This window comes from Pseudomonas sp. IPO3774 (genome assembly GCF_013386835.1).
In the GTDB taxonomy this organism is placed as follows: Bacteria; Pseudomonadota; Gammaproteobacteria; order Pseudomonadales; family Pseudomonadaceae; genus Aquipseudomonas.
In genome coordinates this window covers 1-56,074 of the sequence record NZ_JACAQY010000007.1, presented here as the reverse complement: position 1 = coordinate 56,074, position 56,074 = coordinate 1, and the positions used below count along the sequence as shown (strand labels likewise).

Annotated in this window: 52 protein-coding genes and 1 tRNA gene (1 of these 53 cut by a window edge); 16 read left to right on the top strand and 37 right to left on the bottom strand. The window is 60.1% G+C overall.

Going from position 1 to position 56,074, the window contains the following annotated elements; translation table 11 throughout:
* From nuoH to HYE77_RS03235, 16 genes are all read right to left on the bottom strand, one after another.
* A protein-coding gene (nuoH, locus tag HYE77_RS03310) for an NADH-quinone oxidoreductase subunit NuoH (RefSeq protein WP_003219563.1) crosses the window boundary here: on the bottom strand, nt 1-204 show its 5' end (the start). It extends 804 nt beyond the left edge of the window; 204 of the gene's 1,008 nt are visible here — the first part of the coding sequence; its start codon is at nt 202-204; its stop codon lies off the left edge, out of view.
* Complete coding sequence (gene nuoG / locus HYE77_RS03305; protein ID WP_177068397.1) at nt 201-2,915, bottom strand: NADH-quinone oxidoreductase subunit NuoG; 2,715 nt, start codon at nt 2,913-2,915, stop codon at nt 201-203. Before nuoG ends, nuoH begins: the two co-directional genes overlap by 4 nt.
* 135 nt (nt 2,916-3,050) lie before the next feature.
* Nucleotides 3,051-4,406, bottom strand: coding sequence for an NADH-quinone oxidoreductase subunit NuoF (nuoF, locus tag HYE77_RS03300; RefSeq protein WP_003219566.1), 1,356 nt, complete (start codon nt 4,404-4,406; stop codon nt 3,051-3,053).
* Nucleotides 4,403-4,900 carry an NADH-quinone oxidoreductase subunit NuoE gene (gene nuoE, locus HYE77_RS03295; RefSeq protein ID WP_003219568.1) on the bottom strand — a complete coding sequence of 166 codons (498 nt, stop codon included), beginning with the start codon at nt 4,898-4,900 and terminating at the stop codon, nt 4,403-4,405. The genes nuoF and nuoE overlap by 4 nt, the downstream gene beginning before the upstream one ends.
* A gap of 2 nt (nt 4,901-4,902) precedes the next feature.
* Nucleotides 4,903-6,687 carry an NADH-quinone oxidoreductase subunit C/D gene (gene nuoC / locus HYE77_RS03290; RefSeq protein ID WP_003219570.1) on the bottom strand — a complete coding sequence of 595 codons (1,785 nt, stop codon included), beginning with the start codon at nt 6,685-6,687 and terminating at the stop codon, nt 4,903-4,905.
* A gap of 72 nt (nt 6,688-6,759) precedes the next feature.
* Nucleotides 6,760-7,434: an NADH-quinone oxidoreductase subunit B family protein gene (locus HYE77_RS03285; RefSeq protein WP_003219572.1), complete on the bottom strand. Its 675-nt coding sequence runs from the start codon at nt 7,432-7,434 to the stop codon at nt 6,760-6,762.
* Nucleotides 7,435-7,444: 10 nt separating this feature from the next.
* Nucleotides 7,445-7,858 (bottom strand): NADH-quinone oxidoreductase subunit A, encoded by a 414-nt coding sequence (locus tag HYE77_RS03280; protein ID WP_003219575.1) that lies wholly within the window; start codon nt 7,856-7,858, stop codon nt 7,445-7,447.
* 658 nt (nt 7,859-8,516) lie between these two features.
* Nucleotides 8,517-9,842 (bottom strand): isocitrate lyase, encoded by a 1,326-nt coding sequence (gene aceA / locus HYE77_RS03275; protein ID WP_003219577.1) that lies wholly within the window; start codon nt 9,840-9,842, stop codon nt 8,517-8,519.
* Nucleotides 9,843-10,336: 494 nt separating this feature from the next.
* Nucleotides 10,337-11,074, bottom strand: a complete 738-nt coding sequence (locus HYE77_RS03270; protein ID WP_177023236.1) for a secretin N-terminal domain-containing protein — start codon at nt 11,072-11,074, stop codon at nt 10,337-10,339.
* Between the two features lie 239 nt (nt 11,075-11,313).
* The gene (locus HYE77_RS03265; protein ID WP_003219580.1) at nt 11,314-11,736 is read right to left on the bottom strand and encodes a GNAT family N-acetyltransferase; all 423 of its coding nucleotides are present in this window, start codon (nt 11,734-11,736) and stop codon (nt 11,314-11,316) included.
* Complete coding sequence (locus HYE77_RS03260; RefSeq protein WP_003219582.1) at nt 11,729-12,895, bottom strand: cupin domain-containing protein; 1,167 nt, start codon at nt 12,893-12,895, stop codon at nt 11,729-11,731. Before HYE77_RS03260 ends, HYE77_RS03265 begins: the two co-directional genes overlap by 8 nt.
* Before the next feature lie 84 nt (nt 12,896-12,979).
* The gene (purB, locus tag HYE77_RS03255) at nt 12,980-14,350 is read right to left on the bottom strand and encodes an adenylosuccinate lyase (protein WP_017479511.1); all 1,371 of its coding nucleotides are present in this window, start codon (nt 14,348-14,350) and stop codon (nt 12,980-12,982) included.
* Between the two features lie 124 nt (nt 14,351-14,474).
* A complete protein-coding gene (gene hflD / locus HYE77_RS03250; protein WP_003219586.1) occupies nt 14,475-15,098 on the bottom strand; it encodes a high frequency lysogenization protein HflD in 624 nt (207 codons plus the stop codon).
* Nucleotides 15,095-16,219, bottom strand: a complete 1,125-nt coding sequence (gene mnmA / locus HYE77_RS03245; protein WP_177068396.1) for a tRNA 2-thiouridine(34) synthase MnmA — start codon at nt 16,217-16,219, stop codon at nt 15,095-15,097. Before mnmA ends, hflD begins: the two co-directional genes overlap by 4 nt.
* Nucleotides 16,220-16,278: 59 nt before the next feature.
* On the bottom strand, nt 16,279-16,725 hold the full coding sequence (locus HYE77_RS03240; protein WP_177068395.1) for an NUDIX hydrolase: 447 nt from the start codon (nt 16,723-16,725) through the stop codon (nt 16,279-16,281).
* Between the two features lie 228 nt (nt 16,726-16,953).
* Nucleotides 16,954-19,179, bottom strand: coding sequence for an NADP-dependent isocitrate dehydrogenase (locus HYE77_RS03235; protein ID WP_087693052.1), 2,226 nt, complete (start codon nt 19,177-19,179; stop codon nt 16,954-16,956).
* Between the two features lie 494 nt (nt 19,180-19,673).
* Between HYE77_RS03235 and icd the strand changes: the two genes are divergently transcribed.
* On the top strand, nt 19,674-20,930 hold the full coding sequence (gene icd / locus HYE77_RS03230; protein WP_003219599.1) for an NADP-dependent isocitrate dehydrogenase: 1,257 nt from the start codon (nt 19,674-19,676) through the stop codon (nt 20,928-20,930).
* A 70-nt stretch (nt 20,931-21,000) separates the two neighbouring features.
* Here the strand turns inward: icd and cspD are convergent, their stop codons facing one another.
* The gene (gene cspD, locus HYE77_RS03225) at nt 21,001-21,261 is read right to left on the bottom strand and encodes a cold shock domain-containing protein CspD (RefSeq protein WP_023658953.1); all 261 of its coding nucleotides are present in this window, start codon (nt 21,259-21,261) and stop codon (nt 21,001-21,003) included.
* A gap of 224 nt (nt 21,262-21,485) precedes the next feature.
* Here cspD and clpS point away from each other — a divergent pair, with 224 nt between their 5' ends.
* Nucleotides 21,486-21,854, top strand: a complete 369-nt coding sequence (gene clpS / locus HYE77_RS03220) for an ATP-dependent Clp protease adapter ClpS (RefSeq protein WP_003219604.1) — start codon at nt 21,486-21,488, stop codon at nt 21,852-21,854.
* A gap of 29 nt (nt 21,855-21,883) precedes the next feature.
* A complete protein-coding gene (clpA, locus tag HYE77_RS03215) occupies nt 21,884-24,154 on the top strand; it encodes an ATP-dependent Clp protease ATP-binding subunit ClpA (RefSeq protein ID WP_003219606.1) in 2,271 nt (756 codons plus the stop codon).
* Between the two features lie 236 nt (nt 24,155-24,390).
* On the opposite strand, the gene infA is transcribed toward clpA, so the two are convergent.
* From infA to aat, 3 genes are all read right to left on the bottom strand, one after another.
* Nucleotides 24,391-24,609 (bottom strand): translation initiation factor IF-1, encoded by a 219-nt coding sequence (gene infA, locus HYE77_RS03210; RefSeq protein ID WP_002553999.1) that lies wholly within the window; start codon nt 24,607-24,609, stop codon nt 24,391-24,393.
* A 100-nt stretch (nt 24,610-24,709) separates the two neighbouring features.
* On the bottom strand, nt 24,710-25,417 hold the full coding sequence (locus tag HYE77_RS03205; protein WP_003219609.1) for an arginyltransferase: 708 nt from the start codon (nt 25,415-25,417) through the stop codon (nt 24,710-24,712).
* 55 nt (nt 25,418-25,472) lie between these two features.
* Nucleotides 25,473-26,153 (bottom strand): leucyl/phenylalanyl-tRNA--protein transferase, encoded by a 681-nt coding sequence (gene aat / locus HYE77_RS03200; protein ID WP_003219611.1) that lies wholly within the window; start codon nt 26,151-26,153, stop codon nt 25,473-25,475.
* A 487-nt stretch (nt 26,154-26,640) separates the two neighbouring features.
* On the opposite strand from aat, the gene ftsK reads away from it, so the two are divergent.
* From ftsK to cysG, 6 genes are read left to right on the top strand one after another with little or no spacing between them, the layout of a single operon-like run.
* Nucleotides 26,641-29,049 (top strand): DNA translocase FtsK, encoded by a 2,409-nt coding sequence (gene ftsK / locus HYE77_RS03195; protein WP_003219614.1) that lies wholly within the window; start codon nt 26,641-26,643, stop codon nt 29,047-29,049.
* A gap of 57 nt (nt 29,050-29,106) precedes the next feature.
* Nucleotides 29,107-29,730: an outer membrane lipoprotein chaperone LolA gene (lolA, locus tag HYE77_RS03190; protein ID WP_003219615.1), complete on the top strand. Its 624-nt coding sequence runs from the start codon at nt 29,107-29,109 to the stop codon at nt 29,728-29,730.
* A 27-nt stretch (nt 29,731-29,757) separates the two neighbouring features.
* Entirely contained in the window at nt 29,758-31,080 is a 1,323-nt protein-coding gene (locus HYE77_RS03185; protein WP_177068394.1) for a replication-associated recombination protein A, read from the top strand.
* On the top strand, nt 31,080-31,454 hold the full coding sequence (gene crcB / locus HYE77_RS03180) for a fluoride efflux transporter CrcB (protein WP_008431560.1): 375 nt from the start codon (nt 31,080-31,082) through the stop codon (nt 31,452-31,454). The genes HYE77_RS03185 and crcB overlap by 1 nt, the downstream gene beginning before the upstream one ends.
* A 16-nt stretch (nt 31,455-31,470) precedes the next feature.
* Nucleotides 31,471-32,751: a serine--tRNA ligase gene (gene serS, locus HYE77_RS03175; RefSeq protein ID WP_177009159.1), complete on the top strand. Its 1,281-nt coding sequence runs from the start codon at nt 31,471-31,473 to the stop codon at nt 32,749-32,751.
* Entirely contained in the window at nt 32,752-34,146 is a 1,395-nt protein-coding gene (cysG, locus tag HYE77_RS03170) for a siroheme synthase CysG (RefSeq protein ID WP_003219620.1), read from the top strand.
* Between the two features lie 130 nt (nt 34,147-34,276).
* Here cysG and HYE77_RS03165 read toward each other — a convergent pair whose 3' ends face one another.
* From HYE77_RS03165 to HYE77_RS03135, 7 genes are all read right to left on the bottom strand, one after another.
* Nucleotides 34,277-35,272, bottom strand: coding sequence for a glutathione S-transferase family protein (locus tag HYE77_RS03165; RefSeq protein ID WP_177068393.1), 996 nt, complete (start codon nt 35,270-35,272; stop codon nt 34,277-34,279).
* An 89-nt stretch (nt 35,273-35,361) separates the two neighbouring features.
* Nucleotides 35,362-36,363 (bottom strand): glycosyl transferase family protein, encoded by a 1,002-nt coding sequence (locus tag HYE77_RS03160; protein ID WP_087693048.1) that lies wholly within the window; start codon nt 36,361-36,363, stop codon nt 35,362-35,364.
* On the bottom strand, nt 36,360-36,695 hold the full coding sequence (locus tag HYE77_RS03155; protein WP_177041787.1) for a TusE/DsrC/DsvC family sulfur relay protein: 336 nt from the start codon (nt 36,693-36,695) through the stop codon (nt 36,360-36,362). The genes HYE77_RS03160 and HYE77_RS03155 overlap by 4 nt, the downstream gene beginning before the upstream one ends.
* Nucleotides 36,692-36,985 carry a sulfurtransferase complex subunit TusB gene (tusB, locus tag HYE77_RS03150; protein WP_003219628.1) on the bottom strand — a complete coding sequence of 98 codons (294 nt, stop codon included), beginning with the start codon at nt 36,983-36,985 and terminating at the stop codon, nt 36,692-36,694. The genes HYE77_RS03155 and tusB overlap by 4 nt, the downstream gene beginning before the upstream one ends.
* Nucleotides 36,985-37,335, bottom strand: coding sequence for a sulfurtransferase complex subunit TusC (gene tusC / locus HYE77_RS03145; RefSeq protein ID WP_177068392.1), 351 nt, complete (start codon nt 37,333-37,335; stop codon nt 36,985-36,987). The genes tusB and tusC overlap by 1 nt, the downstream gene beginning before the upstream one ends.
* Nucleotide 37,336: 1 nt before the next feature.
* Nucleotides 37,337-37,729, bottom strand: coding sequence for a sulfurtransferase complex subunit TusD (gene tusD / locus HYE77_RS03140; protein WP_003219632.1), 393 nt, complete (start codon nt 37,727-37,729; stop codon nt 37,337-37,339).
* 89 nt (nt 37,730-37,818) lie between these two features.
* Entirely contained in the window at nt 37,819-38,490 is a 672-nt protein-coding gene (locus tag HYE77_RS03135) for a Bax inhibitor-1/YccA family protein (protein WP_003219636.1), read from the bottom strand.
* Between the two features lie 152 nt (nt 38,491-38,642).
* On the opposite strand from HYE77_RS03135, the gene HYE77_RS03130 reads away from it, so the two are divergent.
* Nucleotides 38,643-38,733: transfer RNA gene (locus HYE77_RS03130), tRNA-Ser, on the top strand.
* A 247-nt stretch (nt 38,734-38,980) separates the two neighbouring features.
* Here the strand turns inward: HYE77_RS03130 and HYE77_RS03125 are convergent.
* Nucleotides 38,981-39,892, bottom strand: a complete 912-nt coding sequence (locus HYE77_RS03125) for a bifunctional GNAT family N-acetyltransferase/nucleoside diphosphate kinase regulator (protein WP_008431545.1) — start codon at nt 39,890-39,892, stop codon at nt 38,981-38,983.
* A 362-nt stretch (nt 39,893-40,254) separates the two neighbouring features.
* Here HYE77_RS03125 and HYE77_RS03120 point away from each other — a divergent pair, with 362 nt between their 5' ends.
* Nucleotides 40,255-40,713: an Hsp20 family protein gene (locus tag HYE77_RS03120; RefSeq protein WP_003219642.1), complete on the top strand. Its 459-nt coding sequence runs from the start codon at nt 40,255-40,257 to the stop codon at nt 40,711-40,713.
* 127 nt (nt 40,714-40,840) lie between these two features.
* Here the strand turns inward: HYE77_RS03120 and HYE77_RS03115 are convergent, their stop codons facing one another.
* From HYE77_RS03115 to HYE77_RS03100, 4 genes are all read right to left on the bottom strand, one after another.
* Complete coding sequence (locus tag HYE77_RS03115; RefSeq protein WP_003219643.1) at nt 40,841-42,169, bottom strand: OprD family porin; 1,329 nt, start codon at nt 42,167-42,169, stop codon at nt 40,841-40,843.
* A 230-nt stretch (nt 42,170-42,399) separates the two neighbouring features.
* The gene (locus tag HYE77_RS03110) at nt 42,400-42,657 is read right to left on the bottom strand and encodes a hypothetical protein (RefSeq protein WP_177068391.1); all 258 of its coding nucleotides are present in this window, start codon (nt 42,655-42,657) and stop codon (nt 42,400-42,402) included.
* Between the two features lie 40 nt (nt 42,658-42,697).
* On the bottom strand, nt 42,698-43,690 hold the full coding sequence (locus HYE77_RS03105) for a zinc-dependent alcohol dehydrogenase family protein (protein WP_177068390.1): 993 nt from the start codon (nt 43,688-43,690) through the stop codon (nt 42,698-42,700).
* A 62-nt stretch (nt 43,691-43,752) separates the two neighbouring features.
* Nucleotides 43,753-44,055 (bottom strand): helix-turn-helix transcriptional regulator, encoded by a 303-nt coding sequence (locus tag HYE77_RS03100; RefSeq protein WP_003219649.1) that lies wholly within the window; start codon nt 44,053-44,055, stop codon nt 43,753-43,755.
* Nucleotides 44,056-44,653: 598 nt separating this feature from the next.
* Here HYE77_RS03100 and HYE77_RS03095 point away from each other — a divergent pair.
* Entirely contained in the window at nt 44,654-44,851 is a 198-nt protein-coding gene (locus tag HYE77_RS03095; RefSeq protein ID WP_023658951.1) for a hypothetical protein, read from the top strand.
* Between the two features lie 56 nt (nt 44,852-44,907).
* Here the strand turns inward: HYE77_RS03095 and HYE77_RS03090 are convergent, their stop codons facing one another.
* Nucleotides 44,908-45,468, bottom strand: coding sequence for a fasciclin domain-containing protein (locus HYE77_RS03090; protein WP_177036087.1), 561 nt, complete (start codon nt 45,466-45,468; stop codon nt 44,908-44,910).
* A 191-nt stretch (nt 45,469-45,659) separates the two neighbouring features.
* Between HYE77_RS03090 and HYE77_RS03085 the strand changes: the two genes are divergently transcribed.
* Nucleotides 45,660-46,409, top strand: a complete 750-nt coding sequence (locus HYE77_RS03085) for a hypothetical protein (protein ID WP_032898777.1) — start codon at nt 45,660-45,662, stop codon at nt 46,407-46,409.
* 15 nt (nt 46,410-46,424) lie between these two features.
* On the opposite strand, the gene HYE77_RS03080 is transcribed toward HYE77_RS03085, so the two are convergent.
* Nucleotides 46,425-47,687, bottom strand: a complete 1,263-nt coding sequence (locus HYE77_RS03080) for an MFS transporter (protein WP_177068413.1) — start codon at nt 47,685-47,687, stop codon at nt 46,425-46,427.
* Nucleotides 47,688-47,930: 243 nt separating this feature from the next.
* On the opposite strand from HYE77_RS03080, the gene HYE77_RS03075 reads away from it, so the two are divergent.
* Nucleotides 47,931-49,058: an MFS transporter gene (locus HYE77_RS03075; RefSeq protein WP_177009186.1), complete on the top strand. Its 1,128-nt coding sequence runs from the start codon at nt 47,931-47,933 to the stop codon at nt 49,056-49,058.
* A gap of 55 nt (nt 49,059-49,113) precedes the next feature.
* Nucleotides 49,114-50,211 (top strand): LacI family DNA-binding transcriptional regulator, encoded by a 1,098-nt coding sequence (locus HYE77_RS03070; RefSeq protein ID WP_008431528.1) that lies wholly within the window; start codon nt 49,114-49,116, stop codon nt 50,209-50,211.
* A 108-nt stretch (nt 50,212-50,319) separates the two neighbouring features.
* On the opposite strand, the gene HYE77_RS03065 is transcribed toward HYE77_RS03070, so the two are convergent.
* Genes HYE77_RS03065 through HYE77_RS03055 form a run of 3 tightly spaced genes read right to left on the bottom strand, consistent with a single transcriptional unit; the run spans nt 50,320 to nt 54,451 of the window.
* Complete coding sequence (locus HYE77_RS03065) at nt 50,320-51,930, bottom strand: GMC oxidoreductase (protein WP_177036088.1); 1,611 nt, start codon at nt 51,928-51,930, stop codon at nt 50,320-50,322.
* A gap of 17 nt (nt 51,931-51,947) precedes the next feature.
* Nucleotides 51,948-53,735, bottom strand: a complete 1,788-nt coding sequence (locus tag HYE77_RS03060) for a thiamine pyrophosphate-binding protein (protein WP_102604522.1) — start codon at nt 53,733-53,735, stop codon at nt 51,948-51,950.
* Nucleotides 53,732-54,451 (bottom strand): ThuA domain-containing protein, encoded by a 720-nt coding sequence (locus HYE77_RS03055; protein ID WP_177068389.1) that lies wholly within the window; start codon nt 54,449-54,451, stop codon nt 53,732-53,734. The genes HYE77_RS03060 and HYE77_RS03055 overlap by 4 nt, the downstream gene beginning before the upstream one ends.
* Nucleotides 54,452-54,739: 288 nt before the next feature.
* On the opposite strand from HYE77_RS03055, the gene hisD reads away from it, so the two are divergent.
* Nucleotides 54,740-56,023, top strand: coding sequence for a histidinol dehydrogenase (hisD, locus tag HYE77_RS03050; protein ID WP_008431521.1), 1,284 nt, complete (start codon nt 54,740-54,742; stop codon nt 56,021-56,023).
* Nucleotides 56,024-56,074 lie beyond the last annotated feature (51 nt).

The following is a 56,074-nucleotide window of genomic DNA, read 5'->3' as shown; positions in this document are numbered from 1 at the left end:
GAACATTTTCAGCATGTCGGCGGCGATCTGGAACATACCAAACGGGCCAACGCGGTTCGGACCGTAACGGTCCTGCCACCAGCCCAGCAGGCGACGTTCGACGAAGCTGAGCAGGGCGCCCGCCACGACCACGGCCAACAGGATCACGATGGCCTTGACCACCGCGATGATCACGTCGATCACTTCAGGGGTGAACCAGGTCATTGAGCTGCCTCCTGCAGACCGTCAACGGTAAGGCCGAAGATCGCCGGAGGAATCCCCGCGAGGCCTTTTGGCAATGCAACCAGGCCAGCACCCAACTCTTCGTCGATGCGCAGCGGCAGACGCAGGGTCTTGCCGGCGACGTTCAAGCTGAGCAGGGCACCGTCGTTGACGCCCAGGCGGTCGGCTTCGGACTTGGCTACGGACACGTAGGCGGCTGGAATGCGCTCTTGTACCGGCGCGGCTTTGGAAGAAGTCTCTTCGCTGCCGAACAGGTGGAAGAACGGCACAACCTGCCAGGTACCCTGGGCCGGGTTGAACGGACGCGGAACGCTGGCGAACCAGTTCAGCGAGTCACCGGTGCTTTCGATCAGGCGGGTGCCCGGGTCGCCGGCACGGATGTGGCCACCGACTTCGTCCTGGAACTTGTTCCAGGCCTGCGGCGAGTTCCAGCCCGGCGACCAGGCGAAAGGCACCTGCTGACGTGGCTCGACCGAACCCGAGTAACCTTCCATGGAGAAGGCAAACGCGGTGTCGTTGTCTTGCGGTGTACGTGGCTCATGCACGCTGATGTCAGCCCGCATGGCGGTACGGCCGGAGTAACGCAACGGTTCACGGGCGAGTTTCATGCCCTTGATGCGGAACGCGGCGGACGGTGCAGCGTCGACGATGCGCGCCAGTTGCGGTGCGGCTGCGGCTGTGGCGGCAGTCACGTGGTCGAGCTGGGTCCAGTCGATCGGCTGGTTCAGCAGGGTAGCGCGCAGGGCATGCAGCCAGCGCCAGCCTTCGTGAACCAGGATGCTGGCGTCCATGTACTTCGGATCGAACACCTGGAAGAAGCGCTGGGCGCGGCCTTCCTGGCTGACCAGGGTACCGTCGCCTTCAGCAAAGCTGGCGGCGGGCAGTACCAGGTGGGCACGGTCGCTGGTGGCGGTTTTCTGGTGGTCGGCAACGATCACCACTTTGGCCGCGTTCAGCGCTGCGTCGACCTTGGCCGAATCAGTGCGGGTGTACAGGTCGTTTTCCAGTACCACGATCGCATCGGCGCTGCCGTCGGTCACGGCTTGCAGGGCGGCGTCCAGGGACTCGCCACCGAGCATGGCCAGGCCGAGGCTGTTGGCCTCTGGCACGATCAGGCTGATGGAACCGTTCTTCTCGCGCAGCTTCAAGGCTTTGGCGATGTTGGCCGCGGCTTCGATCAGCGCCTTGGAACCCAGCGAGGTGCCGGCGATGATCAATGGACGCTTGGCGGCCAGCAGGGCGTCGGCGATACGCTTGGCCAGTTCAGCGGCTTCAGCGTCCAGGCCTTCTACGGCAGGCGCACTGGCGTCGAGGGCGTGGGCCACGGCGAAACCGATGCGGGCCAGGTCGTCAGGCGCGGCGTGTACGCATTCTTCTGCGATGTCGTCGAGCTTGGTGGCGGTCAGGCTGGCGATAAACAGCGGGTTCAGCGCGTGCTGGCCGATATTTTTCACCGCAGCGTCGAGCCATGGCTGGACGCGCATGGCGTCGGCCATGTCTTCGGCCTTGCCTTTTACCGACTGGCGCAGGGACAGGGCGACACGGGCAGCGGTCTGGGTCAGGTCTTCACCGAGGACGAAGATCGCGTCATGGTCTTCGATGTCGCGCATGTTCGGAACCGGCAGCGGGCTGTCGTTCAAGACTTGCAGCACGAGGCGGATGCGCTCCAGTTCACCGGCTTCGATACCCGAGTAGAAGTGCTCGGCACCCACCAGTTCGCGCAACGCGTAGTTGCTTTCGAGGCTGGCGCGGGGCGAACCGATACCGACGATGTTGCGACCGCGCAGCAGGTCAGCGGCTTTATCCAGTGCTTCGTCGAGGCTCAGCTTGGCGCCGTCGGCCAGCAGTGGCTGACGCGGGCGGTCTTCGCGGTTGACGTAGCCGTAGCCGAAACGGCCACGGTCGCACAGGAAGTACTGGTTGACCGAACCGTTGAAGCGGTTTTCGATCCGACGCAGTTCGCCGTAGCGTTCGCCCGGGGAGATGTTGCAACCGCTGGAGCAGCCATGGCAGATGCTCGGCGAGAACTGCATGTCCCACTTGCGGTTATAGCGCTCGGAGTGAGTCTTGTCGGTGAACACACCGGTCGGGCAGACCTCGGTGAGGTTGCCGGAGAACTCGCTTTCCAGGGTGCCGTCTTCAACGCGACCGAAGTACACGTTGTCGTGGGCGCCAAACACACCGAGGTCGGTACCGCCGGCGTAGTCCTTATAGAAGCGCACGCAGCGGTAGCAAGCGATGCAGCGGTTCATCTCGTGGGAGATGAACGGGCCCAGTTGCTGGTTCTGGTGAGTACGCTTGGTGAAGCGATACCGGCGCTCGTTGTGGCCGGTCATCACGGTCATGTCTTGCAGGTGGCAGTGGCCGCCTTCCTCACACACAGGGCAGTCGTGTGGGTGGTTGGTCATCAGCCATTCGACGACGCTGGCGCGAAACACTTTCGCTTCTTCGTCTTCGATGGAGATCCAGCTGCCGTCGGTGGCAGGGGTCATGCAGGACATCACGATACGACCACGGGTGTCGTTCTCGTCGGTGTACTGCTTGACCGCGCACTGGCGGCAAGCGCCAACGCTGCCAAGGGCGGGGTGCCAGCAGAAATATGGAATGTCGAGGCCTAGCGACAGACACGCCTGTAACAGGTTGTCTGCCCCATCGACTTCGAGCTCTTTGCCGTCTACGTGGATAGTGGCCATGGTTCAAAGTTCTTCGTTGGCCCGGTGTCAGCGGGCGTGGCTAATGGAATCTTGTTATTCATGTGCATCAACACAGCCTTGAAGGCGTCAGCACATGAGAAAGCGAAGGGCACGGACCCTTCGCCTTTTTAAGCGTTACGCGCCGACTACGATCGGCCTTGCCAGAGGCGGGACGGCGGCGCTGGTAGGCGCGATGCCGGCTTCGAACTCCGAGCGGAAGTATTTGATCGCGCTGCCCAATGGCTCCACGGCGCCCGGTGCGTGAGCACAGAAGGTCTTGCCTGGGCCGAGGAAACCGACCAGACCCAGCAGGGTCTCGATGTCACCCTCACGGCCTTCGCCGTTTTCCAGGGCCATCAGCAGCTTGACGCTCCACGGCAAACCGTCGCGGCACGGGGTGCAGAAGCCACAGGATTCACGGGAGAAGAACTGCTCCATGTTGCGCAGCAACGACACCATGTTCACGGTGTTGTCCACGGCCATGGCCAGGCCGGTACCCATACGGGTGCCCACCTTGCCGATGCCGCCAGCGTACATTTGTGCGTCGAGGTGCTCAGGCAGCAGGAAACCGGTACCGGCGCCACCTGGCTGCCAGGCCTTGAGGGTGTAGCCATCGCGCATGCCGCCGGCGTAGTCCTCGAACAGCTCGCGTGCGGTCACGCCGAAAGGCAGTTCCCACAGGCCCGGGTTCTTGACCTTGCCGGAGAAGCCCATGAGCTTGGTGCCCATGTCTTCGCTGCCTTCGCGGGCCAACGATTTGTACCACTCCACGCCGTCGCCGATGATTGCCGGCACGTTGCACAGGGTTTCAACGTTGTTCACGCAGGTCGGCTTGCCCCACACGCCCACGGCGGCAGGGAAGGGCGGCTTGGAACGCGGGTTGGCGCGGCGGCCTTCGAGGGAGTTGATCAGTGCGGTTTCTTCACCGCAGATATAACGCCCGGCGCCGGTGTGCACGAACAGTTCGAAGTCGAAACCCGAACCAAGGATGTTTTTGCCCAGCAGGCCAGCGGCCTTGGCTTCTTCCACGGCACGGTTCAGGTGCTTGGCGGCGGTGGTGTATTCGCCACGCAGGAAGATGTAGCCACGGTAGGTTTTCAGCGCGCGGGCACTGATCAGCATGCCTTCGATCAGCAGATGGGGCAGTTGCTCCATCAGCATGCGGTCTTTCCAGGTGTTCGGCTCCATTTCATCCGCGTTGCACAGCAGGTAGCGGATGTTGATGGATTCGTCTTTGGGCATCAGGCCCCACTTGACACCGGTGGGGAAGCCTGCACCGCCGCGGCCTTTGAGGCCTGCGTCCTTCACGGTCTGGACGATGTCGTCCTGGGCCATGTCGGCAAAGGCTTTGCGCGCGGCCGCGTAACCGTTCTTGGCCTGGTACTCGTCAAGCCATACAGGCTCGCCGTCGTCACGCAGGCGCCAGGTCAGCGGGTGAGTCTCGGCCGACCGCTTGATGCGGTTGGCAGGACCGAAGGAAGTCAGGGTCATGGGTAGCCCTCGAGCAATTGGGTGACGCCAGCAGGCTGCACGTCGCCGAATGTGTCGTCGTCGATCATCAACGCCGGCGCCTTGTCACAGTTGCCCAGGCAGCACACCGGCAGCAGCGTGAAGCGCCCGTCCGGAGTGGTTTGGCCCAGGCCGATGCCCAGCTTGCTCTGGATCTCGCTGACCACGGACTCGTGGCCACCGATGTAGCAGACCATGCTGTCGCACACGCGAATGATGTGGCGGCCGACCGGCTGGCGGAAGATCTGGCTGTAGAACGTCGCCACGCCTTCAACGTCGCTGGCGGGGATGCCGAGGATCTCGCCGATGGCGTAGAGGGCGCCGTCCGGCACCCAGCCACGTTCCTTCTGGACGATCTTCAAGGCTTCGATCGACGCCGCGCGCGGGTCTTCGTAGTGATGCAGCTCGTGCTCGATGGCCGAGCGCTCGGTTTCACTCAAGGTGAAACGGTCTGTCTGGATAAGCGTGCTATTCATGCTTAGCGGTCCACGTCGGCCATAACGAAATCGATACTACCCAGGTACGCAATCAAGTCCGCGACCATTTCACCTTTGATCACCGAAGGGATCTGCTGCAGGTGCGGGAAGCTTGGCGTACGAATCCGGGTGCGGTAGCTCATGGTGCCGCCATCGCTCGTCAGGTAATAACTGTTGATACCCTTGGTCGCTTCGATCATCTGGAAGGATTCGTTGGCCGGCATTACCGGGCCCCACGAAACTTGCAGGAAGTGCGTGATCAGGGTTTCGATGTGTTGCAGCGTGCGCTCTTTCGGCGGCGGCGTGGTCAGCGGGTGATCCGCCTTGTACGGGCCTTCCGGCATGTTGCGCATGCACTGTTCGATGATCTTCAGGCTCTGGCGCATTTCTTCGACGCGCACGATGCAGCGGTCGTAGGCATCGCCGTTGGCCGCCAGCGGCACTTCGAATTCGAAGTTCTGGTAGCCGGAGTACGGGCGTGCTTTACGCAGGTCGAAATCGCAACCGGTGGAACGCAGGCCAGCACCGGTGACGCCCCATTCCAGGGCCTCTTTGGTGTTGTACTGGGCGACGCCGATGGTCCGGCCCTTGAGGATGCTGTTGTCCAGGGCGGCTTTCTGGTATTCGTCCAGACGCTTGGGCATCCAGTCGATGAATTCCTTGACCAGGCGTTCCCAGCCACGCGGCAGGTCGTGGGCGACGCCGCCGATGCGGTACCAGGCCGGGTGCAGGCGGAAACCGGTGATGGCTTCGATGACCTTGTACGCACGCTGACGGTCGGTGAAGGTGAAGAACACCGGGGTCATGGCGCCGACGTCCTGGATATAGGTACCCAGGAACAGCAGGTGGCTGGTGATCCGGAAGAACTCGGCCATCATGATGCGGATGGTGTCGACCTTGTCCGGCACCTTGATGCCGGCCAGCTTCTCGACCGAGAGCACGTACGGCAGGTTGTTCATCACGCCGCCGAGGTAGTCGATACGGTCGGTGTACGGGATGAAGCTGTGCCACGACTGACGCTCGGCCATTTTCTCGGCACCACGGTGGTGGTAGCCGATGTCCGGTACGCAGTCGACGATTTCTTCGCCGTCCAGTTGCAGGATGATGCGGAAGGCACCGTGAGCCGAAGGGTGGTTCGGGCCCAGGTTGAGGAACATGTAGTCCTCGTTGGTGCCGGAGCGCTTCATGCCCCAGTCTTCCGGACGGAAGCGCGCAGCCTCTTCTTCAAGCTGTTGCTTGGCGAGGGTCAGGCTGAATGGATCGAATTCGGTGGCGCGGGCAGGGAAGTCCTTGCGCAGCGGGTGACCTTCCCAGGTCGGCGGCATCATGATGCGCGACAGGTGCGGGTGGCCCGGGAAATCGATGCCGAACATGTCCCACACTTCACGCTCGTACCAGTTGGCGTTGGGCCAGATACCGGTCACGGTCGGAACGCTCAGGTCGCTCTCGGAGAGGGCCACCTTGATCATCACGTCGCTGTTACGTTCCAGCGACATCAAGTGGTAGAACACGGTGAAGTCGGCGCCGCTCGGCAGCCCCTGGCGCTTGGTGCGCAGGCGCTCGTCCACGCCATGCAGGTCATAGAGCATGACGTACGGCTTGGGCAGGTTGCGCAGGAAGCTCAGGACTTCGACGAGCCTGGCACGCGCCACCCACAGCACCGGCATGCCGGTGCGTGTGGCCTGGGCGGTGAAGGCGTCAGGGCCAAAACGGTTGTTGAGTTCGACGACCACATCCTGGTCGTCTGCCTTATAAGGCGGGATGTACAGAGCACTGCCTGTAGTCATGGTTTTTTATCGCTTTCGGTCAACGTAAAGAATGAAGCCAGGTTTTCGTTCTATAAAAGAAGCGGTTCTGGATCAGACTTCGTCGGGGCTGCGCAGGTTGGTTACCTGAATACGCTGTTCGCGGCGCTGTTCCTTTTGTGACGGCATCTCGGCGCGGTATACGCCTTGATCTCCGACAACCCAGGAAAGTGGGCGACGCTCCTTGCCAATCGATTCCTGCAACAGCATCAAGCCTTGCAGAAATGCTTCAGGGCGGGGCGGGCAGCCAGGCACGTAGACGTCCACGGGCAGGAACTTGTCCACCCCCTGAACCACGGAGTAGATGTCGTACATGCCACCGGAGTTGGCGCACGAACCCATGGAGATAACCCACTTTGGCTCGAGCATTTGCTCGTAGAGACGCTGAATGATCGGCGCCATCTTGATAAAGCAGGTACCGGCGATAACCATGAAATCCGCCTGACGCGGCGATGCCCGGATAACTTCGGCGCCAAAGCGCGCGATGTCGTGGGGCGCCGTGAAGGCGGTGGTCATTTCCACGTAGCAGCAGGACAGACCGAAGTTGTACGGCCACAGGGAGTTCTTACGTCCCCAGTTGACCGCGCCACTCAGCACGTCTTCCAGCTTGCCCATGTAGATGTTTTTGTGGACTTGGTCTTCTAACGGGTCGGAAACGGTTTCCCGTTCGCCGATTGGGTACTGCTCGTTAGGAGCATCCGGGTCGATCCTGGTGAGATTGTATTGCATCGCCAAAGCCTCATTGTTTCAGCTTCGCTTGCCGCTTGCGACGAGCTTCCGGAGCCCAGTCAAGGGCGCCCACTCGAAATAGGTAGACAAGGCCTGCCAACAGAATTGCTATGAAAACGAGGGCTTCGACGAATCCGGTCCAGCCGCTTTCGCGGACGGACACAGACCAGGCAAAGAGAAAAAGGGCTTCGATGTCGAAGATCACGAAGAGCATCGCGACCAGATAGAATTTGGCTGAGAGCCGCAAGCGGGCGCCACCTGTAGGTAGCATGCCGGACTCGAACGGTTCGTTTTTGCTGCGGCCCCAGGCTTTTGACCCGAGGAGGCTGGAGACGCCGAGCATGAAGGCGCAAAGGCCGACTACACCGAGGAGGAAAATGGCAAAGCCCCAGTTGTGGGCCATGAGTCCTGTCGCTTCGGTCATGCTGGAAATCCTTAACAGAGAGCAAAGGTCTCTGAGCTCGAAAAAGTAACGATGCAGTGACGATATGTCGCAGCGCAATCAATCGCGGTGATTTTATGGCTAAACACCGGGCAAGTAAAATTCCTATAGCGAAATTATTCGATGGAATAAGGACATAGTGCACCTTCTTGGGGCTGTAGCCCTTGTGCTGCGGGCATTAGCGGGCTTTTCACGAATTGTGTTTTGTTTAACCGGTAAAGAAGTTTTCATGCTCTAAATGATAATGAATATTGTTTGCGTGGGGTTTAAGCGAATGTTTCTCGTGTGGCGGGGGAAGTTGCCGTTACTTGCTAGATTGTCGCTTAGTTGCTGACGGAGATCTTTTAACCGATCTGGTTGATGCAGATACCGCTCTAGATCAATGTTTTGCACAAATTTTCAGAATGCACACATTCCCCTTGTGGGAGCGGGCTTGCTCGCGAATGCAGTGGGTCAGCCAATGAATTTGTTGACTGATACACCGCATTCGCGAGCAAGCCCGCTCCCACATTTTGATCTGTGTTGTGTCAGGCAGGATTTCATCAGTGCAAAAAAAACGCCCCGAACCAGTCGGGGCGTCAGATCGTGCGGCACTGCGGTTAGGTCTTCCGTGGGGCCGCAGTGGCCGTGTACTCAGTACTTAGTGGAACTGCTCTTCTTCGGTCGAACCGGTCAGCGCAGTCACGGACGAGGTGCCGCCCTGGATCACGGTGGTCATGTCGTCGAAGTAACCGGTGCCCACTTCCTGCTGGTGCGCCACAAAGGTGTAACCCTTGGCAGCATCAGCGAACTCTTGTTCCTGCAGCTTCACGTAGGCAGTCATGTCGTTGCGGGCGTAGTCGTGCGCCAGGTTGAACATGCTGTGCCACATGTTGTGAATGCCGGCCAGGGTGATGAATTGGTGCTTGTAGCCCATGGCAGACAGTTCACGCTGGAACTTGGCGATGGTCGCGTCGTCCAGGTTCTTCTTCCAGTTGAAGGAAGGCGAGCAGTTGTAGGACAGCAGTTGATCCGGGTATTCCTTCTTGATGGCTTCGGCAAAGCGGCGAGCTTCGTCCAGGTCCGGCTTGGCAGTTTCGCACCAGATCAGGTCGGCGTACGGCGCGTAGGCCAGGCCACGAGCGATCGCCTGGTCGAGACCGGCGCGCACTTTATAGAAACCTTCCTGGGTACGTTCGCCAGTCACGAACGGCTGGTCGTACGGGTCGCAATCCGAGGTCAGCAAATCAGCCGCGTTGGCATCGGTACGGGCCAGGATGATGGTCGGAGTGCCAGCAACGTCAGCAGCCAGACGAGCAGCCGTCAGCTTTTGAACAGCTTCCTGGGTTGGAACCAGTACCTTGCCGCCCATGTGGCCGCATTTCTTCACCGAAGCCAGCTGGTCTTCGAAGTGAACGCCGGCAGCGCCTGCCTCGATCATGCTCTTCATCAGCTCGTAGGCGTTCAGTACGCCACCGAAACCGGCTTCAGCGTCTGCAACGATCGGTGCGAAGTAGTCGATGTAGCCTTCATCGCCCGGGCCTTTACCGGCTTTCCACTGGATCTGGTCGGCACGGCGGAACGAGTTGTTGATGCGCTTGACCACGGTTGGCACGGAGTCCACCGGGTACAGCGATTGGTCGGGGTACATGGATTCAGCGGAGTTGTTGTCCGCTGCCACTTGCCAGCCAGACAGGTAGATCGCCTGGATACCGGCTTTGACCTGTTGAACCGCTTGGCCGCCAGTCAGGGCGCCCATGCAGTTGACGAAATCTTTTTCGGGACGGAAGGACGGCTTGGCACCCTGGGTGACCAGCTTCCACAGCTTCTCGGCGCCGAGTTTTGCAAAGGTGTGCTCAGGTTGAACCGAGCCACGCAGGCGGACGACGTCAGCAGCGGAATAAGCGCGGGTCACGCCTTTCCAGCGTGGGTTTTCAGCCCAGTCTTTTTCAAGGGCTGCAATTTGCTGTTCGCGTGTCAGTGCCATGGGGAAAAACCTCGTCGCATAGGTCTAGGTGGAAAATTCCATTTGCCAGCCACGTAATCAGTGCGTGGTTATGGCTGCTCGCTGACCAGAAGCTTAGGCGGTCAAGTCAGGCTTGGCGGGGAAGGCGACGGGATGAACGAGTGGCTCAAGGGGGAGTTGAGCAGGTAAGGGCGAACTGCGAACAGTCTTCGGGCGTCGTGGGCCTTTGTACGATCCATCAGTGTGTTGCCGGGTTACCTGGTTAGCTTCCGTCCCTCGGGACAACTTCGTTCCAGTCGCAACCTCGTCAAACACACCTTGTGGGCGGTACAGACACGAATCGGCTCAGGTGGGTGGCTTTGAGCGACGATCCGAAGGCCCTTGCCAGGGCCCCTGATTAGCGGGAGCGAGGCCATCATGCCCATGCTTTTTTGGATCGTCAAATGTTTTGTAGTGCTTTTTTTCAAGCACTACATCTTTAGTCTAATACGACTCGCCAGTCAGTTTTTGGTGCTTCAGTTCAGCGTGTCGACTTTGACCCGCAATGTCAGGTCATCGCGCCCTTGAGTAGAGTAGCTGCGGGTTGTAGTGCTTTTGTCGGCTTGGGTCTGGCGGTTGATCCCGGCCAGGGTGATCCACTCGCCCAGGCGTCCGCTGACAGTTGTGTCGGTACTTTGCACGTTCACTACATCGGGACGTTCCTGGCTCATGCGGTCACGATTGGTACTGATGCTCAGGTGAACGGTCTCGCCGGTGACGCTGGCCGTCACGTAGAAGCCCTGGGTTACGTTGCGATACTGGGTCTGGTTCTGCGGGCGGCCGTAGGCATCGGGCTGGGTGGTGGTGAGGGGCACGCTCTGGCCGATCTGGATCAGCGCGGGCACGCCTTCGCTGGCCTGGATCTGCTGGATCCCGCCGTCACGGCTCTCGGTGCTGTAGGTGATGACCTGGGTTTGGTTATTGCCGTTGCTCTGCTGGTTGTTTTCGTTGGTGTCGACGGTGATCAGCAGGCGCTTGGAAGGCGTGTCCAGTTGCGCGAGCAGGGCGCGCAGGCCCTGGATCTTGTCGGGCTCGGCATTCACGATCAGTTGGTTGCCGTAGGCGCTGACGGTGCCGTCCTTGCCGATAAAGTTCTGCGCCACCGGCAGCAGGTCGGCGCTGGTGCGGTTGCTCAGGGGCACGACTTCGGTGGCGGCCATCACCGAGAAACTGGTGGCCAGGAGCAACAGGGTGAGCAGGGTGCGTAGGGACATGTCCGTTATCTCTGCGAGTCATTTAGGCTAGATATTGCCAGTTTGTCGGCCTGGCGGGGTGCAAGTTGAATCCTGGACGGCAAAAGGCCCTGGCATCGGGGGATGGCAGGGCCTTTTGAGGTGTTGCTGATGGCGCCTTCGCGAGCAAGCCCGCTCCCACATTTGACCTCATTCCAAAGGATGTACTGGATCGAATGTGGGAGCTGGCTTGCCTGCGAAGGGCGCGGCGCGGTCTCGGATCAGCCCTCGCGCACCATATCAACGTGAGGAATCCCGACTTCCAGGAACTCATCGCTGACAATCTTGAAGCCCAGGCGCTCATAAAACGGCGCCGCATGGACCTGTGCGCTGAGGATCTGCCGGGTCTGGCCGCGTTTCTCGGCCACGCCGATCACCGCTTCCATCAGCTTGTCGCCGACCTTCAGGCCGCGCCAGTCCTTGAGAACCGACACGCGGCCGATCTCGCCGGTAGGCAGCAGGCGTGCAGTACCGATGGGAAAGTCGCCTTCGAACGCCAGGAAATGCACGGCACTCGCGTCGTCTGCATCCCATTCCAGCTCCGGTGGAACCGATTGTTCAGCGATAAATACCGCTTCACGAATGCGCCGTATCTCGGCGATATCCTTTTGCCAGTCCGCGACACTTACGTGAATCTTATTCATCGGCAAACCCCAGGCTTCCTTGCTTGACCAGTTCCCACAGCAGGGCGCAGCCATCTTCATCCGCCAGCCATGGGCCGAGGTTGTCGATGTGCAGGGCGTCGGCGGCGCACACCAGCTTCAGCAGTTCCCGCAGCTTGCCCGGCAACAGGCGGCTCTGGCCGCTGGCGAACAGCAGCAGGTCGTCGTCGACTTCGGACCAGGCCAGGCGGGCGCTCGGGTTGCGGATCAGCACGGCGCCGTTTTCCAGGCTGCCCAGCAGGTCTTCTTCTTCCACTTCCGGGCCGGCGACCAGTTCCGGGTAGCGCGGCTCGGTCATGAACTGGCCGAACCAGGTCAGCAGCATGCGCTCGTCGCTCATGTGCTCGGCCAACAGGCTTTTCAGGCGGTCGAGGGCGTCGCCCTGGATCTGGTGCGGGTCGCTGACCGGCTGGGCATCGGCGTCGGTGTAGCGCTCTTCGTCAGTCAGGTACTGGCTGAGGAAGTCGGTGAAGTGGGTCAGCACTTCAGCGGCGCTCGGGGCGCGGAAGCCTACGGAGTAGGTCATGCAATCATCCACGGCCACACCGCAGTGGGCCAGGCGGGGCGGCAGGTAGAGCATGTCGCCCGGTTCCAGCACCCATTCGGCGGTCTCTTCGAATTCAGCGAGGATGCGCAGGTCCGCGTGTTGCAGCAGCGGGCTTTCGGAGTTGCACATCTGGCCGATCTTCCAGTTGCGCTTGCCGGAACCTTGCAGCAGGAACACGTCGTAGTTGTCGAAGTGCGGGCCCACGCTGCCACCCGGGGCGGCGTAGCTGATCATCACATCGTCAATGCGCCAGCTTGGCAGGAAGCGGAAGTTTTCCAGCAGTTCGGCCACTTCCGGCACGAACTGGTCGACCGCCTGCACCAGCAGGGTCCACTCGCGCTCGGGCAGGGTGCTGAAGGCATCTTCGGCGAACGGGCCGCGGCGCAACTCCCACGGGCGTTCGCCGTGTTCGATGATCAGGCGCGACTCGACTTCTTCTTCCAGCGCCAGGCCGGCCAGTTCGTCGGCGTCGATCGGGCTTTCGAAGTCAGGGATGGCCTGGCGGATCAGCAGGGGTTTTTTCTGCCAGTAGTCGCGCAGGAATTCCCGTGCCGTGATGCCGCCCAGAAGTTGAAGAGGAATGTCAGGATTCATGTGTAACCTATTGAAAAAAAGCACTTTTCAGACGGGAATAAAAACGCCCGGCGCTGCCGGGCGTCTCAAGGGGTCAAGCTTCTATCAGATGCGTTTGGCTTGAGCCACAGCGTTGCCGATGTAGTTGGCCGGGGTGAGCAGTTTCAGCTCGGCCTTGGCGGCGGCTGGCATGTCCAGGCCGTCAATGAAAGTTTGCAGCGCTTCGGAGGTGATGCCCTTGCCGCGGGTCAGCTCTTTGAGCTTCTCGTACGGGTTTTCGATGTTGTAGCGGCGCATCACGGTCTGGATCGGCTCGGCCAAAACTTCCCAGCAAGCGTCCAGGTCAGCGGCGATCTTCTGCGCGTTGAGCTCCAGTTTGCTGATGCCTTTGAGGCTGGCTTCGTACGCGATCACGCTGTGGGCGAAGCCCACGCCGAGGTTGCGCAGTACGGTGGAGTCGGTCAGGTCGCGCTGCCAGCGGGAGATTGGCAACTTGCTGGCCAGGTGCTGGAACAGGGCGTTGGCGATCCCGAGGTTGCCTTCGGAGTTTTCGAAGTCGATCGGGTTGACCTTGTGCGGCATGGTCGACGAACCGATTTCGCCGGCAATGGTGCGCTGCTTGAAGTAGCCCAGGGAGATGTAGCCCCAGATATCGCGATCGAAGTCGATCAGGATGGTGTTGAAGCGCGCAATCGCGTCGAACAGCTCGGCGATGTAGTCGTGGGGTTCGATTTGCGTGGTGTACGGGTTGAAACCCAGGCCCAGTTCGTCTTCGATGAAGGCGCGGGCGTTTTCTTCCCAGTCGATCTCAGGATAGGCCGACAGGTGGGCGTTGTAGTTGCCTACGGCGCCGTTGATCTTGCCCAGCAGCGGTACGGCCGCGACTTGAGCGATCTGGCGCTCCAGGCGGTACACCACGTTGGCCAGTTCTTTACCCAGGGTGGTCGGCGAAGCCGGCTGGCCGTGGGTGCGCGACAGCATCGGAACGTCGGCGAAACGGATCGCCAGTTCGCGGATGGCGTCGGCAGTCTGGCGCATCAGTGGCAGCATCACGTCATCACGGCCTTCGCGCAGCATCAGGGCGTGGGACAGGTTGTTGATGTCCTCGCTGGTGCAGGCAAAGTGGATGAACTCGCTGACCTTGGCCAGTTCCGGCAGCTTGGCCGCTTGCTCTTTGAGCAGGTATTCGATGGCTTTAACGTCGTGGTTGGTGGTGCGCTCGATCTCTTTGACACGCTCGGCGTGCTCCAGAGCGAAGTTTTCCGCCAGGGCGTTCAGCACAGCGTTGGCTTCGGCAGAGAACGCCGGCACTTCGCTGATGCCAGGGTGAGCGGCCAGGCGCTGGAGCCAGCGCACTTCAACCAGAACACGAGCACGGATCAAGCCGTATTCGCTGAAAATAGGGCGCAGGGCCTGGGTTTTGCCGGCGTAGCGGCCGTCAACAGGGGAAACCGCAGTGAGCGAAGAAAGCTGCATGGGGTGTTCTCGGACAGTCGGGCAACGAAATGGGGCGCGTATCATACATGAAAAAATCCGCCGGTCCGTTGCCAACTGACCGGCGTATTACGCGTGGGGCTATAAAAAAATCGGTTGCTGCGACTTATTCGTTGCGCATCAACGGGTAAAGCTCTTTCAGCAATTTGCGTCGGCTGACCACCAACTGCCAGCGATGACCGCCCAATTGGCGCCATAACCGCGCCGAACGAATACCGGCCAACAGCAGGGCGCGGATTTTCGAGGCGTTGTTCGGTTGTTGCAGGTTGCGCATATCGCCGTGCACCTGGATCCGCTGGCGCAAGGTGCTCAGGGTGTCCTGGTACAGGGCGCCACAGGCTGCGATCACGTTTTCGTGGGCCGGGCCAAAATGCTCGACCTGGGACTGGATCTGCGGCAGGCGCTTGCCGATGGTGTCCAGCAGGTCGTCGCGCTTGGCCAATTGACGCTCCAGGCCGAGCATCGACAGGGCGTAGCGCAGCGGCTCGCGCTGCAAGGTGCTTGGATCGCGCTCGAGGGCGCCGACCAGTGCGCGATAACCTTCGCGCAGGGCCAGGTCATCGCCGCCGTACACTTCCAGGGTGTCCTTCGGGTCGCGGATCAGCAGGCTGCCGAGCATACAGGTCAGGCCTGCCTCGGTGACCTGGCCGGTCTTGGCGATCTTGTCCACCAGCACCGCGGCGAGAAACACGCCGCCCAGTGCCGTCAGTTGCTCCTGGGTCGGGCTCATGCCGGGCTGCTCCAGGGTTCGGCAACTTCGATCACACCGCCCCCCAGGCAAATCTCTCCGTCATAGAACACTACCGATTGGCCGGGCGTTACGGCGCGCTGCGGGTCGTCGAAGGTGGCGCGATAGCCGGTGGCGGTTTTTTCCAGGGTGCAGGGCTGGTCGCTTTGGCGATAGCGCACTTTGGCCGTGAGGCGGCGCGGGCTGCTGAGGTCAACCGGGTTGACCCAGTAGATGTCCGAGGCCAGCAGGGCGCGGGAGAACAGCCATGGGTGGTCATTGCCCTGGCCCACGATCAGCTCGTTGTGCTCCAGGTCCTTGACCAGCACGTACCACGGCTCTTCGCCGGCGTCTTTCAAGCCGCCGATGCCCAGGCCCTGGCGCTGGCCGATGGTGTGGTACATCAAGCCGTGGTGACGGCCGATGATCTCGCCTTCGGTGGTCTTGATCTCGCCCGGTTGCGCCGGCAGGTACTGCTTGAGGAAGTCGCTGAAACGGCGCTCGCCGATAAAGCAGATCCCGGTGGAATCCTTCTTCTTGGCGGTGGCCAGGCCGTGTTTCTCGGCAATGGCGCGCACTTCGGGCTTTTCCAGCTCGCCCACCGGGAACAGGGTCTTGGCGATCTGTTCGCCGCCGACGGCGTGCAGGAAGTAGCTCTGGTCCTTGTTGGCGTCCAGGCCCTTGAGCAGCTCGGTGCGGCCATCGATGTCGCGACGGCGCACGTAGTGGCCAGTAGCAATCAGATCGGCACCGAGGATCATCGCGTAGTCGAGGAACGCCTTGAACTTGATCTCGCGGTTACACAGGATGTCCGGGTTCGGCGTGCGGCCGGCCTTGTATTCGGCCAGGAAGTGCTCGAACACGTTGTCCCAGTACTCGGCGGCGAAGTTGGCGGTGTGCAGCTTGATGCCGATTTTGTCGCAGACGGCCTGGGCATCCGCCAGGTCGTCCATGGCGGTGCAATATTCCGTTCCATCGTCTTCTTCCCAGTTCTTCATGAACAGGCCTTCCACCTCATAACCCTGCTCCATGAGCAGAACGGCGGAAACGGAAGAATCCACGCCGCCGGACATACCGACGATGACGCGCTTCTTTTGTGTGTCAGAAGGGGCTGGATCACGCATAGGATTTCAACGGGAGTCTTTAAAAAGGACGCGATTCTAGCAGGCTCGCGTCTGCAAGGCTAAAGAGAAGGGCGGATCAATTCGAGGCTGTGGCGCTGGCCGGCCAGATAATCGTCGATGCAGCGGATGATCAGCTCGCTGCGCCAGTCTTCGCGCAGGGCCATCAATTCGTCACGGGTCAGCCAGCGGGCGCGCAGAATACCGTCGTCCAGTGGGTAGTCCGGGTGGTGTTGCAGGGCCTTGGCGATGAAGCATGCGCGCTGATAGGTCACGCCATTGCTGGGAGCGGTGTACAGGTAAATCCCGACAATCCCGGTGGCTTCGACGTCCCAGCCGGTCTCTTCGAGGGTTTCGCGCACGGCGGCCTCGGTCAGGGTTTCGTTCGGGTCGAGGTGACCGGCGGGCTGGTTGAGCACGGCGCGGCCGCCCTTGAGTTCTTCGACCATCAGGAAGCGGCCGTTGTCTTCGACGATGGTGGCGACGGTGATGTGAGGTAGCCAGGTCATAAAGTGCCTCGATTCAAGGTGTAACGCTGTCTTCAGGCGCGATTGCATTCAGTGTGGGAGCGGGCTTGCTCGCGAATACGGCGTGTCAGTTAAAGAGGTATTGACTGATCCACCGCATTCGCGAGCAAGCCCGCTCCCACATTTTGATTGGGTTTCTTCAATAAAAGCGCCATGTCCAGAAACAGAAACCCCGGCACAGGGCCGGGGCTTCTTTGCATCCTTACAACCTTACACCAGCGCAGCGATTGCCGCGTTGAGGGTGGCGCTTGGGCGCATGGCCTTGCTGGTCAGCTCGGCGTTCGGTGCGTAGTAGCCACCGATGTCCACTGGCTTGCCCTGGACAGCGTTGAGCTCGGCAACGATGGTCGCCTCGTTCGCGGTCAGGGTCTTGGCCAGTTCGCCAAACTGCGCTTGCAATGCAGTGTCTTCGGTCTGGGCCGCCAGGGCTTGAGCCCAGTACAGCGCCAGGTAGAAGTGGCTGCCGCGGTTGTCGATGTTGCCGACTTTGCGCGATGGCGACTTGTTGTTGTCGAGGAACTGGCCGGTGGCCTGGTCCAGGGTCTTGGACAGTACCAGGGCTTTCGGGTTGTTGTACGTCACACCCAAATGCTCGAGGGATGCGGCCAGGGCGAGGAACTCGCCCAGGGAATCCCAGCGCAGGAAGTTCTCTTCAACCAGTTGCTGCACGTGCTTCGGAGCCGAGCCGCCAGCGCCGGTTTCGAACAGGCCGCCACCGTTCATCAGCGGCACGATCGACAGCATCTTGGCGCTGGTGCCCAGTTCCATGATCGGGAACAGGTCGGTCAGGTAGTCGCGCAGAACGTTGCCGGTCACCGAGATGGTGTCCAGGCCCTTGCGGGTGCGCTCCAGGGTGAACTTCATCGCGTCGACTGGCGACATGATGCGGATGTCCAGGCCTTCGGTGTTGTGGTCTTTCAGGTAAGCCTGAACTTTCTCGACCACGACGCCGTCGTGCGCGCGCTGTGGGTCCAGCCAGAAGATGGCCGGGGTGTTGCTGGCGCGGGCGCGGTTGACGGCCAGTTTGACCCAGTCCTGGATCGGCGCGTCTTTGGTCTGGCACATGCGGAAGATGTCGCCGGCTTCAACAGCCTGTTCCATCAGCAGGTTGCCCTTGCTGTCGGTGACGCGGACTACGCCGTCAGCCTTGATCTGGAAGGTCTTGTCGTGGGAGCCGTACTCTTCGGCTTTTTTCGCCATCAGGCCAACGTTTGGCACGCTGCCCATGGTGGTTGGGTCGAAGGCGCCATTGGCCTTGCAGTCTTCGATCACTGCCTGGTAGATAGTGGCGTAGCAGCGATCCGGGATCACCGCCTTGGTGTCGTGCAGCTGGCCGTCGGTGCCCCACATCTTGCCGGAGTCACGGATCATGGCAGGCATCGATGCGTCGACGATGACGTCGCTCGGCACGTGCAGGTTGGTGATGCCTTTGTCGGAGTTGACCATCGCCAGGGAAGGGCGAGCAGCGTATACCGCCTGGATGTCGGCTTCGATCTGCGCTTGCTGATCGGCCGGCAGGGCCTTGATGCGAGCGTACAGGTCGCCGATGCCGTTGTTCAGGTTGAAGCCGATCTGCTCCAGCACCACAGCGTGCTTGGCCAGTGCGTCTTTATAGAACTCGGCAACGATCTGGCCGAACATGATCGGGTCGGAAACCTTCATCATGGTGGCTTTCAGGTGAACCGACAGCAGCACGCCTTGTTTCTTGGCGTCTTCGATTTCAGCGGCGATGAAGCTGCGCAGGGCTTTCTTGCTCAGCACGGCGGTGTCGATGATCTCGCCAGCTTGTACGCTGGTTTTTTCCTTCAGGACGGTAGCAGTACCGTCCTTGGCGATCAGTTCGATCTTGACGGCATCAGCGCCTTCGATCTGAACGGCTTTCTCGCTGCCGTAGAAGTCGCCGTTGCTCATGTGGGCAACGTGGGACTTGGAGTCGGCAGCCCAGGCACCCATTTTGTGCGGGTGCTTGCGAGCGTAGTTCTTGACCGACAGCGGGGCGCGGCGGTCGGAGTTGCCTTCGCGCAGTACCGGGTTCACGGCGCTGCCCTTGACCTTGTCGTAACGTGCACGGGTTTCTTTTTCCGCGTCGGTGGTTACGGTTTCCGGGTAGTCCGGCAGGGCGTAGCCCTGGGCCTGCAGTTCCTTGATCGCAGCTTGCAGCTGAGGGGTCGAGGCACTGATGTTCGGCAGCTTGATGATGTTGGCTTCAGGGGTAACGGCCAGGTCGCCCAGTTCGGCGAGGTGGTCCGGCACGGCCTTGGCGCCCAGTTGCTCGGGGAAGCTTGCGAGGATGCGCGCGGCCAGGGAAATGTCGCGGGTTTCCACGGCAATATCAGCGGAAGCGGTGAAGGCCTCTACGATAGGCAGCAGTGAATAGGTGGCGAGGGCTGGGGCTTCGTCGGTGAAGGTGTAGATGATCTTCGAGCGGGTGGGCATATTCGGATTAACTCTCTTCTTTGCTGAAAGCATGCGCAGAAACTCGAGATGCGCCGGGTAAAGCGCGTTCGTTCAAAGTCATCCATGAGCGAAATGTCGAAGTTTCTTCGCGGTGATGTTGGGTTGCATCAGTCGAGCGTCAAGCGGGTGAGCTACTGTAGTAGCTCGGCTTTTCTGGCGGAGGGCGTCTGTCTAGAGCGGTCGGCCGTCGTGACTCTTTGGTCAGCGGCGGCATTATACATAGGTCGCTATGCTTACGCCGAGCCTTCATACAAAAGGTGTGTCGTCCATTGGTCTAAAGGTCGCAGGCAGCGGGTTGCGCCTAAAGTCGCATGATGTGCTCAAGATTGGCGCTTTTCCCTTTGCTTTCAAGCTTGTAGGCCGCTAAATGTGCTGTTTTCGACGCAAATGTGCAGGGCCTGAGGTTTCAGTCCTCATTTATCTGGAGTAGGCTCGAACGCAGCCAGATGTTCAATCCATAGATGGAGTTCAGCATGGGATACAAGAAGATTCAGGTTCCGGCAGTCGGCGACAAAATCACCGTCAATGCAGACCATTCTCTCAATGTTCCTGACAACCCGATCATCCCCTTCATCGAGGGTGACGGTATTGGCGTCGACATCAGCCCGGTGATGATCAAGGTGGTCGATGCAGCTGTTAACAAGGCTTATGGCGGCAAGCGCAAAATCTCCTGGATGGAGGTGTATGCCGGCGAAAAGGCCACCCAGGTTTACGACCAGGACACCTGGCTGCCCCAGGAAACCCTGGATGCGGTCAAGGACTACGTGGTTTCCATCAAGGGCCCGCTGACCACCCCAGTCGGTGGCGGTATCCGTTCGCTGAACGTGGCCCTGCGCCAACAGCTCGACCTTTATGTGTGCCTGCGCCCGGTGCGCTGGTTCGAAGGCGTGCCAAGCCCGGTCAAGAAGCCAGGCGATGTGGACATGACCATCTTCCGCGAGAACTCCGAGGATATTTACGCCGGCATCGAGTGGAAAGCCGGCTCCCCGGAAGCGATCAAGGTCATCAAGTTCCTGAAGGAAGAGATGGGTGTCACCAAGATCCGTTTCGACCAGAACTGCGGGATCGGCATCAAGCCGGTGTCCCTGGAAGGCACCAAGCGTCTGGCGCGCAAGGCCTTGCAGTATGTCGTGGATAACGACCGCGATTCGCTGACCATTGTGCACAAAGGCAACATCATGAAGTTCACCGAAGGTGCCTTCAAGGAATGGGCCTACGAAGTGGCGGCCGAAGAGTTCGGCGCGACCCTGTTGGATGGCGGCCCGTGGATGCAATTCAAGAACCCGCGCACCGGCAAGAATGTGGTGGTCAAGGACGCCATTGCCGACGCCATGCTCCAGCAGATCCTGCTGCGCCCGGCCGAATACGACGTGATCGCCACCCTTAACCTTAATGGTGACTATCTGTCCGACGCACTGGCGGCGGAAGTGGGCGGTATCGGTATTGCGCCGGGCGCCAACCTGTCCGACACCGTGGCGATGTTCGAAGCCACCCACGGTACTGCGCCGAAGTATGCCGGCAAGGACCAGGTCAACCCGGGTTCGCTGATCCTGTCGGCGGAAATGATGTTGCGCCACATGGGCTGGACCGAAGCGGCCGACCTGATCATCAAGGGCACCAACGGCGCAATTTCGGCCAAGACCGTGACCTATGACTTCCACCGCTTGATGGACGGCGCCAAGTTGCTGTCGTCGTCGGCGTTCGGGGATGCGCTGATTTCGCATATGTAAGCTGATACAGGGGCGTAAAAAAACCGGCCTGATGGGCCGGTTTTTTTTAGAGCGTTTGCTCAGTGGCTGATCAGGCCAGTTGTCTTTTTGATTTTTGAGCGACGCCCTCTTTGGGGGTAGTGGCGCTGACTGGAGCGCTGATATTCACTGCGTGCAAGCCCTTGGGTCCCTGAATGATGTCGAAGGAAACCGGTTGCCCTGCCTTTAGTGTCTTGTAGCCATCCATTTGGATAGCCGAGTAATGCGCAAATAGGTCGTCAGTCTTGTCGTCTTCGTTGATGAAGCCGTAACCCTTGGCATTGTTGAACCACTTGACCTTACCGCTCGCCATGCCCATATCCCTCTGCACCAGACTCCATCACTGGAGTATCATCCAGTTTATCCGTCCTAACCCGAATAAATAAGGTTGACTGCGCGGACCTTTTTTACCCACTGTGGGTTCTATTGGTTGTAACACTGATTTGCCGATAGTCAAGGCGACCAGTCGGTCAGAGTTGAAATTCTGACAGGTCGCCCCCACCACTGTATTTGAACCACTGACGAACCTTTCTTTCCATGCATGCAATCAGCCAGATTCGACTAACATTCAATCAGGATCGCCCGGATCATCAAGAAGACGACGACGGTTCTGCAGGCATTGCTGTCCAGGAGGCCAAGCCTGCTTTACAGGCGCCGCCGATGTACAAGGTGGTTTTGTTCAATGATGACTACACACCGATGGATTTCGTCGTCGAAGTACTCGAGGTGTTTTTTAACCTGAACCGCGAGTTGGCGACCAAGGTAATGCTGGCCGTTCACACAGAAGGACGGGCAGTATGTGGAGTGTTTACCCGCGACATCGCCGAGACAAAGGCCATGCAGGTCAACCAGTACGCCAGGGAAAGCCAGCATCCGCTACTCTGTGAAATCGAGAAGGACGGTTAACTCCGACCACTTGGGTATGAGGTGAAGCTATGTTAAACCGCGAGCTCGAAGTCACCCTCAATCTTGCCTTCAAGGAGGCCCGTTCGAAGCGTCATGAATTCATGACCGTCGAACACCTGCTGCTGGCACTTTTGGATAACGAAGCTGCCGCCACCGTACTGCGTGCGTGTGGTGCCAATCTCGACAAACTCAAGCATGACCTGCAGGAGTTTATCGACTCCACCACGCCGTTGATCCCCGTTCATGACGAGGACCGCGAGACCCAGCCAACCCTGGGCTTCCAGCGGGTACTGCAGCGTGCCGTTTTCCACGTACAGAGCTCCGGCAAGCGCGAAGTCACAGGGGCCAATGTGCTCGTGGCGATCTTCAGCGAGCAGGAAAGCCAGGCTGTGTTCCTGCTCAAGCAGCAAAGCGTTGCCCGTATTGATGTCGTCAACTACATCGCCCATGGCATTTCCAAGGTGCCGGGGCATGGCGATCACTCGGAAGGTGAGCAGGATATGCAGGATGACGAGGGCGGTGAGTCTTCTTCTTCGAGCAACCCGCTGGACGCTTATGCCAGCAACCTCAACGAACTGGCGCGCCAGGGGCGGATCGATCCGCTGGTAGGGCGTGAGCTGGAAGTTGAGCGCGTGGCGCAGATCCTGGCGCGTCGCCGCAAGAACAACCCGTTGTTGGTCGGTGAGGCAGGCGTGGGTAAAACCGCGATTGCCGAAGGCCTGGCCAAACGCATTGTTGATAACCAGGTGCCCGACCTGCTGGCCAACAGCGTCGTCTACTCCCTTGACCTGGGCGCGTTACTCGCCGGGACCAAGTACCGTGGCGACTTCGAGAAGCGCTTCAAGGCGCTGCTCGGTGAGCTGAAAAAACGCCCGCAGGCGATCCTGTTCATTGACGAAATCCACACCATCATCGGTGCCGGTGCGGCTTCCGGTGGGGTGATGGATGCTTCGAACCTGCTCAAGCCGCTGCTGTCTTCGGGCGATATCCGTTGCATCGGCTCGACCACGTTCCAGGAATTCCGCGGGATCTTCGAAAAAGACCGTGCCCTGGCGCGCCGCTTCCAGAAAGTGGATGTGTCCGAGCCTTCGGTAGAAGACACCATTGGCATCCTGCGCGGGCTCAAGGGGCGCTTTGAAGCGCACCATGGCATCGAGTACACCGATGAGGCGCTGCGTGCAGCCGCCGAACTGGCATCGCGCTACATCAATGACCGGCACATGCCGGACAAGGCCATCGACGTGATCGACGAGGCGGGTGCCTACCAGCGCCTGCAGCCGGTAGAGAAGCGTGTGAAACGCATCGACGTGCCTCAGGTCGAGGATATCGTGGCGAAGATCGCGCGGATTCCGCCAAAACACGTCAACACCTCCGATCGGGAGCTGCTGCGTAACCTGGAGCGCGACCTCAAGCTGACCGTGTTTGGTCAGGATGCGGCGATCGACTCGCTGTCCACCGCGATCAAGCTGTCCCGCGCTGGCCTCAAGTCGCCGGACAAGCCGGTCGGTTCGTTCCTGTTCGCCGGGCCTACCGGCGTCGGCAAGACCGAAGCGGCGCGGCAATTGGCCAAGGCCATGGGGATCGAGCTGGTGCGTTTCGACATGTCCGAGTACATGGAGCGTCACACCGTGTCGCGCCTGATCGGTGCGCCTCCGGGCTATGTCGGCTTCGACCAGGGCGGCCTGTTGACCGAGGCGATCACCAAGCAGCCACATTGCGTGCTGCTGCTCGATGAAATCGAGAAGGCGCACCCGGAAGTCTTCAACCTGCTGTTGCAGGTCATGGACCACGGCACCCTGACCGACAACAACGGGCGCAAGGCGGACTTCCGCAACGTGATCGTGATCATGACCACCAACGCCGGTGCCGAAACGGCCGCGCGGGCTTCCATTGGCTTTACTCATCAGGATCACTCTTCCGACGCCATGGAAGTGATCAAGAAGAGTTTCACGCCGGAATTCCGCAACCGCCTGGACACCATCATTCAGTTTGGTCGCCTCAGCCATGAGGTCATCAAAAGCGTGGTGGACAAGTTCCTCACCGAGCTCCAGGCGCAGTTGGAAGACAAGCGCGTGCAGCTGGAAGTCTCGGACGCGGCGCGCAACTGGCTGGCGGAAGGTGGCTACGACGCGGCAATGGGCGCTCGGCCAATGGCTCGCCTGATCCAGGACAAGATCAAGCGCCCACTGGCGGAAGAGATCCTGTTCGGCGAACTGGCAGACCATGGTGGCGTGGTGCATATCGATCTGAAGGACGGCGAGTTGACCTTCGACTTCGAAACCACGGCTGAAATGGCCTGATAGCTGACGCAACAAAACAAAAAGGCGCCGAGAGGCGCCTTTTTGCTGCCTTGAAACCGATGCAGATCAAATGTGGGAGCGGGCTTGCTCGCGAATGCGGTGTGCCAGTCGACATAATCAGTGACTGACACGCCGCATTCGCGAGCAAGCCCGCTCCCACAAGGGATTGCTGGTTTCAGGTAAATCGCGCGCACACAAAAACGCCCGGCATAACCGGGCGTTTTGTATTGACTTGATTAACGGGCGCGGTAAGTGATGCGCCCTTTGCTCAGGTCATAGGGCGTCAGTTCGACGCGCACTTTGTCACCGGTAAGAATACGAATGTAGTTCTTGCGCATCTTGCCGGAGATATGCGCGGTTACGACGTGCCCATTTTCCAACTCCACACGAAACATGGTGTTGGGCAGGGTGTCGACGACAGTGCCTTCCATTTCGAAGCTGTCTTCTTTCGACATGCAGTAAAGCCCTCGGTATCCAGTGAATGGCCCGGTGCAACTGCGCCAGGCAAAAGCGGCGTGCATTGTGCCCGAAAAAGGGTGTTTAAGCCAAGAGGTTCTAGTTCAACGTGACCCATCTTTGGTTAATTAGCAGCTCAATGGGCCGATATTGGGTCTTGTAGTTCATCTTTTTGCAGTTTTTGATCCAGTATCCGAGGTACACCGCCTCCAATTCCAGGCGCAAGGCTTCACCGATCTGCCACAGGATCGCAAAGCGTCCCAGGCTGCGCCGTTCCTCGGCGGGCTCATAAAAGGTGTAGACCGCCGACAGGCCATTGGGCAGCAGGTCAGTCACGGCGACCGCCACCAGTCGTCCCTCGAGCCGAAACTCATAGAAGCGCGAGAAGGGCAGGTCGCGCACCAGGAAGGTGGAAAACTGGTCGCGGCTGGGCGGGAACATGTCGCCGTCGGCGTGGCGCTGTTCGATGTAGCGTTGGTAAAGGTCGAAATATTCTTCGCTGAAGCCGGGTTTGGTGGCGGTAACGGTCAGGTCGGCGTTGCGCTTCAGGATGCGTTTCTGGTTGCGGTCCGGCAGGAACTGCGCCACCGGGATGCGCGCCGGTACGCAGGCGTTGCAGTTCTGGCAGTGCGGCCGGTAAAGGTGGTCGCCGCTGCGCCGGAAGCCCATTTCCGACAAATCGGCATACACATGCACGTCCATCGGCTGGCTGGGGTCGAGGAACAGCGTGGTGGCCTGCTCATCGGGCAGATAGCTGCATGAGTGGGGTTGAGTGGCATAAAACTTCAAACGCGCCAGCTCGGTCATGATCAACCCTCGGATAAGCTTTGAAATAAGTGTAAGCCAGGTGCGGGGAAGTCGCCTAGGAAACCCACGGAGCAGAGCTGGTTTGGTCCAAATGGTCGCGCAGGTAGTTGGCGAAGTCGCTGCGGGGAATGGCGCGGGCGCCGAGGCTGTGCAGGTGATCGGTGGGCATCTGGCAGTCGATCAGCACAAAGCCCCAGGCCTGTAGTTGCCGAACCAGGGTGGCAAAGCCGTATTTCGAGGCGTTGTCGGCGCGACTGAACATGGACTCGCCGAAAAACAACTGGCCCATCGCCAGGCCGTACAGGCCGCCCACCAGTTCGCCCGCGTCCCACACCTCCACCGAATGCGCATAACCGCGCTGGTGCAGTTGCAGGTAGGCGTTCTGCATGGCTTCGGTGATCCAGGTGCCATCGGCATAACTGCGCGGCGCCGCGCACGCCTGGATGACCGCAGCGAAGTCCTGGTCGAAGGTCACTGTGTAACGCTGCTGGCGCAACAATTTGCCGAGGCTGCGGGAAACGTGCAGCTCATCGGGGAAGAGTACGGTGCGTGGGTCGGGCGACCACCAGAGGATGGGCTGGCCTTCCGAGAACCAGGGAAAGCAGCCGTGGCGGTAGGCCTGGATCAGGCGGTCGGCCGACAGGTCGCCACCGGCAGCGAGCAGGCCATTGGGTTCGCGCATGGCCTTGGCCAGCGGTGGGAAGGTCAGGGTGTTGCGTTGTAACCAGGTCAGCATGGCATCCAGGCTTACGGAAGGGGAGGGCGGTAACGGCGATGTTGTCCGTTGCAAGAGCTGTGATTATTGTCGACGAAACGCTCTGGGGCTACCCCGAACATGGGATCGGTGCAGATAAGCATGAACGGGTGTTTCTGCAACTCTATGCCGGGGGCGTGGTCGTAATCGCGTACGTCGGTCGGCAAGCTAGCCTGGATTGGCAAAAACAGCTCATAAGCCTTTGTCAGTAAAGACAATGCATGCTCAAATTGAACGTTATGAAATTGAACATTGGCTATGCTGTGTAACGTAGGGCCAAGTGCGTGGCATCGCGCACACAAACCCGTACAATGCGGCCATTGGGGCGTTATCGCCGTTTCATGAATCAGTAGCAGGGTGTTAAAAGTAGCTCCACTGGCACTCGTTCATTTTTTACCTGCCCGGATTGGGCAGTGTTTTGCAGTCATTCAACAGATGGACGCGCTAAAGGCGCAGGAAAAGACCCGTTTTGAAGAAATCCGCCGCAACACCTAAAGCCGCAGTCGTGCCCGCCTGGCGCCAGCACCTGCACTACCGACTCAAGGAAGGTGCACTAATCGCCATCGGAGCGCTGTGCCTGTTCCTGATGATGGCCTTGCTTACCTATGGCAAGGACGATCCAGGCTGGAGCCACAACAGCAAGATCGAAGACGTGCAGAACTTCGGTGGTCCGGCCGGCTCCTACAGCGCCGACATCCTGTTCATGGTGCTGGGTTACTTCGCTTACATCTTCCCGTTGCTGCTGGCCATCAAGACCTGGCAGATCTTCCGCCAGCGTCACGAGCCGTGGCAATGGAGCGGCTGGCTGTTCTCCTGGCGCCTGATCGGCCTGGTGTTCCTGGTGTTGTCCGGCGCGGCCCTGGCCCATATCCATTTCCATGCACCTACCGGTCTGCCGGCCGGTGCCGGCGGCGCTCTGGGCGAAAGCCTCGGCGATCTGGCCCGCAGGACCCTGAATATCCAGGGCAGCACCCTGATGTTTATTGCGCTGTTCCTGTTCGGCCTCACCGTGTTTACCGACCTGTCCTGGTTCAAGGTCATGGACGTGACCGGCAAGATCACCCTCGACCTGCTCGAACTGTTCCAGGGCGCCGCGAATCGCTGGTGGTCGGCCCGGGTGGACCGCAAACGCATGGTTGCGCAACTGCGCGAGGTGGATACCCGCGTCAACGAGGTGGTAGCCCCGAGCACGCCGGACCGGCGTGAGCAGGCCAAGGTCAAGGAACGCCTGATCGAACGCGAGCAGGCCCTGACCAAGCACATGTCGGACCGCGAGAAGCAAGTGCCGCCGGTGATTGCCCCTGCGCCGCCGAAGGCCCCCGAGCCGAGCCACCGCGTGCAGAAAGAGAAACAGGCGCCGTTGTTTGTCGACAGCGCCGTGGAAGGCACCTTGCCGCCGATCTCGATTCTTGATCCTGCGGAAAAGAAACAGCTCAATTATTCCCCCGAATCCCTGGCGGCCGTCGGCCACCTGCTGGAAATCAAGCTCAAGGAATTCGGCGTCGAAGTCTCGGTGGATTCGATCCACCCGGGCCCGGTGATTACCCGCTACGAAATCCAGCCGGCTGCCGGCGTCAAGGTCAGCCGCATTTCCAACCTGGCCAAGGATCTGGCGCGTTCGCTGGCCGTGACCAGCGTGCGGGTGGTGGAAGTAATTCCGGGCAAGACCACCGTCGGTATCGAGATTCCCAACGAAGACCGGCAGATCGTGCGCTTCTCCGAAGTGCTGTCGACCCCGGAATACGACAACTTCAAGTCGCCGGTCACCCTGGCCCTGGGCCACGACATCGGCGGCAAGCCGGTGATCACCGACCTGGCGAAAATGCCTCACTTGCTGGTTGCCGGTACCACCGGTTCCGGTAAGTCGGTGGGTGTGAACGCGATGATCCTGTCGATCCTGTTCAAGTCGGGCCCGGATGACGCCAAGCTGATCATGATCGACCCGAAAATGCTTGAGCTGTCCATCTACGAAGGCATTCCACACCTGTTGTGCCCGGTGGTGACCGACATGAAGGATGCGGCCAACGCCCTGCGCTGGAGCGTTGCCGAGATGGAGCGGCGCTACAAGCTGATGGCGAAGATGGGTGTGCGTAACCTGTCGGGCTTCAACGCCAAGGTCAAGGAAGCCCAGGACGCCGGCACGCCGCTGACCGACCCGTTGTACAAGCGTGAAAGCATCCACGACGAAGCGCCGCTGTTGACCAAATTGCCGACCATCGTGGTGGTGGTCGACGAATTTGCCGACATGATGATGATCGTCGGCAAGAAGGTCGAAGAGCTGATCGCCCGTATCGCCCAGAAGGCGCGGGCCGCCGGGATCCACTTGATCCTCGCGACCCAGCGTCCGTCGGTGGACGTGATCACCGGCCTGATCAAGGCCAACATCCCGACCCGCATGGCGTTCCAGGTGTCGAGCAAGATCGATTCCCGGACCATCATCGACCAGGGCGGCGCCGAGCAACTGCTGGGCCACGGTGACATGCTCTACATGCCGCCGGGCACCAGTTTGCCGATCCGTGTCCACGGCGCGTTCGTCTCCGACGATGAGGTGCACCGTGTGGTGGAAGCCTGGAAACTGCGTGGCGCCCCGGAATACAACGACGACATCCTCGCCGGCGTCGAAGAGGCCGGCAGCGGCTTCGACGGTGGCAGCGGCGGTGGCGACGATGATGCCGAGACCGATGCGCTCTACGACGAAGCGGTGCAGTTCGTGCTTGAAAGCCGCCGCGCCTCGATCTCCGCCGTACAGCGCAAGCTGAAGATTGGCTACAACCGCGCTGCCCGCATGATCGAAGCCATGGAAATGGCCGGCGTGGTCACCTCGATGAACACCAACGGCTCGCGCGAAGTGATTGCGCCAGCGCAGATGCGTGACTGATTACGTGCCGCGTGGCAACACGCGGCACGCCTTGCAACCGAATCTAAGAGGACTCCCATGCGTCTTATCCGCATGCTGTTGTTGCCTGCATTGGCCCTGACTGCTGTTTCGGCTCATGCTGACCCGGCTTCCGTCGCCAGCCTGAAAAACCTGTTGGACAAATCCCAGACCCTGACCGCGCGCTTCTCCCAGCTCACGCTGGATGCCGGTGGCACCCAGTTGCAGGAAACCGCCGGCGAGATGGCTGTGCAGCGCCCAGGGCTGTTCTACTGGCACACAGAAGGCAAGGCCGAGCAGACCATCGTCTCTGACGGCCAAAAAGTCACCCTGTGGGACCCGGACCTGGAGCAGGCGACCATCAAGAAGCTCGACCCGCGCCTGAACCAGACGCCAGCGCTGTTGCTGTCGGGCGATGTGTCGAAGATCAACGACAGCTTCGACATTACCTCCAAGCAGACCAGCAACGTGATTGAATTCACCCTTAAGCCGAAATCCAAGGACACGCTCTTTGACACGCTGTCCCTGTCGTTTGGCAACGGCGTGATCAACAACATGCGTCTGATTGACAGCGTCGGCCAGCGCACCGATATCCTGTTCTCCGGGGTCAAGGCCAACCAGCCGGTACCGGCATCCAAGTTCAAGTTCGACATCCCGAAGGGTGCCGACGTGATCCAGGAATAAACTGCCCAGAGGTTTCAAACGCTGCCCATGGACCTGTTTCGAAGTGACCCGATTGCTCAGCCTCTGGCGGCGCGCCTGCGCTCGACCAACCTGGACGAGTACGTCGGGCAGGAACACCTGCTCGCCCGCGGCAAGCCTTTGCGCGAGGCCCTTGAGCAGGGTGCGCTGCACTCGATGATTTTCTGGGGGCCGCCGGGCGTGGGTAAAACCACCCTGGCGCGGCTCCTGGCAAAAGTCTCGGATGCACACTTCGAGACGGTCTCGGCGGTGCTGGCCGGGGTCAAGGAGATCCGCCAGGCGGTGGAAGTCGCCAAGCAGCAGGCCGGGCAGTACGGCAAGCGCACCATCCTGTTCGTCGACGAAGTGCATCGCTTCAACAAGTCGCAGCAGGATGCGTTCTTGCCGTATGTCGAAGACGGCACGCTGATCTTTATTGGTGCCACCACCGAAAACCCGTCTTTTGAACTGAACAATGCCTTGCTGTCCCGGGCGCGTGTCTATGTGCTCAAGAGCCTCGACGAAGCCGCGATGCAGAAGCTCTTGCAGCGTGCGCTGAACGAAGATAAGGGCCTGGGCAAGCGCCAGTTGAGTGTCAGTGAGGAAGGCTTCAAGATCCTGCTGACTGCTGCGGATGGCGACGGTCGACGTTTTCTCAATCTGCTGGAAAACGCTTCCGACCTGGCCGAGGATGGCAGCGAAATCGGCGTCGACTTGCTGCAGAGCCTGTTGGGCGACACCCGCCGGCGTTTCGACAAGGGCGGCGAAGCGTTCTACGACCAGATTTCCGCGTTGCACAAGTCTGTGCGCGGCTCAAACCCAGACGGCGCGCTGTACTGGTTTGCGCGGATGATCGACGGCGGTTGCGACCCGCTGTACCTGGCCCGGCGCGTGGTGCGCATGGCCAGTGAAGATATCGGCAATGCCGACCCGCGTGCGCTGAGCCTGTGCCTGGCCGCCTGGGAAGTGCAGGAACGCCTGGGCAGCCCGGAAGGCGAGTTGGCGGTGGCCCAGGCCATCACCTATCTGGCCTGCGCACCGAAGAGCAACGCGGTGTACATGGGCTTCAAGTCCGCCCTGCGTGCTGCCGCCGAGCATGGTTCCCTGGAAGTGCCGCTGCACTTGCGCAATGCGCCGACCAAGCTGATGAAGCAACTCGGCTACGGCGATGAATACCGCTACGCCCACGATGAGCCGGACGCCTATGCGGCTGGCGAAGATTACTTCCCGGATGACCTTGCGCCGCAGCCGTTCTACCAGCCGGTGCCCCGCGGCCTGGAGCTGAAGATCGGCGAAAAGCTCAATCACCTCGCCCAACTTGACCGGCTCAGTCCGAAACAGCGGAGAAAGTAGTGCTCAGAACGATTCTTGCCGTGTCCGTAGCCGGCATCGCTGGTACATTATTGCGTTTCGCCACCAGCACCTGGGTCAGCGCCAATTGGCCGAAGCATTTTTATGCGGCGACCCTGGCGGTCAACCTGGTGGGCTGTTTGATCATCGGCTTGTTGTACGGGTGGTTTCTGCTTCGCCCGGAAGTGCCGATTGAGATTCGTGCCGGCTTGATTGTCGGTTTTGTAGGCGGTCTGACGACCTTTTCATCCTTTTCACTGGACACGCTACGCCTGCTGGAAAGCGGGCAGGCACCGGTCGCCTTCGGGTACCTGGCCATCAGCGTGTTCGGCGGGCTGCTCGCCACTTGGGCTGGCCTGTCCTTGACCAAACTTTGATAAACGAGAGACCGACATGCTCGATTCCAAACTGTTACGTAGCAACCTTCAGGACGTAGCGGACCGCCTGGCATCCCGTGGCTTTGCCTTGGATGTTGCGCGCATCGAAGCGCTGGAAGAACAGCGCAAGACCGTCCAGACCCGCACCGAAGCACTGCAGGCTGAGCGTAATGCGCGTTCCAAATCCATCGGTCAGGCCAAGCAGCGCGGCGAAGACATCGCGCCGTTGATGGCGGACGTCGAGCGTATGGCTGGCGAGTTGGCTTCCGGCAAAGTCGAACTGGACGCGATCCAGACTGAGCTGGACTCGATCCTGCTGGGTATCCCGAACCTGCCACACGAGTCCGTGCCGATTGGCGAAGACGAAGACGGCAACGTCGAAGTCCGTCGCTGGGGCACGCCAAAAACCTTCGATTTCGAGATCAAGGACCACGTCGCCCTGGGCGAATTGACCGGTGGCCTGGACTTCGAGACAGCGGCCAAAATGTCCGGTGCGCGCTTTGCCTTGCTGCGTGGCCCGATTGCACGCATGCACCGCGCCCTGGCGCAGTTCATGATCAACCTGCACACCGGCGAGCACGGCTACGAAGAGGCTTACACCCCGTACCTGGTCCAGGCTCCGGCGCTTATGGGCACCAGCCAGCTGCCGAAATTCGAGGAAGACCTGTTCAAGATCAGCCGCGATGGCGAAGCCGACTTGTACCTGATCCCGACCGCCGAAGTGTCGCTGACCAATATCGTGGCCGGGGAAATCCTCGACGCCAAGCAGCTGCCGATCAAGTTTGTCGCCCACTCGCCGTGCTTTCGCAGCGAAGCCGGTGCATCGGGCCGCGACACCCGCGGCATGATTCGCCAGCACCAGTTCGACAAGGTCGAGATGGTGCAGGTTGTCGAGCCGTCGACTTCCATGGAAGCGCTGGAAGGCCTGACCGCCAACGCCGAACGCGTCCTGCAACTGCTGGAGCTGCCGTACCGCGTTCTGGCCCTGTGCACCGGCGACATGGGTTTCAGTGCCGTGAAGACTTACGACCTGGAAGTGTGGGTGCCGAGCCAGGACAAATACCGCGAGATTTCGTCGTGCTCCAACTGCGGTGATTTCCAGGCCCGTCGCATGCAGGCGCGTTTCCGTAACCCGGAAACCGGCAAGCCCGAGCTGGTCCACACCCTCAACGGTTCGGGCCTGGCAGTAGGCCGTACCCTGGTGGCCGTGCTGGAAAACTACCAGCAGGCTGACGGTTCGATCCGCGTGCCTGAAGTGCTCAAGCCGTACATGGCGGGCGTTGAGGTCATCGGCTAAATGGAATTTCTGCCGCTGTTTCATAACCTGCGCGGCAGTCGTGTGTTGGTCGTCGGTGGCGGGGAGATTGCCTTGCGCAAATCCCGGCTGCTGGCCGACGCCGGCGCGTTGTTGCGGGTGGTTGCTCCCCAGATTGAAGACCAGTTGCGTGAACTGGTGCAGGGCAGTGGCGGTGAACTGATTTTGCGTGGTTATCAGGAGGCCGACCTCGACGGTTGCACCCTGATCATCGCGGCGACCGACGACGAGCCGCTGAACGCGCAAGTGTCCAGCGATGCCCGGCGTCGTTGCGTACCGGTCAATGTGGTGGATGCGCCGGCCTTGTGCAGCGTGATCTTCCCGGCGATTGTCGACCGTTCGCCGTTGGTGATCGCAGTGTCCAGCGGCGGCGATGCGCCGGTGCTGGCACGCTTGATCCGCGCCAAGCTGGAAACCTGGATTCCGTCGACTTATGGCCAGTTGGCCGGGTTGGCGGCGCGGTTTCGCAGCCAGGTCAAAGGCTTGTTCCCGGATGTGCAGCAACGTCGCGCGTTCTGGGAAGATGTCTTCCAGGGCCCGATTGCTGATCGGCAACTGGCCGGGCAGGGCGATGAAGCCGAGCGTCTGCTGGTGGAGAAAATCAACGGCGCGCCGCCCCACGCACCGGGCGAAGTCTACCTGGTGGGCGCAGGCCCGGGTGATCCGGACCTGCTGACGTTCCGCGCCTTGCGCTTGATGCAACAGGCCGACGTGGTGCTGTACGACCGCCTGGTGGCGCCGGCGATTCTTGAATTGTGCCGTCGCGATGCCGAGCGGGTGTATGTCGGCAAGCGTCGCGCCGACCATGCGGTGCCGCAGGACCAGATCAACCAGCAACTGGTGGACCTGGCCAGGCAAGGCAAGCGCGTGCTGCGGCTCAAGGGTGGCGATCCGTTCATCTTTGGGCGTGGCGGTGAAGAGATCGAAGAGCTGGCGGCCCATGGCATCCCGTTCCAGGTGGTGCCGGGTATTACCGCGGCCAGTGGTTGCGCGGCGTATGCCGGTATTCCGCTGACCCACCGTGACTATGCGCAATCGGTTCGCTTCATTACCGGGCACTTGAAGGACGGGACTTCGGACCTGCCGTGGAGTGACTTGGTGGGCCCTTCGCAGACCCTGGTGTTCTACATGGGCTTGATCGGGTTGCCGATCATCTGCGAACAGCTGATCAAGCATGGTCGTTCGGCGGATACGCCGGCGGCGTTGATCCAGCAGGGCACCACGTCCAACCAGCGGGTGTTTACCGGCACCCTGGCTGACCTGCCACGCATGGTGGCGGAACATGAGGTTCATGCGCCGACACTGGTGATTGTGGGAGAAGTGGTGCAGTTGCGTGAGAAGCTGAAGTGGTTTGAAGGCGCTCAGTCGCAAGTCTGATAACCGCGACAGATGTTCAACTGTAGGAGCGAGCTTGCTCGCGAAAAACTCAAGGTCACCGCGTTCATTCAGCATGAGCGCGTTATCGTTGACGACCTTCGCGAGCAAGCTTGCTCCTACAGGGCTTGGATCAACTCCAAATCCCTTTCCCGCTCAACCGCTCCCGGTCATGCTCCGCCTCAAACGTCTGCAACGGCCCCTTCGGCACAATCCCCGTCGGATTAATCGTGCGGTGACTGGCGTAGTAATGCCCCTTGATGTGAGCAAAATCCACCGTCTCGGCAATCCCCGGCCACTGATACAACTCCCTTAGCCAGTTCGACAGGTTCGGATAATCCGCAATCCGTCGCAGGTTGCATTTGAAGTGGCTGTAGTACACCGCATCAAACCGAATCGCCGTGGTGAAAAGCCTTACATCGGCTTCAGTCAGGTATTCTCCCGCCAGGTAACGATGCTCACCCAAGTGCTGCTCAAGGTGATCCAGTTCGGCAAACACATCATCAAATGCGGCCTCATAAGCCTTTTGTGACGTGGCAAAGCCTGCGCGGTACACACCGTTGTTCACGGCGGGATAGATTCGATCGTTTAGTGCATCAATGGTCGAGCGCTGGGCTTCGGGATAGAAATCCAGTTGATTGCCGGTCAGTTCATTAAACGCACTGTTGAACATGCGAATAATCTCCGCCGACTCATTGCTGACAATCCGCTTGAGCTTCTTGTCCCACAACACCGGCACTGTGACCCGCCCGGTGTAGCTGGCGGTGTCGGCGATGTAGCGTTGGTGCATGAAGGTGAAGTCGTCAAGCTTGTCGCCGCTGGAGCCATGGGCCTTGTCGAAGGTCCAGCCGTTTTCCAGCATCAGCCAGCTGACCACCGACACGTCGATCAGGCTTTCCAAACCTTTGAGCTTGCGCAGGATCAATGTGCGGTGCGCCCAGGGGCAGGCGAGGGATACGTATAAATGGTAACGACCGGCTTCAGCCGCGAAACCGCCTTCGCCGGTCGGGCCGGGTTCACCATCGGCGGTCACCCAGTTGCGGCGTTGCGCCTGCTCCCGTTGGAAGGCGCCGTCTGCGCTACTTTCGTACCACTGGTCATGCCAGCGTCCTTCGATCAGCAAACCCATGACTGACTCCTTGGCTAATAAGCGTTGGAGTGCAGTCTAAAGGTCTGAGTTCGAACAAAAAGCGCAAAGGCTGGGGGGTTAATGATCGACTAAATCGATTTGTCCCGGGCATCCCAGTACTGCTGGGCCAGTTCGAACGCCTGTTCCCGCGGGTGGCCGAGGCCGCGCAAGGCCAGGGCCATGGTGGCGATCAGTGCCAGTTGCGGGTAGCTGTCCTGCACCTCACCGCGCCATAGCGCCTTCAAATGCTCGGGCTCCAGGGCCGCAGGCTTGACGTGACGCTGGGCGGAGAGGGCGGGCCACTCTTCATCCCAGCTCTCGCCGCCGGTAGTGCCGTACAGGTGGCTGATGGTGTCCGGGTTGATCTCGATCTCGCCGCCGTCGCCCTTGACCACGATGCTGTTGTCGCCAAGCAGGCCGCTGGCATCGCGGTGTACGCCCTGGTAGCCCGGGTGGAAGATGCTTTGCAGGCCGCAGCGGGCGCTCAACGGGTTGAGGATGCGCGCCAGTGAATGGATCGGCGAGCGCAGGCCCAGGGTGTTGCGCAGGTCGATCATGCGCTGCAGTTGCGGCGCCCAGTCCCCCAGGGGAATAAACGCCAGGTTGCCCTGTTCAAGGGCCGCCTCCACCTGTTGCCAATTGCGGCACAACGGAATCTGCAAGCCATCCAGCAACTGCTCGGTGTAGAGCCGGCCTGCCGTATGCGCGCCGCCGCCGTGCATCAGGATACGCACGCCGTTCTGTGCCAGGCACTTGGCTGCCAGCAGGTACCACGGCAGGTGGCGTTTTTTACCGGCGTAGGTCGGCCAGTCGACATCCACATTGAGCGACGGTGCATTCAGGCGCTCGCGCACGGCTTCGGTGAAGCCTGCGAGTTCTTCCGGGCTTTCTTCCTTGTGCCGCAGCAGCATGAGGAAGGCGCCGAGCTGGGTGTCTTCGACCTTCTCGTCCAGCAGCATGCCCATGGCTTCCCGGGCTTCCTCACGGGTGAGGTTGCGGGCGCCGCGCTTGCCTTTGCCGAGGATGCGCACGAACGGCGCGAACGGATGCTCGGCAGGGGTTTCAGTGATCAACGGGGCAAAATCAGTCATAAGCAATTCGTCGGCCTGGGCAGGCCCGCCAGCTTGGCGGCGAGTTTGGCGGGAGTGCCTTTGAACAGTCGGTTGAGGTGCAGGCTGTTGCCCTTTTCCGGGCCCAGCTTCAAGGCGGTGTACTTGATCAGCGGGCGGGTGGCGGGCGACAGCTGGAATTCGGTATAAAAGCCGCGCAGCAGTTCGAGGATTTCCCAGTGTTCCGGGGTCAGCTCCAGCTCCTCGGTAGTGGCGAGGGCGTTGGCCACGTCGCTGGACCACTCGGTCAGGTCGACGAGGTAGCCGTCCTTGTCCAGTTCGAGGGTGCGTTCACCTACGGTCAAAGTGTTCATAGCCAGGTGTTGACCTTGTCATAGTCGATCGACAGCTGGACGAACGCCGGGTAATCGACACTGCCGGCCCATTCAGGCACGGCGAGGTTACGCGCCTGGCTGTCTTCGGCCAGTACAAACACTTTCACGCCCCTGGCCTGCAGGGCCTGGCAAGGCGCGCTGGCGGGTTGCAGGGCGTAGGCGCCGTCGCCGCACAGCAGGATCGCATCCTGGGTGCCACAGAGGCGCAGGCAGCTGTCCAGCCGGCTGTCGGTAAAAGGCGAGTGGGATACCACATGCAAGGTCGACATCAGAGGGTAATCACCTGGTCGTAACGGTCAATCATCTGTGAAATTTGTTCACTGCTCAGCGGCTGTGCGTTGCCGGAGGTGGCCAGCCCGCGCACGCCGAGGCTATGGCTGCAGGCAAACACCTCTTCGACGCCAAATAATTCCAGGGCCTGGAGGTTGGCGCTCAGGTCTTTCTGTTGCACGGCCCTGGCGTCCTGGCTCGCGGCCAGTTGAAACACGCCGTCATCCAGAAACAACAGGCCAATCGGCAAATCAAACGCGCCGCCAGCCAATACGATATCCAGCGCTTCACGGGCGCCGGGGCCGGACCACGGCGCCTGTCGGCTGATCACCAGCAAGGATTTCGACATGTCACGGCCCTCCGAAGCAGATCAAGCGGTCAGCGGACTGGGCGGCGTCATGCAACTGCCCAAGCCCGGACAATGCCCAAGGCGCGTCCAGGTTCACCGCGCTGCGCTGATAACGGGTGGCCTCTTCGGCATTCAGCACGCCACGGCGCAGGGCCGCGGCGATGCACACCACGCCATCGAGCTGATGCTCGCTGACAAACTCGCGCCACTGACGGGCGATATCCTGCTCATCCTGCGGCGCAACAATGTTAGTGGACGCGCTGTAGACGCCATCCTGATAAAAAAACAGCCGCACAATCTCATGTCCACCCGCCAGCGCCGCCTGGGCGAACAGCAAGGCACGGCGCGAGGAGGGCGCATGGGCGGCGGAAAAAAGCGCAATCGCGAACTTCATGGAACACTCTGAAGGCAAAACCTGTGGCAATGATAAAGCCGCAGGCAACAAAAAGCCCGCCGAAGCGGGCTTTTTGCGTGCGGCTGCGATCAGTCGTCGCGGCCCATGATGCCGAAGATCTGCAACAGGCTGATAAACAGGTTGTAGATCGATACATACAGGCTGATGGTGGCCATGATGTAGTTACGCTCGCCACCCTGGATGATTGCGCTGGTCTGGAACAGGATGCAGGCCGAGGAGAACAGCACGAAACCTGCGCTGATCGCCAGTTGCAGGCCGCTGATCTGGAAGAACATGCCTGCCAGTACGGCAGCCAGCAACACGAAGAAACCGGCGGTGATGAAACCACCCAGGAAGCTCATGTCCTTGCGGGAGATCAGCACATAGGCCGACAGGCCGCCAAATACCAGGGCAGTCATGGCAAATGCCGAGCTGACCACTTCCGCGCCGCCGGCCATGCCGAGGTAGCGGTTAAGGATCGGGCCGAGGATAAAGCCCATGAAACCGGTCAGGGCAAACGCCGACACCAGGCCCCAGGCCGAGTCGCGCAGCTTGTTGGTCAGGAAGAACAGACCGTAGAAGCCGATCAGCACGACGAAGATATTCGGGTAGCCGACGCGCATTTGCTGGGCTACGAAGGCCATCACGCCGCTGAACGCGAGGGTGAGAGCGAGCAAGCCGTACGTATTGCGCAGGACGCGGCTAACTTCTAGCTGCTCAGCCTGCGCGTTTCCATTCACTGCGTAATTTTGTTCGCGCATGGCGACACTCCTTCAGTTTTGAAACATTCAGTCGCAAGGATCATAACAGACGCTCTGTAACAAGCTATGGCGAGAGTTTGACAGTGTGTTTCATTCGGGTATTATGGCGCCCGCTGAGACAGGATGGGCTATGCTAATCCTGTGTTGCACAAGGGAAATTGGCAGAGTGGTTGAATGCACCGGTCTTGAAAACCGGCGGACGTTAATAGCGTCTCCAGGGTTCGAATCCCTGGTTTCCCGCCAAGATTTACTCAAGAGCCCCGCTATTGCGGGGCTTTTGCGTTTCTGGGGTTCAGGAATACACCTCCAATCGTTTCCGCATCATTTCAGGCAGTTTTCGCAACTCTGCAAAAAGTGGGCGTCAACGGGTAGGGTTCACTATTTCACCCACGCGCCGATAACCGTCTCGGTTATCAGTTCACGCTGGAGAAGTCAGGCACCCAAGCCGGGCGCGCTGACTGGCGTGATTCGTTACTGAGAAAAGGCGCAATTACAGGTGGAAGTCGCCCGCAGCCTCCGGCTGGTAAAGCACTTTCTTGATCTCAATCCGGCGGGTCCGGTCAGCAATTCGCCAGTCGATGGCGTCTCCCTCCTGATAGCCAAGGATGGCGGTGCCTATGTCGGAATACACGGAATGCTTTGCTGCGTTGCTGTCCGCGTCTTCAGGGTAGACCAAGGCCACTTCGAACTCTTCATCGTCCAGTTGCAGCAAGGCCCTGGAGTTCATCGTGATGACATTGCACGCCACCTGCTGCGGCTTGACGACAATGGCCCGCTCAAGCTCATGTTCGAGTTCAACAACCGCCGGGCCTTGCTCGAACGCGATCAGATCCTCGAGCCTGGCCTTGTCGATTTCAGTGATGTAGATCCTGGTGGAGTCGCCACCGGCGCCTTCGCGCAAGAACTGGAAATAGCTCGCAGCCGTCATGGAAAATGACGTCAATGTCGGCGTTTCGCTCTCCAGCATAAAGCCGCTGCGCAGAAAGGCTTTCAGCGAGCGCGAGTTGTCCGGGTGAATCTTGGCGATGAGCTTCTCGGCCCGCATGTCGAGGAAGGCCAGTTTCATGCCTTCGCGGATCGTGCTGGCGCCCAGGTTTCGGCCCCATTTGTCGCTGTCTCCGATGACCAGGACAATCTCGCAATTTGAGCCGGTCTTGATGAGACGGACAAAGCCCACCGGGGCGTCATGCCGGTCATAGGCCATAAAGAATCTGCCGCCCTGGTTGAATAGATGAGTCAGGATCGGCAACTGAGTCCGATCAATGACTTGCTCAATGGAGCGGGAGACATGACGCGAATCGCTCAGGTAGCAGGTGATGCGTTCATCCTCTAACCAATCCACCAACGTCAGCGCGTGCGCCCGCGTAATTTCAGGGCACAGCGAAATGAAAGGCTTGTTCATCTTGACCACACTTATTTGTAAAGGATTGAAGCCCTTCATGGATATGTCATGGCGGTTCTTCGGCAACCGGATATTTTAAGACATGCCGCGAGTAATGGCGAACATGCCAGAGAGTTCCAAGAAGCCACCGCTTGCTGAACCCGACCCAGGCAAGCACTCAAGAGAAAGGTGGGCTGACTACGCATCGCAGCCTGAGGGCGGCCTGTCTATCCAACCGAGCAAGCCGTTCCCGGCTGGTACTCAAATGTAAAAATTTTTATCTGGCCTCTTGAAAATTTTCCCGGCGAACATAAATTTTTATCACGCGACGCCGAATGCGGGTCGCGCACTTAATCACTTGGATTTAATCAGGAGATTTTGAGATGGCTACTACCCTTTCCTTGGCCCCTTTGTTCCGTCAATCCGTGGGCTTCGATCGCTTCAATGACCTGTTCGAGTCGGCGCTTCGCAGCGAGGCTCCGAACACTTATCCGCCTCACAATGTGGAAAAGCACGGTGATGACGAATATCGCATTGTCATTGCTGTCGCTGGGCTTACTGAAGCGGATCTGGATATACAGGTCGAGAAGGGCGTTTTGACAGTCGTTGGCGACAAGCGCGAAACCGAGAAAGCAGTCACTTATCTGCACCAGGGCATCGCGCAACGAGCATTTCGGCTGTCGTTCCGGCTGGCAGATCATATCGAGGTGCGCGGTGCTTCGATGAACAACGGGCTGTTAAGCATCGACTTGCTGCGCGTGGTTCCTGAAGAGGCCAAGCCCAAGCGCATCACGATTGGTAGCGGGAAAGAGCCCGAACTGCGTCAGGTTAGTTTGCAGTAAGTCAGCGGTAACAAAAAAGGCGCTCTTGGTAGCGCCTTTTTTTGTGTGTGGAATCAAAACGCCTACCGATCAATACCTGGCTACGCAGAGTACCCGGTAGATCCATCAACCGGGCACTCCCGCCTGTTTAGAAGATATTCAACGGGTACTCGGTAATCAGGCGTGTCTGCACCAGATGCCCCCCGGTGGAAGCATCGCCATCGTGCCAGGCTTCCCTCAGGCGAAAGGACAGCTTCTTGGCCGGGCCACTCTGCACGACGTATTTCACTTCGGCGTCGGTTTCGTGTTCCTGGTCGTTGGCGCCATAGAACCCGGTGTAGGCCGAATTGCCGGGGGTATGCGTACCGTCGATGCCGGCACCGCGAATATGGCGGGCCATGAAGCTCAGGCCGGGGGCGCCAAAGGCTCCCATGTCCAGGTCATAGCGCATCTGCCAGGACCGCTCGCCCGGGCCGTTGAAGTCGGAGTATTGCACCGAGTCAGCCAGGTTGATCGAGTTGCCGTAGCGCCCGGCACCGACGCCGGCATTGGTCTCCCCAAAGCCGACGTAGTCGAACGGCTCGTCACCATGCACTTTCTGCCCGGCCAGGGTGAAGGTCTGTGCACCCAGGGTGTAGGCAGCCGCCAGCGAGGCTGCGGTGGTGTCGATGGTCCCGGCCTTGGCGCTGCCGTCGTCCAGTGTGCGATAGAGGTTGAAGTCCAGCGCGACGGATTGGTCATCGGTCAGTGGATGAACAAGGTTCAGGTTGACGTAGTACTGATTCCACACGTCTTCCAGATGCGCTCCGTACAGCGACGCGGTAAATTCCTTGCTGAACTGGTATTTGCCGCCCGCGAAGCTGGCCGACGACGCTTCCACGCCCGCATAGCTGGCGAGAATGTCGCCGCTGCGCGAGGTGGTGGTGGTACCGGTGCCGGAGGTGTAATGGCCGGCCTCCAGGTTCAGGCCGGTGATTTCATGGCTGTCGATCTGGAAGCCTGTTGCGGTCTGTGGCATCAGGTAGTTATCGGCGGTGGCGAACACCGGCGACGTAGGCTGCAGGTCGCCGACCTTGAGCGTGGTATTGGAAATACGGAACTTGACGTCACCACCGGCCTTCGCGAAGCCATGATCCGGATTGCCATTGGCGTCGGACGGTATGTTCGGGCCACCGGCGCGGTCGGTGTCCCCGTCGATGCGCAACGCCAGGTCGGCAAACGCATCAATGCCGATGCCAATGGTGCCTTGAGTGAAGCCCGAGCTGTAGGTCGCCATCAGCGCCTGGCTCCAGTCACGAGTGTGGGCGCCGTTGCCGTTCTGGTTCCAGAACAGGTTGCGGTTGAGGATATTCAAGCTGCTGTCGGCGACAAAGCCCTTGGAGTCGGACTGATCGCTGGCATAGCTCATGGCCGGCAAGGCAAATGCCAGCGCCACGGCCAAGGTGTTGAGCTGAAGTAACGGTTGACGTTTTTTCATTATATTTTGCTCCTGTGCACGAGTTCGTGTGGGAGCATTAAGGCGACAGCCCAGGCCATCAACAAATGAAACTGGATGAAGGTTTTGATATCCCTTTTACCAAATTCCAGGCAAAGAAAAGCCCGCGATGGGGAGTGCGGGCTTAAAGGTGTTCACTTAGGAGCTGGAGTGACGATAAGCGCTCGAGTGTGAAAGGGATGTGAAAGGTTGTTGGGTGCGTAGCGTATTTATCACGAGTGATCCTCTCCTCGCACAATCCTTCCGGCCTTCACCTCATCCGCGTACCCGCTGAGCTTTTCCTGCTGAGCCGCGAGCAGTGCACCCATCTTCATCAGGGCGACTGCTTCGTCGGGTGATTTGGCGACCCCGGCGATAGTGGCCAGCTCATTGACCGACCAGGCGATAACGGCCGTCGCATCTTCGAGGTCGTAGAACAGTTCCTGCTGTGCGGTCCTTGGGCCGTCGAGCATTTCCATCAGTTCTGCCATTTACCCGTGCTCTCCAAAAAAGTGGTTCAGTGCGATCAGCTCAAGCACCGTTGCGCCAATCCTCCTGTAAGCCGGCGGACACGGCAATCGCGATTTTCCCTTGAATGCCGTTGTTGGGGCTTTCCAGGCGGGGATGGGCGAGCGGGATGTCGGCAAGGGAATAGACCGCGCCAACGTGTGGCCGCAGTTGACCGTTGGCGATCAGTGCGCTCATTTCATCCAGCTTGCCGCGGTTCTGTCGTGTGAAGACGAAGTGATAACTCGCGTTCCTGCCCCAGGCCTGGACGAGGTTCTGGGGGTGCGCCGTGTCCACAATCGTGACCACGCGACCCAGTTGCGCAAGCGCGTCCGGGCTACGGGACAATGTGGTGCCGCCGATGGTATCGAACACCACATCAACGCCACGGCCACCCGTTTCCCGCAGGATGGCGTCGACGTAATCTTCCTTTTCGTAGTCGATGATTACGTCCGCGCCCAGGCTTCGCGCGAACTCGACATTGACGTCGCGTACGGTGGTGAACACCTGGGCGCCAATGGCTTTCGCCAGTTGGATCGCCACATGGCCGACGCCGCCCGCGCCGCCGTGCACCAGGATGCTTTCTCCCACCCTGAGGGCTGCACGCACCACCAGCGCTTCCCAGGCGGTGCCGCCGACCAGGCTCAGGCTTGCCGCTTCAAGGTGACTCAGGGCAGGGGGCTTCTTCCCGATAATGCCTTCGGCCGCCACGTGGTATTCGGCATAGCTGCCGGGTCCGTCAAATATTTGCGGGGTGTACCAGACTTCGTCGCCTGGCGCGAAGGACGTAACCCCCGGCCCGACTTCCTCAACGACCCCCGATACGTCATGCCCGGTAATCGCCGGTAGCAGCACCAGGTCAGCGTAGTCGCCACGTCGGACCTGGTAATCCAGCGGGTTGATGGAGGTTGCGTGTACGCGGACCAGGACTTGCCCCGTGTGCGGAACGGGCTTGGGAACGTCGCGAAGTTCGAATGATTCCGGGCCGCCAAATGACTTGAGTATCAACGCCTTCATTGCATTTCCTCGTTTCGACAAAAAGGGATATCGCGAAATCTCGATATTCTGTGGTAAAAAAACTACAAATCTTTCCCTATTATCTCGGCAAGCCTGCGGATGGTGGCTTCATTGCGCTTGTAGTAAGTCCACTGGCCGATGCGCCTGACTTCGACCAGGCCCACCCGTTGCAGCGTTGCCAGGTAACCGGACACCGTCGACTGCGAGAGCCCGATGCCTTCCTGAATACTGCTGACGCACACGCCCACCGTGTGAACGTCCCCTTCATCTTGTGCAGGGAAGTTCTTCTCGGGGTCCTTCAAACCTTTCAGGATTTCGAGGCGTGTCTGGTTTGAGAGGGCTTTGAATATTTCGAGTAAGTCCATGGCGCGATCATATCGAGAATTACCGATATGTCAATGTATGTCAGACATAACGGGTAGTCAGTTTCAGGCCTCACCGGAGGCGGCGACCAAGGACCTGTCGCGCTGCGGGCCTCTGAGCTATAACAGTGTAAAAGCATAAAAAACAAACGTGTTTCCGGGCTGTTTTCAGGAGAGAACTCATGAGCGCCATGGACGCGGGGCAAGTGGTGCCTGGCTACGTAACCTTCGTCGGGCGTGAGGCATCGTGGGCCGGACGCCAGTTCATGAGCTTCAGCTATAGCGTCAATCGGCAGCACTTTCACAAGTCTCTCAACGAGACGGTTGACGCTTGGTCAACGACGGCGCTTCGTAAAGCCTCGTATGGCTTGCGAGTGGGAGACCCGGTGTCTGTCTGGTGTTCTCTCACCGACCCCGAGGTGTGTTGCATTGGCGAAAAACCAGCAGAGAAACCCGCGATCCTGCGGTGGATAGAGTCTCTCGGAGCGTTAGGGCCGTTATGAAATTGATCCCCACCGTTCGTCCATCGGCCGGCACTCGCGACACCGCATCGTTTCTCATGTTCAAGCACGGACATCCCGCGCTAGAACGGAGAGCCAGCATGGAAATTAACGAGAAGGCCCCTGGGAATGTATCCCAGCAAGGCGTAACGCGCGGTACAGACAATGAAACCGGGCATGATCCTCGGCGCGATCAACCTGAAGCGCCTCTACCACCGGACGATGATGCCCCTCTGGAAGAGGATATGTCGGATGTGGATGCGGCTGATTCTGTCGCGAGTGAACACCCCGACAACTGAAGCATCCGAATCAGCCCGACGCACACTGCGTCGGGCTTTTCGGTGTCAAGCGACGATTACGGCATCAGCACCGAATCAACCACATGAATCACGCCATTGGACTGCATCACATCCGCAATGCTGATGCTGGCCTTGCCACCCTTGGTATCCACCACCCACAGTTTGCCGTCATGCAGCTTGATCGTCAGCGACTCACCCTGCACGGTTTTCAACATCACGGTACCGCCGTTCTTCTTGGCGTCGGCCATCAGTTGTGCAGAGGTATGAGTGCCAGCCACCACGTGATAGGTCAGGATTTTTGTGAGATCGGCTTTGTGCTCAGGTTTCACAAGCGTATCCACGGTGCCTGCGGGGAGCTTGGCGAAAGCTTCGTTGGTCGGTGCGAATACGGTGAACGGGCCTTTGCTGTTAAGGGTATCCACCAGTCCGGCTGCCTTGACCGCCGCCACCAGAGTGGTGTGGTCCTTTGAGTTGACTGCGTTTTCGACGATGGTTTTCGTCGGATACATCGCCGCGCCGCCCACCATTACGGTGTCGGCGGCAAAACTTAGGGATGTGGTGACGGAGAGGATCGTAAAGCAGGCAACGGCAGCAATTTTTTTGTAGATGGCGTGCATGATGTATCTCCTTGGTGCTTGTGCCCTCCGGGTGAGGGTATTGAATCTACGTACCAAGGATCAAAGTGGATGCACCTCTGGAAAAATTATTGGTTTGCCGCCCTCACTGCACTTTTTCCCGTTCTTCCGATCTATCTCTGTCCCGACCACACTAATTTCCGGCGTGGACAGCAGACCCAGACCTGGTGCCGATGGATCGCACGTTACCTGTTTTTATCACCCGATGGATGCGTCAGCCGCTGTGGCTGGCTGCGGTTTTGATGCTTTGCGCCAACGGTTGCAGCCAGCAGCAGGGGCGCGATATTGCCACGCAGTTCAGCAACGGCAAGCCCGACGAGTTCTTCCAGACCAGCGTTGATCGCATGGCCACCCTGAGCATGCGCGACAACCTGCAAAGCCTGTATCTGCTGATGAGCAAGCTCTACCTGCGCAACCCCAACCAGTGGCGTCAATCGGGTTACACCGACGCGGTGACCGCCGCCCGGCAAATCCGCCAGGCCATCGAACTTCGCCAACCGCTACCTGCCCTGGGGGATCGTCGCGACCTGGCGGCGCTGAGCTATTCCCTGAGCCCGGAGTTTCGCGGCGACCGGGTAGGCGCCTTCATCTACGCGATCGGCAGCATGCTGGTGACGGCACACGGCGGGCGCACCGAGTTTTATATAACGGACTCGATCAACCCGCAGTTCGTCAGCAATGCCGCGCGCAATATCGAGAAGGCCACCTGGCTGCTCAGTCAGCGCCAGGATGCCAATGGCTCGCTGTTGCTGTTCTCCAACGAGATCTCGGAGGCGGGCAGCAACCTCAGCTTTGCCGTGGAGTTCGGCAAGATCGTCGCGCGCCTCGACCTGTTGACCCAGATGCTCGACGAACGCTACCGGCGCATCGGGCTCAACTACGCGCAAAGCTTGCTGCTGATGAATTTCCTGCCGGTGCAGTGACGATGCGGGCCTCCCTCACACCTCGGTTTGCGCTTTGCCGCGGGCAACGGTTTTCTTCGGCGCGCGCATCAGCAGTGGGCCGAACGTCGCGAGCAAACCGAGCATCACCAGCGGGAAGAACATCAGCTTGCTCAGGCCGAAGTTGCTGACGATGACGGTGATGACGGCGGGGCCCACCAGCATCCCGGAAAATCCGATGCAGTTGACGATGCCGATATTGCGCCCGGCGTGTGCCGGGTCCCGGCGTCCGGCGGCGGAGATCATCAACGGTGCGATGCACGAAAGGCCGAGGCCAAACAGCGCGAAGCCGACAACGCCGGTCACGGCCGTACCGCCCAATATCGTGGTGATCATGCCGAGGACGCACAACGTACCGCATCCAAACACCACCTGCGCATTACCGAACACAGCGGCCAGGCGGTCGCCAAAAAGACGCCCCACGAATGACGCACCGACGAACAGTGAGACCGCCATGCCTGCGGTCGAGGTGGTGGTCGCGAACTCCCGGCGAATGTATTCCTGGCCCCAGTCGGCAATTGCGTTTTCGCCCATCATGCTGCCCAGCAGCAAGGTGCCGAGAGCGATCATCACCAGCAGTGTCTTGGCCGAAGGGCCCTTGCCGGTTTCGTCCCGGGATTGGGTGCCGGCTTGCCAGTCGTCGAGCTGGGCGTCGGGCACATCATGCTTGCCCAGCAACCATCGGCTGAACACACAGCCCAGAATGAACATCGCCAGGCCCAGTACGGTGTAAGGCACCAGCACGCTGTCGGTGTAGAACCGGGTCAGCCAACTGCATGCCATGCCCAGCAGGAAGCCGCCCAGGGAATAGAAGGCATGGAAGCCGGACATGATCGAGCGTCGATAAAACCGTTCAACCTGCACGCCGTGGGCATTCAAGGCGGTATCCAGGGCGCCGCGCAACAGCCCCAGCACAGAGCCGAAACACAGCGCAAACCAGAAACCGTTGACGAAGCCCAGCGGGATAATCGAAAGGGGATAGGCGAGGGCGCCAAGGGTAATTACCGGCTTGGCGCCGAAGGTGTCCAGCAGCCGCCCGACCAGCAGCGCACCGGCTGCGGAGCCGACCCCGACCCCGAGGGCAATCAGGCCGAAACTCGAGTCCCCGAGTTCTCCCGTCAGGCCAAGCTGGGTCCTGAACACGCTTACACCGGTGGACCAGATGTACATCATGGCGCCGATCATCATGAAGCCGAGAAAGGTGGCGATACGTGCCTTGCGAATACGCGGGGGGATCGGGGTTTTCTGGAAAGTGCTTATCACGCTGCATGGTCCCTTTTGTTTTTGTGGGGTGGTTATGCAATTTTGGGTTATACGAATAACCTTGCGGAAGTAAAACCTGCACCCTGTGGGCTGTCAATGCTTTATCAATCCAGAATATGTAACAGTAACAAGGCAGTGGCTGGCGCTTGAGTTTTAAGTTATACGTATAACTCCAACTGTTCAGGTATTGGGGTTTCCGTGTCGTCTCAAGAGTTGTTATTGCCGTGCTCCACGCCGCATATGTCGGCCTACCGCTTGACGTTTCTGCTGTCCGGCCTGTGCATGGGCGCCTGGGCGCCGCTGGTTCCCTATGCGCGCAGCCGGGCCGGGGTGGACGACGGCGCATTGGGCATCCTGTTGCTGTGCCTGGGCCTCGGCTCACTGGTGATGATGCCGCTGGCGGGCATCCTGAACGCCCGCAAAGGTTGCCGCTTTACCATGCACATCGGCATCGCCCTGGTGTTTCTGACGCTGCCTCTGCTGGCGACCACACATTCATTCTTGGGCTTGATGTTTGCCCTGACCGTGTTCGGTGCAGGGTGCGGCGCAGTGGATGTGACGATGAACGTACAGGGCGTGATGGTTGAGCGTGCGACCGGGCGGTCCTTGATGTCGGGTTTTCATGGCTTGTTCAGCCTGGGCACGATTGTCAGTGCGGCGGGGATCACCGCGCTGCTCTGGCTGGGCGCCACGCCGTTGCTGGCCAGCAGCGCGGTGATGGCGGCACTGGCTGCGTTTGTCCTGAGTTACGGGCGCCAGATGCTCGGGCGCAGCGGCGAAGAGGGCAGCCCGATCTTTGTGCGGCCCACGCGTAAAGTCCTGGTGCTGGGGGTGCTGTGCCTGTTCGCGTTTCTGGCCGAAGGTGCGATTCTCGACTGGAGCGCGGTGTTCCTGACCCAGGTGCGTGATGTCGAGCCTTCCATTGCAGGCCTGGGCTACGCCTGCTTCGCCGTGATGATGGCGTTGGGGCGCTTGAGTGGCGACCGGATTCTGCTCAGGCTCGGCGCCCGGCTGGTACTGGTGGGCGGTGGCCTGATTGTAATCCTGGGCTTTCTCACGGTGGTGCTCGCGACGAACTGGCAGGTGAACCTGGTGGGGTTTGCGGTCATCGGCATCGGTTTGGCCAATATCGCGCCGGTGTACCTGTCGCTGGCGGGCGCGCAAAAGACCATGCCGGGGGAACTGGCGATTGCCGCTGCCACCAGCCTCGGTTATCTGGGTATCCTGATGGGCCCGGCGGTGATCGGCTTGTTCGCCCACGCGACGGATCTATCCTGGGCGCTGCTGGCGGTTGCCTCGCTGATGGTCGCAATCATGTTCAGTGCCACACGACTGGTTCCGAAGGTTTCCCCTCAACGGGTACACTGAGCGCCTGTTTTTTCATGACCTCGCATGAGGTTTCAAAAGGATTGGGAAGCAAGCGATGGCCGTTTCAATGAAAGACGTAGCACTGGCGGCAGGGGTGTCCCAGCCTGCGGTGTCTTACGCCTACAACCGACCTTCCAAACTGTCCCCGGCCCAGCGCGAGCATATCCTCGAGGTGGCCGCTTCATTGGGCTACCCGGGCCCCAATGTGCTGGGCCGCAGCCTGCGCTCGGGCAAGATCGGCGCCATCGGGTTGATGATGATGGACAAGTTGTCCCTGGCCTTTGCCGACCCGTGCACCATCGCCATGCTGCGCGGCATCAGTGAAGTGGGCGAGTTGGAAAATGTCGCACTGACACTGTTTCCGCTCAACAACAACCGCCTGGTGGGCCGGGGCCCGGCGGCGAGCCACGGCAGCCTGGCCCTGCGCGGGCTGGTGGATGGCCTGATTATCTCGACCCTGCCTGATGATCACCCGGCGGTGCTGGCGGTGGTGAAGCACAGTATTCCGTTCGTGGTGATCGACTCGCCGCTGGTCGAGAATTCGTTTTTTGTCGGCATCGACGATCGCGGTGCGGCTCGCACGCAAATGCAGCATCTGCTGGACCTGGGCCACCGCAAGATCGGCGTCATCATTGACCGCCTCAACCCGGATGGTTACCGCGGCCCGATTGACCTGCAACGCTTCAAAAGTGCCAGTGAGCGGATTGTCCGCGAACGCCTCACCGGTTACGTGGAGGCGGCCACCGCCGCGGGCCTGGCGTTTGAAGACCTGAGCGTGATCGAGGCCGGTGGGCTGGATTCCACGTCCGGCCAGGCCGCAGCGTTCACATTGCTGACCTCCAACGACGTCACGGCAGTGGTGGCGTGCTCGGATGTGATGGCGATTGCCTGCATGAAAACCGCCCACGCCCTCAGTCGCCAAGTCCCGCAGACGCTTTCGGTGATCGGCTTCGACGATATTCCCGAGGCGGTGCAGCTCGGGTTGACCACCATTGCCCAACCCATGGTGGAGAAGGGCGTGTACGCCGCACGCATGCTGACCGAGCAATTGAATGCCCCGGCTGATGCGCCGCTGGCGCCCGAGCAAAAGATTTTCGCCACCAAGCTGGTGGTGCGTACCTCGACCCGCAGTATCCAGCAGGCAGACGCCTGATCCCGTTGGTAAGGGATCGCTGTAGGAGCTGGCTTGCCTGCGATGGCATCGACTCAATACCACTGACAGACCGAGTCGACTGCATCGCAGGCAAGCCAGCTCCCACCTTTACCCGGGCTGCCCCTTGAAGTGTGCCGCTACTCTGAGGGCATTCGCCGCGATGGTCAGTGCCGGATTAACCGCCGCCGACGACGGGAAGAACGAGCTGTCCACCACCCATACATTCTCCAGGTCATGCAGCTTGCAGTTCAGGTCCAGCACGCTGGTGGTTGGGTCCTTGCCCATCACGGCAGTGCCGCACTGGTGGGAGTTCGTCGCGATGCCCATGCGCGCCTTGAGGATCAGCGGATACCCTGCATCACGCATGGTTTGGGTGGCCTTGTTCACCAGTCCTTCATGGGCCTTGAGGTTGTTCGGCGTCCAGTGAACCTTGATCGCACCGCGCTGTGTGTCGTAGGTGACGCGGTTGTCCTGGGTCGGCAGATCTTCCGAGGTCAGGTACAGGTCTACGCTGTGGTCAGTGATATAGCGTGAAGCGAATTTCGGCAGCCAGGGCCGCATGGCACTGATCATCGGCTCGCGGATTTTCCCCAGCATCTGCACGTTACCCAAGGGGAATGCGTTGTGCGGGCTGGCGCTGTACCAGTCGTTGATGGCCAGGGTTTTCTGGAAGGTCACGTTGTTCTTGCGTCGCGGGTCCACCGCCAGCATGAAGGTGCTGTTGTGCACCATGTAGTTACGCCCCAACTGCCCAGAGCTATTGCCCAGGCCATGAGGATGTTGAGCGTTCGCAGACTTGAACAGCAATGCCGCACTGTTGACTGCGCCGCACGCCAGCACGAAGCGTTTGGCACGCAGTGTCACCTCGCGTCCATCGAACAGACCCCGCGCTTGAGTCACGGTTTTGCCATCGTTATCGGTGTTCAGCTGCCGGATCGTGGTGCGAGTCATCAGCCGGATGCTGCCACTGCGCAGGGCGGGCCTGAGCGCAGAAACTTCGGCGTCGGCCTTGGCCTCCACCAGGCACGGATAGCCATCGCAGGTTGAGCACAATACGCAATCGCCGCCATCGCCATAGTCCACCGCCGCCGGCATCACGAACGGCTTGAGTCCGGCACGCTGCATGCTTTGTTCCAGCGCAACCAGGGCCGGGTCGTGCTTGAGTGCCGGTTGCGGGAAGGGTCCTGAACGCCAGGGTTCGCTTGGGTCAATGCCGGCCTGGCCATGCACGCGGTAGAGCTTTTCCGCTTCGGCGTACCAGGGTTCAAATTCGGCGTAGCTGACGGGCCACGCAGGCGACACGCCCTCGGCATGCTGGATCTCGCCAAAGTCCGCCTCGCGAAACCGTGGCAGCATGGCGCCGTAGAATTTGGTGTTGCCGCCGACGTAATAAAACACCCCCGGCGAAAATGCTTGGTTGGCCTGGTCCAGCCACGGTTCGGCATTGCGATAGCGTCCTTGGCCGAACACCGCTTCAGCGCTCCAGTTCTGGATTTCCCGGGGCAGGAAATCCCCTCGTTCGACGATCACAATATCCAGCCCGCTGTCACGCAGGGCATGGGCGAAGGTCGAACCGCCCATGCCCGAGCCGATAATCACCACGTCACAGTTGATCGTGCCATCTGCATCAGGTGTCACCACGTCGAGGGCGCGCGGTTCGCGCGGCGCCCCCGGTTGTGGATTCAGCTCTGCATGATGCGAAATCAATGCATCACTCATGTGAGCCGCTCCGGCATTTACAGGTGTTGTTCGGAATTACGGATTTGCCAGTACTCATCCTGGCGTTCGTCGGTGATGTATTCCGGAATCGGGAAGTCCCACCAGCCGGGCACCCAAGGGCCAGCCGCATCGCGGTCGGTGGGTACTTCGATCAGCACCGGCACATTCAAATCCAGCGCTTCCTGCAGGATAGGCTCAAGGTCTTCCGGGCGCTCCACACGGTAGGATTTGAGGCCGAAGGCTTCGCCCACCGCCTTGAAGTCCGGGCTGTAGGGCGTGCCGTCCGGGTGGTTGAATTCAGTGCCGATATGGCGGCTGGTCTGCTTGCGCTGGCCACCGCGAATCGACATGTAGCCGGCGTTGTTCTGGATCAGGAACACCACAGGGATATTGTTGGTCACGCAGATCGCAATTTCCTGGGAGGTCATCAGGAAATCGCCATCCCCGAGGATGCACACCACCGGCTGGTCAGGCGCCGCCAACTTCGCACCGATGGCCGCAGGTACGGCCCAGCCCATGGACGAGAAGCCGCCGGAGGTCAGGTGGGTACGTGGCGTATAGACCGGGAAAGTCTGCTTGACCGCGCCCTGGGTGTTGCCCGAGCCAACCACCACGATGGTGTCCCGCGGGAACACTTTGCGCAGCGCGCCGAGGGGGCGTTGCGAGGTGAACGGAAAGCGATCGGAGTCACGACGGCCCGCCAGTTTGGTCTCCCATTCTTCCTGATAACCGCGCAGGTCGCTCAGGTACTCTTCGCGCTCAACCGTCTCGCCTTTCAGGCTTTCGACAATGGCGGCGAGGGCGTATTTGGCGTCGGCACAAATGCCCACGGTCACCGGGTAGTTCTTGCCGATTTCATGCGGGTCGATGTCGATGTGGATCAGCTTCGACGGCGGGATCGCGAAGGTCACGCCCTTGGCGTAGCTGGACGACGACCAGTCGGTGAAACGGCAGCCCACGGCGATGATCACGTCTGCGGTGGACGCGACTTTATTGCCGCACAGGGTGCCGGTCTGGCCGACACTGCCGGCGAACAACGGGTGATCTTCCGGGAAGCCGCTCTTGCCGTTCCAAGTGGTGACCACCGGGATCTTCCAGGCTTCGGCCAGGGCGAACAATTCCGCGCTGGCTTCGCCGGTAATCACGCCGCCGCCGATCACCAGCACCGGGCGCTTGCTCAGTTTCAGCTCTTCCACTGCGCGTGCGGTGGCTGCCGGGTCCGGGAAGCATTTGCCGATCGGGGTGCGCTCTTCGAGGGCATGCAGGGTCACTTCAGCGGCCTCGGCCTGCACATCCATCGGGATTTCCAGGTGCACCGGCCCGGGGCGTCCGGTGACCATTGCGCTCCAGGCGCGGTGCATCATGAACGGCAACTCTTCAACACGGGTCGCCACCCAATGACGCTTGGTCACGGCCTCGGCGATTTTCGGGAAGTCGTTGTCGGTGTAGCGCTCCAGCTCCTGCAGCAAGCCATGGCCACGCATGTGAGTGGGTGGCCCGCCGGTGATCAGCATCAGGCTGGTGGAGTCGGTAAACGCGGTGGCCATGCCGATCACCGTGTTGGCGGCGCCGGCACCGATGGACGTCACTGCCGCCATCGGCTTGCCGCTCACCCGGTAGTAACCGTCGGCGAGATGCACCGCGCTCTGCTCATGGAACACCTGGATGAACTTGAGCTTGGAGTCTTCTTCGAGGAAGGCGTCGGTCAGGGTCCAGATACCGTGGCCGGGAATACCGGCGACGTATTCGACGCCATAGTTTTTCAGGGTTTGAGCCACGATCTGGCTGCCGGTCAATTTAGTCATGACAGGACTCCTTGGGTTGATGAAACGGAGGGGGTTGCCTCGGCGGTACTGGCTGCACGCCCGCGTGTCGCCCAGTTCAGGCCTTGCTTGGTCAGGCGGCGGATATTCGGGTCGGCGAGGTTGCTGGTGTCGTGCCCGATGGAGTGATAGAACACCCGCCCCTGGCCCCACTGGCGCACCCAGGCCACCGGGCTGCGATGGCCGTTGAGCCAGGGGAAGGGGTTGCCGTCGAAGGTGGTTTCAGCCAGCACATGAATGTTCGGGTCGACCTGCATGTAGTACTGCTCGGACCGTACCTCGAAATCCTCGACGCCCTGGGTCACCTCGTGGCTGTGGTCGATGACGTTGACCTGGTACGGGTGGGGAAAGCCTTCGCCCATCGGATGTTCGAGGAATGAGCCGCCGAGCACCCAGTGATATTTGAGGCTGGCGCGAAACGCCGCGCCTGCGCCGTGCCAACCCACCAGGCCGGTGCCGCTTTCGATGGCTTGCAGCAGGCGGTTTTCCTGGGACGCGGTGAGCGTCTCGGTAGTGACGGCGTTGTTCCAGCCGATCACGATCAGGTCATAACCGGTCAAGTCCCTGTCCAGTGTGAAGATGTCGGTGGACTCTTCGACCTCGAAATCCAGTTCCTGGAAAACGGTGCGCGCCCATGCCGCAATTTCGTAGGGGAAATGGCCGGGCCAGCCACCGAATAGATACAAGACTCGACTCACGGTTGATCACCTCTTTACGTTGGGTGTGATTGTTAGGTTATACGTATAACCGCTTATTTAACCTATCACTCCGAATCCCTAAGTCAATGGGGCTTACATGTTTTTCATCGGGGGTTATACGAATAACGTCAGCAGCCCGCCGCAGTGCTTCAACATTGCGTCTGTGTTGCGTCAGGTTGCGTCACCAATAGGGAGGCTGCGAAATTGCCCGGGGCAGGGGGGTAGGAAAAGATGGTTGCCAATGCCGGGGGCATGTCGCGTGCCCTCAAGAACCACCTGGAGCCACTGATGATTCGTTACCTGAAAACGCCTAAACCGGTCGAAGCCCAAGCCGAGATTGCCGCCCAAGTCCGCGATACCGTTGAGCGCATCATCGCCAACGTCGCCCGTAACGGCGATGCGGCCGTACGTGAATACTCGAAGCAGTTTGATCAGTGGTCGCCTGTATCTTTCCGGCTGAGCGACGAAGAAATTGCCGCCTGCGTGGCGAGCCTGTCCGAGCAGGAAATCGGCGATATCACCTTTGCCCAGGCCCAGGTCCGGCGCTTCGCCGAGGTGCAAAAAGCCTCGATGCACGATGTGGAAGTCGAGACCTTGCCTGGCGTGATCCTTGGGCATCGCAATATTCCGGTGAACTCGGTGGCTTGCTACATTCCGGGCGGCAAGTACCCGTTGCTGGCGTCGGCGCATATGAGCGTGCTGACGGCCAAGGTGGCCGGGGTGAAGCGCGTTGTTGCGGCCGCGCCGCCGTTTGATGGCAAGCCTCATCCGGCCATTGTGACGGCGATGTATTTGGCGGGTGCCGATGAGATCTATTGCGTGGGCGGGGTGCAGGCGATTGCTGCGTTTGCGTTGGGCACCGATACGTTCAAGCCGGTGGATATGATCGTTGGGCCGGGTAATGCGTATGTGGCCGAGGCCAAGCGTCAGTTGTTCGGCAAGATTGGTATCGACTTGATTGCCGGGCCTACAGAGACACTGGTGATTGCTGATGACAGCAGCGATGTTGAAATCATCGCTGCCGATTTGTTGGGGCAGGCGGAGCATGGGGTTAATTCGCCTGCGGTGTTTTTGACGAACAGTGCGGAGTTGGCGCAAACCCTGCCGGCGGAGATCGAGCGGCAGTTGGCGATCCTGTCCACCGCACCGGTTGCTTCTGTCGCCTGGCGCGACTATGGCGAAATCATCCTGTGCGACAGCGTCGACGAGCTGGTGCAGGAAGCCGATCGCATCGCCTCCGAGCACGTGCAGGTGATGACCCGCGATCCGTTGTATTTCCTGGAGCACATGACCAATTACGGCGCGTTGTTCCTTGGTGAGCGCACCAACGTTTCCTATGGCGACAAGGTGATTGGGACCAACCACACATTGCCTACCACCGGGACTGCGCGGTACACCGGCGGGCTGTGGGTCGGCAAGTTCATCAAGACGTGCACGTATCAGCGGGTGCTGACGGATGAGGCTTCGGTGTTGGTAGGGGAATACTGCTCGCGGCTTTGCGGGATGGAAGGGTTTGCGGGGCACAAGGAGCAGGCGGATATTCGGATTCGTCGTTACAAGAAGCACGGTTGAGGGTACATATCCGTTGTTTGGGTAACGGCCTCTATTGGTTCCGCTCTTACA

What these genes read in the sequence shown, in the direction of transcription:
- nuoG (WP_177068397.1), bottom strand. Translation starts at nt 2,915, where the DNA reads ATGGCCACTATCCACGTAGACGGCAAAGAGCTCGAAGTCGATGGGGCA.
- nuoF (WP_003219566.1), bottom strand. Translation starts at nt 4,406, where the DNA reads ATGACCCTGACTTCCTTCGGTCCTGCCAACCGCATCAAGCGGTCGGCC.
- nuoE (WP_003219568.1), bottom strand. Translation starts at nt 4,900, where the DNA reads ATGAATAGCACGCTTATCCAGACAGACCGTTTCACCTTGAGTGAAACC.
- nuoC (WP_003219570.1), bottom strand. Translation starts at nt 6,687, where the DNA reads ATGACTACAGGCAGTGCTCTGTACATCCCGCCTTATAAGGCAGACGAC.
- HYE77_RS03285 (WP_003219572.1), bottom strand. Translation starts at nt 7,434, where the DNA reads ATGCAATACAATCTCACCAGGATCGACCCGGATGCTCCTAACGAGCAG.
- HYE77_RS03280 (WP_003219575.1), bottom strand. Translation starts at nt 7,858, where the DNA reads ATGACCGAAGCGACAGGACTCATGGCCCACAACTGGGGCTTTGCCATT.
- aceA (WP_003219577.1), bottom strand. Translation starts at nt 9,842, where the DNA reads ATGGCACTGACACGCGAACAGCAAATTGCAGCCCTTGAAAAAGACTGG.
- HYE77_RS03270 (WP_177023236.1), bottom strand. Translation starts at nt 11,074, where the DNA reads ATGTCCCTACGCACCCTGCTCACCCTGTTGCTCCTGGCCACCAGTTTC.
- HYE77_RS03265 (WP_003219580.1), bottom strand. Translation starts at nt 11,736, where the DNA reads ATGAATAAGATTCACGTAAGTGTCGCGGACTGGCAAAAGGATATCGCC.
- HYE77_RS03260 (WP_003219582.1), bottom strand. Translation starts at nt 12,895, where the DNA reads ATGAATCCTGACATTCCTCTTCAACTTCTGGGCGGCATCACGGCACGG.
- purB (WP_017479511.1), bottom strand. Translation starts at nt 14,350, where the DNA reads ATGCAGCTTTCTTCGCTCACTGCGGTTTCCCCTGTTGACGGCCGCTAC.
- hflD (WP_003219586.1), bottom strand. Translation starts at nt 15,098, where the DNA reads ATGAGCCCGACCCAGGAGCAACTGACGGCACTGGGCGGCGTGTTTCTC.
- mnmA (WP_177068396.1), bottom strand. Translation starts at nt 16,219, where the DNA reads ATGCGTGATCCAGCCCCTTCTGACACACAAAAGAAGCGCGTCATCGTC.
- HYE77_RS03240 (WP_177068395.1), bottom strand. Translation starts at nt 16,725, where the DNA reads ATGACCTGGCTACCTCACATCACCGTCGCCACCATCGTCGAAGACAAC.
- HYE77_RS03235 (WP_087693052.1), bottom strand. Translation starts at nt 19,179, where the DNA reads ATGCCCACCCGCTCGAAGATCATCTACACCTTCACCGACGAAGCCCCA.
- icd (WP_003219599.1), top strand. Translation starts at nt 19,674, where the DNA reads ATGGGATACAAGAAGATTCAGGTTCCGGCAGTCGGCGACAAAATCACC.
- cspD (WP_023658953.1), bottom strand. Translation starts at nt 21,261, where the DNA reads ATGGCGAGCGGTAAGGTCAAGTGGTTCAACAATGCCAAGGGTTACGGC.
- clpS (WP_003219604.1), top strand. Translation starts at nt 21,486, where the DNA reads ATGCATGCAATCAGCCAGATTCGACTAACATTCAATCAGGATCGCCCG.
- clpA (WP_003219606.1), top strand. Translation starts at nt 21,884, where the DNA reads ATGTTAAACCGCGAGCTCGAAGTCACCCTCAATCTTGCCTTCAAGGAG.
- infA (WP_002553999.1), bottom strand. Translation starts at nt 24,609, where the DNA reads ATGTCGAAAGAAGACAGCTTCGAAATGGAAGGCACTGTCGTCGACACC.
- HYE77_RS03205 (WP_003219609.1), bottom strand. Translation starts at nt 25,417, where the DNA reads ATGACCGAGCTGGCGCGTTTGAAGTTTTATGCCACTCAACCCCACTCA.
- aat (WP_003219611.1), bottom strand. Translation starts at nt 26,153, where the DNA reads ATGCTGACCTGGTTACAACGCAACACCCTGACCTTCCCACCGCTGGCC.
- lolA (WP_003219615.1), top strand. Translation starts at nt 29,107, where the DNA reads ATGCGTCTTATCCGCATGCTGTTGTTGCCTGCATTGGCCCTGACTGCT.
- HYE77_RS03185 (WP_177068394.1), top strand. Translation starts at nt 29,758, where the DNA reads ATGGACCTGTTTCGAAGTGACCCGATTGCTCAGCCTCTGGCGGCGCGC.
- serS (WP_177009159.1), top strand. Translation starts at nt 31,471, where the DNA reads ATGCTCGATTCCAAACTGTTACGTAGCAACCTTCAGGACGTAGCGGAC.
- cysG (WP_003219620.1), top strand. Translation starts at nt 32,752, where the DNA reads ATGGAATTTCTGCCGCTGTTTCATAACCTGCGCGGCAGTCGTGTGTTG.
- HYE77_RS03165 (WP_177068393.1), bottom strand. Translation starts at nt 35,272, where the DNA reads ATGGGTTTGCTGATCGAAGGACGCTGGCATGACCAGTGGTACGAAAGT.
- HYE77_RS03160 (WP_087693048.1), bottom strand. Translation starts at nt 36,363, where the DNA reads ATGACTGATTTTGCCCCGTTGATCACTGAAACCCCTGCCGAGCATCCG.
- HYE77_RS03155 (WP_177041787.1), bottom strand. Translation starts at nt 36,695, where the DNA reads ATGAACACTTTGACCGTAGGTGAACGCACCCTCGAACTGGACAAGGAC.
- tusB (WP_003219628.1), bottom strand. Translation starts at nt 36,985, where the DNA reads ATGTCGACCTTGCATGTGGTATCCCACTCGCCTTTTACCGACAGCCGG.
- tusC (WP_177068392.1), bottom strand. Translation starts at nt 37,335, where the DNA reads ATGTCGAAATCCTTGCTGGTGATCAGCCGACAGGCGCCGTGGTCCGGC.
- tusD (WP_003219632.1), bottom strand. Translation starts at nt 37,729, where the DNA reads ATGAAGTTCGCGATTGCGCTTTTTTCCGCCGCCCATGCGCCCTCCTCG.
- HYE77_RS03135 (WP_003219636.1), bottom strand. Translation starts at nt 38,490, where the DNA reads ATGCGCGAACAAAATTACGCAGTGAATGGAAACGCGCAGGCTGAGCAG.
- HYE77_RS03125 (WP_008431545.1), bottom strand. Translation starts at nt 39,892, where the DNA reads ATGAACAAGCCTTTCATTTCGCTGTGCCCTGAAATTACGCGGGCGCAC.
- HYE77_RS03120 (WP_003219642.1), top strand. Translation starts at nt 40,255, where the DNA reads ATGGCTACTACCCTTTCCTTGGCCCCTTTGTTCCGTCAATCCGTGGGC.
- HYE77_RS03115 (WP_003219643.1), bottom strand. Translation starts at nt 42,169, where the DNA reads ATGAAAAAACGTCAACCGTTACTTCAGCTCAACACCTTGGCCGTGGCG.
- HYE77_RS03110 (WP_177068391.1), bottom strand. Translation starts at nt 42,657, where the DNA reads ATGGCAGAACTGATGGAAATGCTCGACGGCCCAAGGACCGCACAGCAG.
- HYE77_RS03105 (WP_177068390.1), bottom strand. Translation starts at nt 43,690, where the DNA reads ATGAAGGCGTTGATACTCAAGTCATTTGGCGGCCCGGAATCATTCGAA.
- HYE77_RS03100 (WP_003219649.1), bottom strand. Translation starts at nt 44,055, where the DNA reads ATGGACTTACTCGAAATATTCAAAGCCCTCTCAAACCAGACACGCCTC.
- HYE77_RS03095 (WP_023658951.1), top strand. Translation starts at nt 44,654, where the DNA reads ATGGAAATTAACGAGAAGGCCCCTGGGAATGTATCCCAGCAAGGCGTA.
- HYE77_RS03090 (WP_177036087.1), bottom strand. Translation starts at nt 45,468, where the DNA reads ATGCACGCCATCTACAAAAAAATTGCTGCCGTTGCCTGCTTTACGATC.
- HYE77_RS03085 (WP_032898777.1), top strand. Translation starts at nt 45,660, where the DNA reads ATGGATCGCACGTTACCTGTTTTTATCACCCGATGGATGCGTCAGCCG.
- HYE77_RS03075 (WP_177009186.1), top strand. Translation starts at nt 47,931, where the DNA reads ATGTCGGCCTACCGCTTGACGTTTCTGCTGTCCGGCCTGTGCATGGGC.
- HYE77_RS03070 (WP_008431528.1), top strand. Translation starts at nt 49,114, where the DNA reads ATGGCCGTTTCAATGAAAGACGTAGCACTGGCGGCAGGGGTGTCCCAG.
- HYE77_RS03065 (WP_177036088.1), bottom strand. Translation starts at nt 51,930, where the DNA reads ATGAGTGATGCATTGATTTCGCATCATGCAGAGCTGAATCCACAACCG.
- HYE77_RS03060 (WP_102604522.1), bottom strand. Translation starts at nt 53,735, where the DNA reads ATGACTAAATTGACCGGCAGCCAGATCGTGGCTCAAACCCTGAAAAAC.
- hisD (WP_008431521.1), top strand. Translation starts at nt 54,740, where the DNA reads ATGATTCGTTACCTGAAAACGCCTAAACCGGTCGAAGCCCAAGCCGAG.